A 56521-nucleotide genomic window follows, 5' to 3' on the forward strand; every position below is an offset into this window, starting at 1 on the left:
CATCTGCTCGTTGATGGCGGCGTTGGGCTGGGTGAAGCTGTTCTCCACCTGCTTGTAGACCAGCTCGCGGCCCTGCACCGTCAGCCGTTCGATGACGAACTCCTCCCCCAGGCAGATCTTCTGCTTGTGGGCGCGGCCAATCAGTTGCAGCTCGAACCCCTGGGCCCGCAGGTCGGCCTGCAGTGCTTCGGCGGCTTGCTGCCACTCGCTTTCGAGCTTGCGATGGTAGAGCAGGCTGACGCAGATCTGGCCGGACTGGGTGGAGAGGTAGTCTATCTGGAACAGCTTGCGACGCAGCACGGGGTGCGGGCGCAGCCCCTCCAGCAGCACCGGCATCAGCTGGTTGATGAGGCGGCTGGCGGTGGGGAACTGGTCGACCCGGATGATCTCCTTGGTGGCAGGCGCATACATGCAGTGGAACAGGTCATCCCCCTCGTGCCAGATGCGGAACTCGGCGCGCATCCGGTAGTGTTCGGCGGGGGAGGCGTGCACTTCCAGCGCAGGCAGGGTGAAGTCGGCGAACAGCCCGTTGAGGCGCTCGCGCTTCTCGTCGAGCTGGGCCTGGTAGTCGGCGGGAGTCCGCAGGGCCTGGGAGTCGGCGCCAGCTTGCTGGATTTGGGTCATGATATACCTCACATGCACACCGGCAGGGCCGGGTCGAAATCGGGGGAAGGCAACGGGCCACCCAAAGGGTGTGGATTTTAAAAGGCCGTTGCAGATTGTCCAGTATTTTGTGGTCAAGAAGTGTTCAGTCAGGCCGATACCTGATCTACAGGCATGGTGGGAGGACACATTATGCAAATCGACGGCGTGGGCTCAGCCCAATCCAAGGGAGTGGGCGTTTCGCCCAAGGCACCCCAACAGGCACAAGAGAAGCAGATCAGCAACGCAGAGGAAGTCTCTCTGCACAAGCCGCCCAAGTGGGCTCAGGTGCTGGTGCAGCAGGCGTTGCAGTTTGCGCTGGAGATCAACGGTCAGGGTTATCAGGCACCCAAGGCACAGGAATCCGAGGAGATAACCCCGGAGACCCTGTTCGACTTCCAGTCGGTGGCGGACAACGTGCTGCAGTTCGTTACCGGACGGCTGGGCGCCGCCCGTGCGGACGGCAAGTCCGACGACGACCTGACCGGCATGATGGAGCAGGCCCGCAAGGGGGTGGACAAGGGCTTCGGCGACGCCAGGAAGCAGCTGGGCAAGTGGGCCACCGATAACGAAGACATCAAGACCGGTATCGATCAGAGCTACAAGCTGATCCAGAAGGGGCTCGACGAGTTCGAGAAGGAGTTTTTCGGCAAGGTCTCCTCCACCGACATGGGGCAGGCCGAGATGGCCAGTCGCCAGCAGGGTTCGCTGGAGATCCAGACCAAGGATGGCGACAAGGTGGTGCTGCGCTTCAATGACAGCTGGCAGACCAAGTCCCAGAAAGATGACAGCGGCAGCCAGTTCAGCCTCAAGTCGAGCCAGAGCTTCAGCTTCTCGCTGGAGGGGGATCTCAGCAGCGAGGAGATGGACTCCATCGGCAAGCTGGTCAAGGGGATCGACGATCTGGCGGGGAATTTCTTCTCCGGCAACTTCGAGGATCTGCTGAAGAAGGCGGGCGACCTGCAACTGGATGACAGCCAGCTCGCCTCCTACTCCCTCAAGCTCAAGCAGAGCGTCAAGCTGAGCCAGACCTACCAGGGAGCCCACTCGTTGCAGGATCTGCTCAAGCCGCTGGCGGACTATCTGCCCAAGCTTGATCAGGTGCAGCAACAGGCGGATGCCCTGCTGCCGGAATCGCAGCAGCAGGCGCTGACCCCTGCGGTGTTGGCGGCCCGCGGCCAGAGCGAACCGGCTCAGGTCAACAGCTTCACCAGCTTCAATCAGCGGATGCTGGAGGCGCTGCGAATGATAGGCCAGTTCCAGCCTGCGACCGAGCCTGCCAGCAAGAGCGTCTGAGTAGGCATCGCCCGGCTCAAGCCATAAGCTGCCGTTTGCCAGCTCCCCCGGGGGCTGGCAAACTGGCTCTTTTCCCAATCCGGCTACCTTATGAACCCCAAGAAGCCCAGAGACAAGCGCGAGCTCTGCTACCCCTTCATCTTCGAAACCCAGTTCCAGTGTGATTACGAGATCGCCACCGATGAGCTTTGCTGTCAGGTGGGGGCTGTACTCGCCCAGTTGCCAGTGGCAGAGGGAACCCGGGAGGTGGTGGCCGATCTGGGGGCCTTGCAGCGGCTCATCTACAACCTCAACGGCTCGGTACGTGGCAAGCTGGGCATCTTCGACGAGGATCTGGCGTGGCTGAAGGGGCGTTACGATCACTACAACGAGGCGAGCCGCGGCCGGGTCACGGGTTTTGTCTTGCCCCAGGGGCCCCAGCCCATTCCCACCCTGCATCTGTGCCGCTGCGGCAGCAAGAAGGTGGTTCGCCTGCTGGTGCGCCTCGAGGAGAGCGGGGTGCGCTTCGATCCCATCCTCTATCGCTTCGCCAACCTGCTGGCCAACTTCTTCTTCGTGCTGACCGTCTACCTCAAGCAGTTGTGGCAGGTGGAAGAGGTGCCCTACGTCAGCATCAATTACTGACAGGTTGGCTTATCGATAGCATACCGCCAGACAGTTGCTAACTGATTGTCCTGCATAAAAAACCGGGGCCAGAGGCTCCGGTTATCGTTTTCAGCTCGACAGCAGTACTCTCAACTGGAGAGCAGCACCCTGGCCGAGTTGGCGGGAATGGTCAGTTGTACCTGTCCCTGCACCACTTCGTACTTGTCGCCGTTGAAGGCATCGGTGAAGCGGCTGGCGGGGCTGGCGGTCTGCCACAGGGGCAGCTTGATGGTGCGTGGTTCGGTCGGATGACGGTTACAGGCCACCACCACCTGATCGCTTTGCAGGGAGCGGGCGAACACATAGCTGTGGGGGCCGGCGTAGAGGGTCTGGACGTCGCCACGGCGCAGGGCTGGCCGCTGCTTGCGGATCTGGATCAGCCGGCGGTAGTGATCGTGCAGCACGTGATCCCAGGCCGTGGTCTCCCAGGGGAAGCAGCGACGGCAATCCGGGTCATTACCACCCGAGAGCCCCACCTCGTCACCGTAATAGATGGACGGCACGCCTATGTAGGTGAGCAGCAGGGTGGCAGCCAAGGTCATGCGCTGTTTGTCTTCGCCCAGCAGATGCAGGAAGCGGGCGGTATCGTGGCTGTCCAGCAGGTTGAACTGGGCCAGCTGGTTCTTGAACGGGATATGGGCCCGCGCCAGCTTGAGCCAGCGATCAAGCTCGTCGGCGCTGATCTTGATGGGGTGATAGGCGATGTCCTGCCCCGCCAGGAAGGCACGGATCGGGTGGGCGAAGCCATAGTAGTTCATGGCGCCATCCTCCTGATCCCCCTGCAGCCACTGGCTCGCCTCGAAGAAGTGCTCGCCGAGCACATAGGCGTCCGGGTTCTCCTGTTTCACCGCGCCGCGAATGGCGCGCACATGGCCGCGATTGCCCTCGGCCGTGCCCCGCTCTCCCAGCATGTGGATGACGTCGAAGCGCCAGCCGTCGATCTGATAGGGCGCGCGCATCCAGTAACGGAGGATGGCGTCGTCGGCCCGGTAGATGGCGTCCTGCACCTGTTCGCTGGCAAAGTCCAGCTTGGGCAGGCTGCGAATGCCCTTCCAGCTGACGTAGTCTCCTTCGTTGTCAAAGGTGTAAAAGCTGCGCCACGGTGAGTCCGGGTTGCTCTGGGCCCCCTGTGGCGGGCAGAACCAGGGGTGCTGGGTCGAGGTGTGGTTGACCACGGCATCCAGGATGATCTTCATGCCGCGCTGGTGCAGGTTGCGGGTCAGCTCGGCGAACTGCGCGTTGCTGCCGAGGTGCGCATCCACCTTGAAGTAGTCCTGGGTATCGTACTTGTGGTTGCTCGGCGAGTCGAAGATGGGATTGAGGTAGAGGGCCGTGACCCCGAGAGATTGCAGGTAGTGCAGCTTGGCATCGATGCCCGCCAGATCCCCGCCGTAAAATTCACAGGCACCGTGCCCCTCTTCGTGACGGCTGACCGGCTCGCCCCACGCCTTGCTGATGACCGCCTTGCCTCTGTACTCATATTCGTGATGTTTGACGCTGAGCGAGGGATCGCCGTTGCAGAAGCGGTCGGGGAAGATCTGGTAGAACACCTGATCCTGCACCCAGGCCGGCGGCTGATGCAGGCTGTTGAAGCGAAAGTGTTGCTCCCGTGGCGGCATGGCCGGGCTGACGCCGGCACCGTGCAGCCACCACTGCTCCTCGTCGGTCAGGCACTTGAAGCAGTAGAGGTGGATATCCTGTCCCTTGGCCAGCGGCAGGGTCGCCTGCCACACCTGCAACCTGTCCCGGGTGGAGACAGGCGTCATGGCCACCAGATACTCCTCGTTGTCCGGTTCGTGGCGCAGCCACACCTCGCGGATCGGGGCATCCAGCGCACTGAACAGGGTGAGTTGCAGGGTGTCGGCGCTCTCTTTGAACCAGGGCGCCACCTGGGGATGAAACAGAAATGGATGGGTCATGATGCTTATTGAGTCAGAAGGTCGGCGAGGGCATTACCCTGTTCGTGGAGCGTTTCGAGCTGGCCTGACAGTGACTTGGGATCCAGCCCCAGCTGATCGGCGAGCGGCTTGGGGAAGCGGGCTATGATGGCCTGGACGGGCACGCCCGCATTCCAGGCGAAGGAGATGAAGACGGCGAGCCGGATCAGCACCGCCTCCTTGCTGACCGGATCGTGGGAGAGGGGATCCAGCTGCTGGGAGATGGCATCGACGAAGGCTTCCGACAGGTTCCAGCGCCGCGCCAGCTCGGCGCCGAGCTGAGCATAGTCGTAGCCCAGCATCTCCCGCTGGGCCTCGACCCTGCTGCTGCCCTTCTGGATCGCCATGTTGATGAGCTCGGCCTCTTCCGGCAGGGTGCTCTGGATGAGCAGCTCGCCAATGTTGTGGATCAGGGCGCAGGTGAAGGCGGTCTCGGGATCGAGCACCTTGGCCTCCTGGGCCAACGTCTTGGCTATGGTGGCGACCTGGAAGGTCTCGGTCCAGAACTTGTTCTTGTCGAAGCTGGGGGGAGCCTTGAAGCTGCCTATGATGCCGGAGGCGACCACCACGGAGCGCAGCCGGTTGAAACCGAGGCGGATCACCGCCTGTTCGATGGAGGTGACCTCATTGCCACGGCGCAGGGCGGCCGAGTTGGCCATGCGCAGCACCTTGACGCTGATCACCTGATCCATGGCGATCTTGGCCGCGATCTGGTCGATGCGGGCGTTTTCATCGTTGAAGCTCTGCATCAACTCATGCAGCAGCTGCGGGATAGTGGGGAGTTGTTTGATCTTGTCAAACAGACGATCCATCGACATGGCTGAGACAGCCTCCATTGCGAGCACTGCCTCATAGTGTGCCACAGGCGGGACACATGTTCCTGTTTGTGATGCCGGTTTGTGAGCGCTAGTGCACCCAGTCCCGCAGCTGGTATTCCAAACGGTGCCGTTTCCCTTCCAGGATCAGGGTCTGGGTGGTGCCGCTCAGGGTGGCCCCTTCGGTCAGGGTGGTGATGACGGCCTGCTCTATGGCCTCGAGCCGTGCCTGACAGGCCATCTCCGTGCTGCCCAGGCTGGTGACCCAGAATCTGTCGCCCTCGAGGTGTCCCTGGCCAAAGTAGCGATTGCAGCCGGCGATACCATTGACGGTGAAGTGCTCACCTATCTCGAAATCGGGCGGGTTGTCGCGAGAGGCCGTGATGGCCTGGCCATCCAGTTTGTCGAGCACCCAGTGATGGTGCTGCAACTCTTGCTGGACGAACGAGGGTGTACTGCTGCAGGCGCTGAGCAGGATCAGGGCGAGCAACAGTAGCAAGAATCTGGGCATGGAAGGGCTCCAATAGTGGGAGCGACAAGCATACCTCCTGCGCAGCCCTCGGGGCAGGGCGAGGGGGGCCGCCCCCGACCGCTTCTGTCGCCCTGCTGGTCAGCCCTGTGTCGTTAAATGGCAACACTTGCAGGCTGGCGGGACACGTTCGATGCCAACAAGACGACAGGAACCCTTATCGCTCTGTATCAGCGGTTGAACAGGCGCTCGGCGTAACGGGCCAGCCCTGCGGCGACCGAGCCGAAGTCATCGCCGCCCTCAAGCGGAATCGTGGGCAACTTCTGACGAATGAAGGCGGCGATGAGCGGCGAGCGGGCGCTGCCGCCGGTGACGAAGATACGGTCGGGCTGTACACCTGCGGCGGCAATGGCTTGGTCCATCAGCTCGCCAATCTTCTCCAGCAGCAGGGCCGAGGCGCTGGCCAGCTGCTCGCGATTGAGCTCAGCCTCCAGTCCCTTCTCCAGCTCGCTCAGAGACTGATGATTCGATTCCTGCTCCGAGAGGGCGATCTTGCCCTGCTCGGCGCGCCACACCAGCTGGTGGCTCAGCTTGTGGGCCCGAAGATTGGCGAGGCGACCCAGCTTGCTGCCTGGCTGGCTGTCGAGCTGCAGATCCTGCAACTGACGGGCGGTATCCAGGCTGTAGAAGCGGCCCTGGGCGCTGACGTCGTTGATGGCGGCCGCATCCCAGAACAGCGGGTGGGGCAGTGGCTTGCCGGTCTTGAGGGTCTCGTGCATGCCGAGCAGCGGCATCATGCCTTCCACCGTCAGCCGGATGTCGAAGTCGTTGCCGCCGATGCGCTGGCCGCTGTGGCCAAGCAGATCGCCGCTGCGATCCAGCTGGTCGCGATGGCTCGGGCCCATGCGCAGCATGGAGCAGTCCGTGGTGCCGCCACCGATATCCACCACCAGCACGACGGCATCTTCGTCGAGGCGCGCCTCGAATTCGAAACCGGCCGCCACGGGTTCATAGAGGAACTCCACCTGCTCGAACCCGGCCAGACGGGCCGCCTCGGTCAGGATGGCGATGGCCTGGCTGTTGCTCTCCTCCCCGGCCAGCCCCTGAAAGTTGACCGGGCGACCGATCACCGCTTGGCGGATCGGGGCGCCAAGCTGCTGCTCCGCCTCGCGGCGTACGTGCAGCATCATGGCGCAGACTATGTCTTCGAACAGCGCTATCTGGGGGGCCTTGAGGCCGTAGGCGCCGAGGAAGGATTTCGGCGACTTGATGTAATAGCCGTCGTCCGGCTCCTCCAGATAGCGCTCCAGCGCCGCGGCGCCGAAGCTGAGCTCGTCGATCAGCCCCTCTTCCCGCATCTGGCGGCGCACGGCCTGGGCCCGGGTGACGACGGGGCCGCGCAGCTTGAGGTATTCCGCCTGCTGGGCAGGGGCCAGCTCTTCGGCCAGCAGACCGGCGATGGCCTCTCTGTGGGGCGCGTGCAGCGTGGAGGGGAGATAGCGGGAACCGCACAGGGTCAGCAGCCTGGGGCTGCCTTGTTCCATCACGGCGACGGCACAGTTGGAGGTACCGTAATCAAATCCGATAAACATGGGCTGCCAGACTCCTGAATAAAAAAGGGCAGGTAGCCTACCCGATGGCGTCGGGTCTCACAACCCGGCGCCATGGTTATTGCGGCCGCAGGGGAGAATTGCATGACGAAGAGCGGGTCTGTGTACTAAACAGAGGGAGTGGCTCCCTCTGTCGTTCATGGCTGCGGGTGCGAGAGGATTACTCCACCTCGTTGTCGCTGTGGCCCTGGCTCTCGATGGCCTTGAGGTTGCCGAGGGTGGTATCGGCGATGGCGTGCAGCGCCTCGCGGGTCAGGAAGGCCTGATGGCCGGTAAACAGCACGTTGTGGCAGGCTGACAGGCGACGGAAGACGTCATCCGTGATTACCTCGTTGGACTTGTCGGAGAAGAAAAGGTCTTCCTCTTCCTCGTAGACGTCCAGCCCCAGGGCACCGATACGGGAGGTCTTGAGCGCCTCGATGGCGGCGTTGGAGTCGAGCAGGCCGCCCCGGCTGGTGTTGATGATCATCACACCATCCTTCATCTTGGCGAACGCCTCCTTGTTCAGCAGGTGGTAGTTCTCCTTGAACAGCGGGCAGTGCAGGCTGATGACGTCGGACTGGCGGAACAGGGTGTCGAGATCCACGTATTCGGCCCCCAGCTCGATGGCCGCCTGGTTCGGATAGGGGTCACTCACCAGCAGCCGCATGCCGAAACCCTTGAGGATGCGCAGGGTGGCGATGCCGATCTTGCCGGTGCCGATAATGCCGGCGGTGTGGCCGTGCATGTTGAAGCCGACCAGGCCTTCCAGCGAGAAGTTGGCATCGCGGGTGCGCTGATAGGCCTTATGGATGCGGCGGTTGAGGGTCATCATCAGCCCCACCGCGTGTTCGGCGACGGCTTCGGGGGAGTAGGCGGGCACCCGCACCACTTTTAGCCCCAGCGCCTTGGCGGCGACCAGATCCACGTTGTTGTAACCGGCGCAGCGCAGAGCGATCACCCTGGTGCCGTTGGCGGCCAGCTCGGTCAGCACCTCCCGATCGGCATCGTCATTGACGAACAGGCACACCACGGGGAAGCCGTGGGCCAGCCGGGCTGTCTTGGCCTCCAGCCGCACGTCGAAGAACTCCAGCTCGTAGCCGTACTGGCTGTTGGCCTGATTGAAGTGATCCTTGTCGTAGCTCTTGGTACTGAAAACGGCGACTTTCATGGTGCGCTCTCCGCAAATAATGATGTAGTTAAATTACAACAAATCAGACGCTTCATCACGGCTTAAATGGCGGCTTCTCAGCCCCACGGCATGATGGGAACCGCGCTCACTGCGCTTTTATACGAGCCATCCACCAGCTTGGTGCTGTAGGTCAGATAGACAAGTGCCTTGCGCTTTTCGTCGTAAAAACGCACCACTTTCTGCTCCTTGAACACCAGCGAGGTGCTGACGTCGAACACCTCTTCCCCCGCCTTCAACTTGGCAGGCAGGGTGATGGGGCCAATCTGGTGGCACGACAAAGAGGCGTGAGAGGGGTCTTCCGCCAGCCCAAGCCCGCCCTTGACGCCGCCGGTCTTGGGGCGTGCCAGGTAGCAGGCGACGCCCGCGATGCGGGGGTCATCGAACGCCTCCACCAAGATCTTGTGGTTGGGGCCCACCAGCTTGAAGGCGGTGCTCACCTCACCTATGGGATCGGCCTTGTCGGCCAGCGCCGGGCCGGCGAGCAGGGCCCCCAGCAGCAGGGGCAGGGCAGGACGGAGCCTGTTACTAAGCGTGTGGCGGTATGACATTGTCTCTCCTGTTGGCCTCCCTCAGTAGGGAATGCCCAGACGACGATAGAGGCTGGCCAGCACCCAGGCGGGGCCGATCAGCAGAAATTGCAGGTCGGCGAGGAAGGAGGGGCGTTTGCCCTCGATCCTGTGACCGACGAACTGGGCTATCCAGAGCAGCCCGAAACCCACCAGGGCGGGCCACAGCAGTGGCCCCTGCCACTGGTAACAGCCCCACAGTCCCAGCGCGGTCAGCACCGCCACCCCCACAAACAGGGGGAACGACAGCCGCAGATAGAAGGCCAGCACAGGGATGGCCACCAGCGCCGCCCAGTTGAGCGAGGACGGCAGCGGGCCGGTCGGCAGACACCAGAGCAGCGCCAGCGAGCAGAGGTAGATGCCGGGCACGGCCAGCTTGTGGATCGCCACATTGACGGGGTGCTGGTGGCTCTGGCCGTAGTCGCTGAACCATTCATCGAGTCGTTTCATGGCACCTCCCTGGTGCTGCGGGTTGAAACCTCGGCTGGCTGGCGTGTCCCTTGCCAGCCCTGCCATCGCCTCTGCGTTTCTCTGCCCGGGCGGCTTGAGCTATGTCGCTGCGTCGGGTAATCCCAATGCAGAGGCCGGGGCTCCATACTGCGGTGGATAATCCCCACGGCCCCGGAGCCCATTATTGGGGTGGATAATCCCAATATTGGGCCGGAATGCTCCTGAGCAAGGGGGTCATGTCCGGATTGGGCAGCGAAATGGTGACCCGCTGGTTCAGATTGGCGCTGGCGAGGGCCTCACGGATCTTGGGGTTCTCCCGGAAGAAGGTCATGAAGCTGCCATCGGCATAGGCGCGTTCCAGTCCGGTCTGGATCGCCTTGGCCAGCTTGGGAGACTCGGGGCTGACGAAGAAGAACTCGGCAAAGGGATAGCGGATCAACAGGTGCTGATCTATCACCAGGTTGGGGTATTGCGCCACCAGTTCGCTGCGTTCGGCGAAGATCTCCACCAGATTGCGCGGGAAGAAGTCGAGCTTGTCACCGTCGTTGATCAGGCGAAACAGGTTGCTGTAGCGCCCGGAATAGGTGGGAATGCCGGCATTTTCCAGGATCTTGTTGTCGGCCCAGCCAACCCCCTGGGCCGCCTTCAGTCGCTTGAGATCGGCCAGCGAGTTGACCTGATTGAACTTCTCCTGGGCATCGCTGTGGATGAAGGAGAGGCGCAGCCCTTCCAGACCGCGAAACAGCGGGATCGGCACGGCGATGAGGGAGGATTCGAGTGCGCTGGAGGTGCCCATCCAGAACACATTGATGGTTTGGCCCTTGCCCAGCTGTTGCTGCAGGCTGTACTGGTTGAGGTTGAGCTCCACCTGCTGGATGCGAAATGGCTGTCCGGAGCGGGTCAGCGCCAGTTCCAGCAGCTTGAGCTGGTATTCCTTGTCGAGATCGTTGATCGGTCGGCTGGGGACCTTGACCGTGAGGGTCTGTGCTTGTGCCAGCAACGGCAGACACAAGCACAGTTTGAGGAACCATTTCACTCTCTGCTCTCCTGTAGATTCCGGGCTTGCCCGGAGTCTAACAGAAGTTGTCACTCTCTTGTGCGACGCCGTGATCTGGGCTCATGTGCAGCTTTTGGTCCGCATTTATCAACATAAACGCCGGTTCCTGCGCTGTACCTTGCCGACGACTTATCGCGACCGGCCAGTGACGGCTCTTCGCAGGATCAGGCGACGCGACGATACACGTGGGTATCGTTGAACTCCTTGGTACTCTGGCATTCGACGCAGAAGCGGGACTCAGGCCGAGCCTGCAGTCGCTTGAGGGAGATCTCGTCACCGCAGGATTCGCAGTAACCGAACTCTCCTTCGCCGATACGCTTCAACGCCCCTCTCAACTTGCGCAGATGCAGCTTGTCATGCTCGATGCGGTTCAGCTCCAGACGACGGGCTTCCTCGATACTGGCACGGTCAATTTCATCTGCCATCTCGTTGGTATCGGTGGCGATGGCCTGGCTGGCCTGGGAGTTGAGGCGATCCTCGAGTTCGAGGATTTGGCGCTCGATCTGTCCCTTGTAAAAGGCCAGTTGGTCTTTAGTCATGAAATCACACATACGGTTTACTACCAGTCAGTTACTAACCCAATTATCCCTGTTTATGGGGGCTGTCTGCCTGCAGACCAAGCCCTGTGTCCTGCATTTGCACCAAATCCAAGCAGGAGAGTGCAAATCAGGGCGGGCCTTGTACCAAAAAAATGCAGGCATGCAAAGCAAATAGGGCAAGGATTGTGCGCCCTTGCAAAAAAATGACCCGATTCGGACAGGGTCTGACTGAGAACATGGGGGATCAGGCCCCCTCGTTGGCACCGGGATTGCAGTGAGCTGTGAGGGGGCCTGGGTGTTTAGTATTTGGTGCCGCCATGGTCATTATATGCACCGTTATTTATAGTTTTTTAAACACCACCGCTTGACATTGGCCATAACGGCGGGCTTTTATGGTGGTGTTGATTACAATTTGATAACAAGGGTGTTCCATATATTAGACACCCTTGCCAATGGCAATCGTAAAGTCGGGGTTTAACATGGACAGTATCAAGGGCTGGATGGAGAGCAATCGCATCACGGAAGTGGAGTGCCTGTTTCCGGATTTCACCGGTAATGCCCGAGGCAAGATCATTCCAGCCAACAAATTTTTGCGCGAAGGGGGCATGCGGCTGCCCGAGGTCATCTTCACCCAGACGGTGACCGGCGAGTACCCGGATGACGACAGCATGATAGACCCGCTGGAGCGGGACATGCAGCTCTACCCGGACCCCAACACCATTCGTTTCGTGCCCTGGGCACTGGAGCCGACCGCTCAGGTGATCCACGACTGTTTCGACATCAATGGCAAGCTGATCGACATAGCGCCGCGCTCCGTGCTGCGTCGGGTCCTGTCATTCTATGAGAAACAGGGCTGGAAGCCGGTGGTGGCGCCCGAGCTGGAGTTCTATCTGGTCAAGCGCAACGAAGACCCCGACTATCCGCTGGTGCCGCCCGTTGGCCGCAATGGCCGACCCGAGACGGCCCGCCAGTCGTTCAGTATCGATGCGGTCAACGAATTCGACCCCATCTTCGAAGACATGTACGACTACTGCGAGGCGCAGGAGCTGGAAGTGGACACTCTGATCCACGAATCCGGCGCCGCCCAGATGGAGATCAACTTCCTGCACGGCGATGCCATCGATCTGGCGGATCAGGTGTTCCTGTTCAAGCGCACCATGCGTGAGGCGGCCCACAAGCACGGCATCTACGCCACCTTCATGGCCAAGCCGATGAGCGACGAGCCGGGCTCCGCCATGCACATCCACCAGAGCCTGGAAGATGTGGACGGTCGCAACCTGTTCGGCACGGAAAATGGCGGCAATACCGAGCAGTTCATGCACTTCATCGCGGGGCTGCAGAAGTACACCCCGGCGGTGACCGCCCTGCTGGCACCGAACGTCAACTCCTACCGTCGTCTCACCTTCGGCGAGAGCGCGCCGCGCAACGTGCAGTGGGGGGTGGAAAACCGCACCTGCGGCCTGCGCGTGCCCTTCTCCGAGGCCGGTGCGCGCCGCGTCGAAAACCGCTTCGCCGGGGCCGATGCCAATCCGTATCTGGCCCTGGCCGCCACCCTGGCCTGCGGCTACCTCGGCATGATGGAGAAGCTGGAGCCGCTGCAGGAGATGAAGTCGAGCGCCTATGACCTGCCCTACAGCCTGCCCCGCTCGCTGGAGGAGGCACTGAGCCACCTGGAGCAGTGCGAGCCCATCAAGGAGATGCTGGGGGAGCGCTTCATTCGTGCCTTCGTCGCGGTCAAGCGCAAGGAGTACGAGACCTACTTCGGGGTGATCAGCCGCTGGGAGCGGGAGTTCCTGCTGCTGAACGTGTGATCCGGCTGCGTGCTTGCCACGCGCCGCCCAGATACGGGGAGGCCGATGACGGCCTCTCCTGCTCATATGGAATCAACACACTGCTCGTGAGTGGCAGTGACAGTGAGCGCGCCAGCCGCCCTCACCGACGGACGAAAGATTCTCGCTTAAATCGAAGGAACCGAGGAGCAAGCAATGAAGCAGACCACACGTGAGTGGCAACAGCTGGATGCCAGCCACCACCTGCACCCCTTTACCGATTTTCAGGCGCTCAACAAAAAGGGCAGCCGCATCATCACCAAGGCCGAAGGTATCTATCTGGAAGACTCTGAAGGCAAGCGCATTCTGGACGGGATGGCGGGCCTCTGGTGCGTCAACATGGGCTACGGCCGACAGGAGCTGGTGGACGCCGCCACCAAACAGATGCAGCAACTGCCCTACTACAACCTCTTCTTCCAGACCAGCCACCCGCCTGCGGCCGAGCTGGCGACCCTGCTGGCCGAGATCACCCCTTCCCATCTCAATCACGTCTTCTTCACCGGCTCGGGCTCGGAGTGCAACGATACAGTGCTGCGCATGGTGCGCCACTACTGGGCCAGCAAGGGGCAACCGGACAAGCAGGTGATCATCAGTCGCCACAACGCCTACCACGGCTCTACCGTGGCGGGTGCCAGCCTGGGCGGCATGAAGGGCATGCATGCCCAGGGCGGCCTGCCCATTCCCGGCATAGTGCACATCGATCAGCCCTACCACTTCGGTGAGGGGCAGGGGATGAGCGCCCACGAGTTCGGTCTGGAGCGTGCCCGCCAGCTGGAGCAGAAGATACTGGAGCTGGGAGTGGACAAGGTCGCCGCCTTCATAGGCGAGCCCATCCAGGGGGCCGGCGGCGTCATCATTCCGCCCGACAGCTACTGGCCCGAGATCCAGCGCATCTGCGATCACTACGGCATCCTGCTCATCGCCGACGAGGTGATCTGCGGTTTCGGTCGTACCGGTCACTGGTTCGCCAGCGAAGGGTTTGGGATCAAGCCGGATCTCATGTGCCTGGCCAAGGGGATCACCTCCGGCTATTTGCCGATGGGGGCCGTGATGGTGGGCGACAGGGTCGCCAAGGTGCTGGTGGAGGAGGGGGGCGAATTCAACCACGGCTTCACCTATTCCGGCCATCCGGTGGCCTGCGCCGTGGCCATCGCCAACATTACGCTTATGCAAAACGAGAGCATAGTTAAGCGAATTCATGATAACATCGGCCCCTATTTGCAGCGCCGCTGGCGTGAACTGGCCGACCATCCGCTGGTGGGAGAAACCCGTGGCAAAGGCCTGGTGGCCGCGCTGGAAATAGTGCAGGACAAACAGACCAACAGCCGCTTCCCGGCTGGGCTGCAGGCCGGTATGACCTGCCGGGAGTTCTGCTTTAACAATGGCTTGGTGATGAGGGCTGTCGGCGATACCATGATCATATCGCCCCCCTTGGTGATCACCGAGGAACAGGTGGATGAATTGGTCAATCTGGCCAGGCTCAGTCTGGATCTGACGGCTGCAAAGCTGAAAGGGTAGGCGAGTGCCGGGCAGGTTGGCTTGCGCATACAATTTGCTTAGGAGACAAGGACTATGTCTTTCAAAACGGGAATGATTGCCGCTTCCGTGGCGCTGGTCATGATGAGTACCGGGGCGATGGCCGAGGACAAGGTGTTGCACGTCTACAACTGGAGCGACTATATCGCGCCGGATACCCTGGAAAACTTCCAGAAAGAGACGGGCATCAAGGTGGTATACGACGTGTTCGACAGCAACGAGGTGCTGGAAGCCAAGTTGCTGGCGGGCAGCTCGGGCTACGACATAGTCGTGCCGTCCAACCCCTTCCTGGCCAAGCAGATCAAGGCGGGCGTCTTCCAGAAGCTGGACAAGTCCAAACTCTCCAACTGGAAAAACCTGGATACCTCCTTGCTCAAGGCACTCGAACCGAGCGACCCGGGCAACCAGTACTCCATCCCTTACCTGTGGGGCACCATTGGCTACGCCTACAACGCCGAGAAGGTGAAAGCCGTGCTGGGCAAGGACGCGCCTGTGGACTCCTGGGACCTGGTGTTCAAACCGGAGAACATGGCCAAGTTGAAGGAGTGTGGCGTCTCTTTCCTCGACTCACCGACCGAAATGCTGCCGGCTGCCCTGCAATATCTGGGCTTCAAGCCGGATAGCCAGAAGCCGGATGAGCTGAAGAAGGCAGAGGCACTGTTCCTCTCCATCCGTCCCTATACCGCCTACTTCCACTCCTCCAAGTACATCTCGGATCTGGCCAACGGCAACCTGTGCGTCGCGGTCGGTTACTCCGGTGACTTGCAGCAGTCCAAGGCGCGGGCGGCGGAGGCCAAGAACGGTGTGGCGCTGACCTACACAATTCCGAAAGAGGGGGCTGGCAGCTTCTTTGACATGCTGGCCATTCCGGCCGATGCCAAGAACGTCGAGGCCGCTCACACCTTCATCAACTACCTGATGAAGCCGGAAGTGATCGCCAGCATCACCAACGTGGTGCAGTTCCCGAACGGCAACAAGGCAGCGACCCCGCTGGTGGATGAGCCTATCCGTACCGACCCGGGTATCTACCCGAACGCGGAGACACTCAAGAAGATCTACACCTTCCCGGATCTGCCGGCCAAGGTGCAGCGTCTGATGACCCGCAGCTGGACCAAGATCAAATCAGGTAAATAAGTGACGAGTACCCCTCCCGGTCCGCAGTTCGGCCGGGAGGGTGGTGACAACCCGACAGGTTGAACGGCGCGTATGGATGCGCAGCTGGCATACCAAAAAACATGAGGACTGAGATACGTGCACACAACCAAGATAGTGACTATGGCCCTGGCGCTGGGGCTGGCAAACGTGGCCCAGGCAGCCCCTGTGGTTCATTTTTACAACTGGTCCGATTATATCGGCGAGACCACCCTCAGCGACTTCCAGCAGGCAACCGGGATCCAGACCGTCTACGACGTGTTTGATTCCAACGAGACCCTGGAAGGCAAGCTGCTGACCGGACGCACCGGTTACGATCTGGTGGTGCCTTCCAACAATTTCCTGGCCAAACAGATCAAGGCGGGGGCCTTCCAGAAGCTGGATCCTGCCCTGCTGCCCAATCTGGCCAATCTGGATCCCGTGCTGCTCAAGCAACTCGACAAGGTGGATCCGGGTCATCAATACGCCGTGCCCTACCTGTGGGGCACCAACGGCATCGGTTACAACGTGGACAAGGTCAAGGCCGTGCTGGGAGTCGACAAGATTGACTCCTGGGCCATGATATTCGAGCCGGAAAACATGCAGAAGCTGGCCCGTTGTGGCGTCGCTTTCCTCGATTCGGCCGACGAGATGATACCGGCGGCGCTCAACTACCTCGGGCTCGACCCCAACAGCCAGGATCCGGCCGATCTCAAGCGTGCCGAGAGCCAGCTGCTCAAGGTGCGGCCGTATGTGGCCTACTTCCACTCCTCCAAGTACATAGGCGATCTGGCCAACGGCGACATCTGTGTCGCGGCCGGCTTCTCCGGTGACATATTGCAGGCGGCGGCCCGTGCCGACGAGGCGGGCAAGGGGATCAAGATTGCCTACAGCATCCCGAAAGAGGGGGGCAACCTCTGGTTCGACATGATGGCGATCCCGACGGATGCCACCAATGTGAAAGAGGCGCACGCCCTGATCAACTACGTACTCCAGCCCGAAGTGATCGCCAAGGTCAGCAACCATGTGGGCTATGCGAATCCCAATGCCAAGGCGGGAGAGTACATGGACGAGAGCGTGCGCAATGACGAGTCCGTCTATCCACCCCAGGCGGTGCTGGAACGGCTGTATGTGCAGCAGGCACATCCCCGTGCGGTGCAGCGTCTGATCACCCGGAGTTGGACCAAGATCAAGTCCGGAACCTAACCTTGGCGCCCATCCTGGGGCGCCAGACTGTTTTATGGATCGGCCCAGGCCGGTATCACGTTTGGGAGTTTGGTAATGGCGATAGCCTCCAGTGCCTACAAGAAAGCCCTCGAGGGCAACCAGCAGCGCAAAGAAGTGCTGGTGAAGATTGACAGGGTAAGCAAGCAGTTCGATGAAACGCTGGCGGTCGACAACGTGTCACTCAACATCCACAAGGGTGAAATCTTCGCCCTGCTGGGGGGATCCGGTTCCGGCAAGTCGACCCTGCTGCGGATGCTGGCGGGATTCGAGCGCCCCACCGAGGGGCGCCTGTTCCTCGATGGCGTCGACATCACCGACATGCCGCCCTATGAACGTCCCATCAACATGATGTTCCAGTCCTACGCCCTGTTCCCCCACATGACGGTGGCGCAGAATATCGCCTTCGGCCTCAAGCAGGATGGCCTGCCCAAGGCAGAGATCGATGCGCAGGTCGAGGAGATGCTCAAGCTGGTGCAGATGACCCAGTATGCGCGCCGCAAGCCGCACCAGCTCTCCGGTGGCCAGCGCCAGCGGGTGGCACTGGCCCGCTCGCTGGCCAAGCGCCCCAAGCTGTTGCTGCTGGACGAACCCATGGGGGCGCTGGACAAGAAGCTGCGTTCCAGGATGCAGCTCGAGCTGGTGGAGATCATAGAGCGGGTCGGCGTAACTTGCGTCATGGTGACCCACGATCAGGAAGAGGCCATGACCATGGCCGAGCGGATCGCCATCATGCATCTGGGGTGCATCGAGCAGATCGGCAGCCCGATGGACATCTACGAGACCCCGGCCAGCCGGCTGGTGTGCGAGTTCATCGGCAACGTCAACCTGTTTGACGGCCTGCTGGTGGAGGATGAGCAGGACCACGCCACCATCGCCTGCGCCGATCTGGAGCAGCCCATCTACGTGGGCCACGGCATCAGCTCCCGCGCCGAAAACAAGAAGGTCACCTACGCCCTGCGGCCGGAAAAACTCTTGATGAGCACCCAGAAACCGACCGAGATCGAGCACCCCGATTTCAACTGGACCAAGGGTGAGGTCTATGACATCGCCTATCTGGGCGGTCACTCGGTTTATCACATCCAGCTGCCTTCGGGCAAAATCGTGCAGGCCTTCATCGCCAATGCCGAACGCCACGGCAAGCGGCCGACCTGGGATGACCAGGTGTTCCTCTATTGGGAAGATGACAGCGGCGTGGTGTTGCAATCATGAAGGCATTGAGACGACTGAAGCGACTGGGCGGGCGCCAGCTGGTGATCGGCGTGCCCTTCTTCTGGCTGTTCCTCTTCTTCCTGCTGCCCTTCATCATAGTGGTGAAGATCAGCTTCGCCGAAGCGGATGTGGCTATCCCGCCCTACACGGACGTGGTGAGCTGGGCCGACAATCAGCTCACCATCTTGCTCAACATGGGCAACTACCTGCTGCTGCAGGAGGATGAGCTCTACATAGCGGCCTATCTGGGCTCCCTCAAGATGGCCTTCGTCAGCACCCTGCTCTGTCTGCTGATAGGCTATCCCATGGCCTATTCCATTGCGCGGGCCAACAAGGAGACCCAGACAGTTCTGCTGCTGCTCATCATGATGCCGACCTGGACCGCGATTCTGATCCGGGTCTACGCCTGGATGGGGATCCTCAGCAACAACGGCCTGCTCAACAGCCTGCTGATGGGCATTGGCCTGATTGACGAGCCGCTGACCATACTCAACACCAACCTGGCGGTCTATATCGGCATCGTTTACTCCTACCTGCCGTTCATGGTGCTGCCGCTCTACGCCAACCTGGTCAAACACGATCAGAGCCTGCTGGAGGCGGCCTCCGACCTCGGTGCCCGCAATCTGACCCGCTTCTGGCGGATCACGGTACCGCTCTCCAAGAACGGCATCATAGCCGGCTGCATGCTGGTGTTCATCCCTGTGGTGGGCGAGTTCGTGATCCCGGAACTGCTTGGCGGCCCCGAGACCCTGATGATCGGCAAGGTGCTGTGGCAGGAGTTCTTCAACAACCGTGACTGGCCGGTGGCGTCTGCCCTGGCGGTGGTGATGCTGGCGGTGCTGATAGTCCCGATTATCCTGTTCAACCGCAACCAGGCCAAAGAGCTGGAGGGTAAAGTATGAGGCGCTTTGGTTTTGCCAAGCTGATGCTGTGGCTGGGGCTGCTGTTTATCTACCTGCCCATGGTCATCATGGTGATCTACTCCTTCAACGCCTCCAAGCTGGTGACGGTATGGGGGGGCTGGTCGCTGAAGTGGTACTTCGGCCTGCTCGACAACAAGCAGTTGATTGGCTCTGTGTTGCGCTCGCTGGAGATCGCCTTCTATACCGCCATTGCGGCGGTGGCGCTGGGGACCATGGCGGCCTTCGTGCTGACCCGGATCCCGCACTTCCGCGGTCGCACCCTGTTCGGGGGCCTGGTGACGGCGCCCCTGGTCATGCCCGAAGTGATCACGGGTCTGTCGCTGTTGCTGCTGTTCGTGGCCATGGCCCAGCTGATTGGCTGGCCGGCCGAGCGGGGCATGCTGACCATCTGGATCGCCCACACCACCTTCTGCACCGCCTACGTGGCGATCGTGGTGTCGGCGCGCCTGCGGGAGCTGGATCTCTCCATCGAGGAGGCGGCCATGGATCTGGGGGCCAAACCCTGGAAGGTGTTCTTCCTGATCACCATCCCCATGATAGCCCCCTCGCTGGCGGCCGGCGGCATGATGTCGTTCGCCCTGTCGCTGGATGATCTGGTGCTGGCGAGCTTCGTCTCGGGTCCGGGCGCCACTACCTTGCCGATGGAAGTCTTCTCGGCGGTGCGGCTCGGGGTGAAACCCGAGATCAACGCGGTAGCAAGCCTGATCCTGCTGTCGGTGTCACTGTTCACCTTTGGCAGCTGGTATCTGATGGCCAAGGCGGAGAAACGCCGCCGTGCCGAGATCGCCATGACCACCCAGATGCAGGCCGTCGCCTGACCCCGGGGCGGTTGACGCCGCAACACGGCTTGCACCAAAGCGTCAACAGCCCCTAAGATCCGCATTCTCTCATCCATCAGGAGAATGGAATGCGGATCTCCCTCTTTATCGGCCAGAGCGCCGAGATGAATGCCGAACTGGCTCCCGCTCTCGTCAGTGCCATCGACAAGCATGTGGCAGGCAATCCCCTGTGGTGCAGTTTTTCTGGCCTGGAGGGAGATGAACAGAGCGACCGGCGCCATCACGGCGGCCCGGATCGCGCACTGCACTACTATCCCGCCGATCACTACCCCTGGTGGCACAACTGGCAAGCGGCGCTGGGCCTGGCAGCACCACGCACGCCCTGGCAACCCGCCGCCTTTGGCGAGAACCTGTCCGGTCTCGGGCTGACCGAGGTTGAGGCCTGTATCGGCGATGTCTATCGACTCGGTGAGGCGCTGATCCAGATAAGTCAGCCGAGATCCCCCTGTTTCAAGCTCAACCAGCGTTTCGGCTATGGCCAGATGTCACAGGTGATGCAGCTCAATGGTCGTTGCGGCTGGCTGTTGCGGGTGCTGGAGGAGGGAACGGTCGCACCGCAAGAGACGATGGAACTGGTCGACAGGCCCTATCCCGCCCTGACGGTGAAGCGCACCGCCGATATCCTGTTCAATCAGCTACGGGACGAAGCGGATCTGCTGTTGCTGCTGGAGAATCCGGCGCTCTCTCCCAATTGGCGCCAGCATGCGGCCAACTGGCTGGAACATGGAGTGGTGGCCGACTGGCGTCGCCGCTTGCTGGGGCCGGCCGAATTTCAGCTTCCCTAGGATGGGTTGGAAAAATGTCACGTCCCTGCACCCTTTCTGTGAACCCGGTGCCAAAGCGCTGAATAGTTGAACGAACGGCCATTTTTTTCCCTTAAAACACAAAAAAGGCTTGTGTCATGTCGGGGCATTAGGTAAATTCTCGCCCCGCAGACATCGGTGTGTAGCGCAGCTTGGTAGCGCACTTCGTTCGGGACGAAGGGGTCGGAGGTTCGAATCCTCTCACACCGACCATATTAGAAAAGGCCGCTCAATGAGCGGCCTTTTCGCATCTGGATTTTGCCGATCCCGGTACGGAATATCTTGCTGGTGGTGGCATATCGATACCGCTGTGGCTTTCTTGCTCATCTATCCGGCTGCCGTCGTGGTGCGCAGACATTAAAAGGGCCACCGCTCGGTGGCCCAGGGTGGAGCCTGATCCTGACTCCGGCACTCTAGATTGTGGCAATCTCGCTATGGGTCTTGTCTATGGTGCCCTCCTTGCGCCCTAGGCGCTTACTCAGATATGCCAGTGCTGATGCCGCAATGCCTTGAAGCTGTGTTGAGGTTGCAAGGCCGCGTGCTTGGGGTACTCACTAATGAAATGTTCGATTCCCTCCATCAGTTGTGAACGTAATGAAGACACGGGCTCATGCCAGGCTTGCAGGCATAGATGGCCGGGGATCAACTGCTCCTGATAATCTTCCAGCAGCTGCTCTGGCCAGGGTTCAATACCGGAATTGCGTTGCAGTAGATAATGGGCGGCGGGTTCACGGGCATAGATGAACTGAATCTGGGCCAGATCGCGTTGGCATAGCGTTTGACTGTTGATATGACAGGTCAAATATTTTCCCGTCTTCAGATCCAAGAAGTGACCGCGTTGCCGACAGGCTACGATGCGATACCAAGGCAGGGGCGAACAGAGAGAGTATCCCTCAAGCTCCTGTTCCAGCCAGTGGCGACACTCGGGTGTCTGCACCTCGTCGAGCATGGACTCGAGCTGTGTCAACAAGGCTCTGGATGGTTTGGTGGCCAGTTTCGCACTCATCGCCTGCAATCCTCCCTCTGCACACAATCCCGAATTTCAGTATGGACCCGCGGGCGGCAGAGGGGGTAAGGATTCTAATGATTAAAATCAGATTAGCAGCGTGGTTTTTATGCAATGGGTGAGTCAGCCCACCAGATAGGTGCCGGTACCGAAGGCGATGTGGGTGCCCTCTTCGTTGTGCAGCTCCATCCGGGCGACGGCAACCTTGCTGCCGGCGCGGATGATGTGGGCGGTGGCGATGAACTCGTTGCCGCGGCCCGGGCGCAGGTAGTCCACCCGCAGATCTATGGTGCCGAGGCGGGAGAAGCGCTCCTTGAGGTAGTTGGGGGAGAAGTCTTCCAGTTCGTCGATGCAGGAGGCGGCGACTATCATGCCGCCGGCCACATCCAGCAGGCTGGCGGTGACGCCGCCGTGCAAGATGTTGTGGAAGGGGTTGCCGATCAGCTTGTCATCCATCTTGATGCGCAGCTCCACCTTCTCGAAGTCGTAGTGGGTCACCTGCATGCCAATCAGCTTGTTGAACGGCATCCGCTCGGCGAACAGGTTGGCAATGCCACTGAGCGCCATCTTCTTCAGCATGTGTTTCATTCTCTGATACCGATCCCTGTCATCAAAGCCGAGTAAAAACTCCAGCCAGTCTGCAACACTTCCTTAACAGTCGCAATGGCAGGTTTATTGTGAGCGGCGGCTGCTTTAGAATGGCGACCCCAAAGGAGAGCCCATGACCGTCATTGCCGAAACCTTGCCCGATACACCACTTGCCTTGTTGCAGGCGGTATTCGGCTACCAGCAATTTCGGCCGGGCCAGCTGGAGATCATCGAGCAGATAGTGGCGGGACGCGATGTCATGGTGCTCAAGCCCACAGGTGGCGGCAAGTCACTCTGCTTCCAGATCCCGGCGCTGCTGCGACCCGGGCTGGGCGTGGTGGTCTCCCCGCTTATCTCGCTGATGAAGGATCAGGTCGACAGCCTGCGCGCCAACGGTGTGGCGGCCATCTACATCAACTCGGCCCTGAGCCGGGAGGAGATGATCCAGAACTTTGCCGCCATGCGTCGCGGCGAGATCAAGCTGCTCTACGTCTCCCCCGAGCGCTTGTTGCAGCACGAGTTCATGGATCGGCTGGCGGAGCTGCCGCTCGGCCTGTTTGCCATCGACGAGGCCCACTGCGTCTCCCAGTGGGGTCACGATTTTCGGCCGGAATACGCGGCGCTCGGACGGCTCAAGCAGTGGTTCCCCCAGGTGCCCGTGGTGGCGCTCACCGCCACCGCCGACGAGGCGACCCGCAGCGATATGCTGCACCGGTTGGAGCTCAATGATCCCTTTATCCACACCGCCAGCTTCGACAGGCCCAATATCCGCTACAGCCTGGTGGAGAAGTTCAAGGCGGCGGAGCAGTTGCTGCGCTATGTGCAGAGCCAGAAGGGCAACTGCGGCATCGTCTACTGCTCCAGTCGCAACCGGGTGGAGGAGGTGGCCGAGCGTCTCTCCCGCCACGGCAGCAAGGCCGCGCCCTACCACGCCGGTCTGCCCCTGGCCCAGCGCCAGCAGACCCAGGATGCCTTCCTCAAGGACGACATCGAGATAGTGGTGGCGACGGTGGCGTTCGGCATGGGTATCGACAAGCCCAACGTGCGCTTCGTGGTGCACTACGACATCCCCAAGAACATCGAGTCCTACTATCAGGAGACGGGCCGGGCCGGCCGCGATGGCACGCCCGCCGAGGCGCTGCTGCTGTACGATCCCGCCGACATAGGCCGGGTGCGCCGCCTGCTCGACAACATAGAAAACCCCCAGCAGTTGCAGGTCGAGCAGTACAAGCTCAACGTGATGGCGGCCTTTGCCGAGGCGCAGACCTGCCGTCGCCAGGTGCTGCTCAACTACTTCGGTGAATACAACGACAAGCTGTGTGGCAACTGCGACATCTGTCTGGATCCGCCCAAGAGCTACGACGGCACCGAGGATGCCCAGAAGGCGCTCTCCTGCGTCTGGCGGGTGGGTCAGAACTTCGGGGTGGGTTACGTGGTGGAGGTGCTGCGCGGCTCCCTCAACCAGCGCATCAAGGATCACGGCCACGACAAGCTGTCGACCTACGGCATCGGCAAGGATCAGAGCCACGAGTACTGGATGAGCGTGATCCGCCAGCTGATCCACAAGGGGCTGCTGACCCAGAACATCACCCGCAATCTGGTGCTGCAGCTGACCGAGGCGTCCCGCCCCGTGCTGCGTGGCGAGATGAAGCTGGAACTGGCGGTGCCACGGCTGCAGCCCATCTCCAGTCGCAAGGAGAAGCGCAACGGCCTGCTGGACAACGCCAACTACGACAAGCGGCTGTTCAAGGAGCTGCGCGGCCTGCGCAAACAGATTGCCGAGGATGAAGAGGTGCCGCCCTACGTGGTGTTCAACGATGCGACCCTGGTGGAGATGGCTCAGCTGATGCCGATGACCGAGGCGGAGATGCTGGCGGTCAATGGCGTCGGGCATCGCAAGCTGGAGCGCTTCGGTGAAGCCTTTATGGACCTGATCATCGACTACTGCCGGCGGTAGGGTCGATTAGAGAAGCCTAATCGACCCTAGCAGGTGCACTCCTGGATGAGGGCACATCAGGAGTGGGGCGCCCGTCCGCCGGGCGCCGAGAGGTTATTTCAAGCTGGCGTAATAGGCCGCCAGGTTCTCCATGTCGGCCTCGGTGAGCGGCGCCATGAAGGGCAGCATCAGGGGTTCCTTGCGACTGCCCTCCTTGAAGGCTTTCAGCTGTTTCACCAGATAGGCGGCATTCTGGCCGGCCAGATGGGGATAATTGGGGATCAGTGCCTTGCCCTCGACCCCATGGCAGGCGGAGCAGACCGCCGCCTTGGCCTTGCCCGCCTCGATATCGGCCGCCTGGGCCTGCCCCCACAACAACATCAGCAGGGGCAGGGCGCCCAACCATCTTTGCATCTTCTTCTCCTTGAAATGAAATAGCGCGATCGCCTGTTAGCCGAACTCGGCCGACGGCGGTATAAAGAGTGACACGAGCATACGCAGGGACGAATCGCACTACCATGAAGCTGATCAACACTTTCGCCACCGAACTGCCCTGGGCCTGTGAGCCAGTGGCCCCCCAGCCGCTGCGCGAGCCCAGCTTGCTGCACCTCAACCACGGCCTGCTGAACGAGCTGGGACTGGGCGATGTCGGCGCAACAGACTGGCTTGCCTGTTGTGGTCTGGGCCAGCCGCTGCCCGGCATGCAGCCGGTGGCCCAGGTCTATGCGGGTCATCAGTTCGGTGGTTACAGCCCGCGGCTCGGTGATGGCCGTGCGCTGCTGCTGGGGGAGCAGCTGGCACCGGATGGTCAGGGCTGGGATCTGCATCTGAAGGGGGCGGGCAAGACCCCCTTCTCCCGCTTCGGTGATGGTCGTGCCGTGCTGCGCTCCAGCATCCGCGAGTATCTCGCCTCCGAGGCGCTGCATGCCCTCGGCATTCCCACCACCCGGGCGCTGGTACTGGTTGGCAGCCAGGAGCCTGTCTACCGGGAACAGGAAGAATGCGGGGCGACAGTGCTGCGCACAGCCCCGAGCCACCTGCGTTTCGGTCACATCGAATATTTCGCCTGGAGCGGGCAGGGAGAGAAGATACCGCTGCTCATCGACTATCTGCTGCGTCACCACTTCCCCGAGCTGAACAACGGGGCCGAACTGTTTGCCGAGGTGGTGCGGCGCACCGCGCGGCTCATCGCCAAGTGGCAGGCCGCCGGTTTCTGCCACGGCGTGATGAACACCGACAACATGTCGCTGCTTGGGCTGACCCTGGATTACGGCCCCTACGGTTTCATCGATGCCTATGTGCCGGACTTTGTCTGCAATCACTCGGATCCGGGTGGCCGCTACGCGCTGGATCAGCAGCCGGCGGTGGGTTACTGGAACCTGCAGAAGCTGGCGCAGGCGCTGGCGGACCATGTGGACGGCGAGGCCCTGGCCGCCGCGCTGGCCCAGTATGAACATCAGCTGATGCTGCACTACTCCGAACTGATGCGCGCCAGGCTCGGGCTGGCGGTGTGGGAAGAGGAGGACCCGGCGCTGTTCCGCGAGCTGTTCCGGCTGCTGGCGAGCCAGGGAGTGGACTATCACCTCTTCCTGCGCCGGCTGGGTGAGGTTACTCAGCAGGGGGATTTGCCCGCCTCCCTGCTGGCACTGCTGCCGGATCCTGGGCTCTGGCAGCAGTGGCTTGCTCTCTATCGGGCGCGACTGGTGCGGGAGGGAAGCGAGGATGCCGCCCGCAAGCGGCGGATGGACGCAGTCAATCCCAAGTATGTGCTGCGCAATACCCTGGCCCAGCGGGTGATCGAGGCTGCCGAGCAGGGCGACATGGCGCCGTTCGAGCGGTTGTTTGCGGCCTTGCAGCACCCCTATGACGAACAACCCGAGTATGACGACCTGGCGACACCGGTTCCCCAGTGGTATTGCGGTGGCGAGCTTTCTTGCAGCAGTTGAGGGATGAGAGATGAATTGGCGTGTAACGCGGACAGACATTGAGTCGGCCGTGCTGATGCTGGATTGCCCCGGACTCTGCTGGGATACCTTCCCGGCACTGGCCGAGGCCTTGCTGCAGGAGTGGGAGCTCAGGCTGCTCGACAGGGAGTGGGGCGCCGATCGCCACGGCTGGTTGCTGGAATTTGAAGGCAGCCAGCTCAGGCTGGAGTATGAACACCATAGCGGTTGCTGGCTGACGGCGGTACAGCCGGTCGATCGCGAGGTCTTGCTCTGGCTTGGTCGCCAGCATAGAGGCTGAACGGGCTGTTTGGGGTGCATGACCTTGCCCTTCGATGACAATGGCCACTGGTCGAATCAACAGCATAAAGATTGAACTATCAGTTGGGGGGCGTATAATCCCGCCCCTCAATTATCGCCAATGGTGGCGGTATGGGTTCCCTAACCCCATTAACCAAAAAGGTCACAATATGCATTTGACCCCTGCTCAGCACCAGACGGCGCTGGTGCGCCTCTCGTTGTTCCACATCCTGATCATCGCCAGCAGCAACTACCTGGTGCAGCTGCCGATCACCATCTTCGGCTTCCACACTACCTGGGGTGCCTTCAGCTTCCCGTTCATCTTCCTGGCCACCGATCTGACGGTGCGGATCTTTGGTGCCGGTCTGGCGCGCAAGATCATCCAGACCGTGATGCTGCCTGCACTGGCTGTTTCCTATGCGCTCTCCGTGCTGTTCTTCGAGGGCAGTTATCAGGGCATGGGCAATCTGGCGGAGTTCAATCTGTTCGTGGCGCGTATCGCGCTGGCCAGTTTCATGGCCTATCTGGTGGGCCAGTTCATGGACGTGGTGGTATTCAACCGGCTGCGGCTGCTCAGGGCCTGGTGGGTGGCGCCAGCCGCCTCGACCCTGTTCGGCAACCTGGTGGATACCATCGCTTTCTTCAGCATCGCCTTCTGGCGCAGCACGGATCCCTTCATGGCCGAGCACTGGGTCGAGATCGCAACCGTGGACTATGTATTCAAGTTGCTGATAAGCCTTGGTTTGTTTGTGCCTCTCTACGGCGTCTTGCTGCGTTATCTCAGTCGCAAGCTGGTGGGCGAGGCCGGATTGGCCGGTCTGCAAACGGCGACGCGCCAGGCCTGATGCAATTGACCACCCCAGCGGTGGTCAATTTTTTTGCACGTTTGGCAAATAAGAGTTGCTTAGTTAAATGAGAATGATTATTGTTAACTTGTTTTCCGGGAAAGACTTCATTCGTTCCAACGTGATGGACTTCTTGTGAAGGCACGACATTGCTCACATTGCTTCCAGTTATAGGGCCAGTTCTTCTGGCCCTCTTTTTTTGCTTTTTTCAGCAAGTTGCAGCCATAAAAAATGGGAGCCAAGGCTCCCATCGTCACAACTCAGGTTGCGGTTTACTCGATATCGAGCGCCTCAGGGGAGAGGATTACCCCTGTGGTGTCTGCGTAGAGATGATCATCCGGCAGGAAGGTGACGCCACCGAAGTTGACCGGCAGATCCGTCTCCCCCACGTCCTTGCTGTCGGCGCCCACCGGAATGGCGGCCAGTGCCTGAATGCCGATATCCAGATCTTCCAGGATGTCGACCTCGCGCACGCAGCCGTAGCAGACGATGCCTTCCCACTCGTTCTCGGCTGCCGTAGTGGCGATCTCGCTGTCGATCAGGGCACGGCGCATGGAGCCACCGCCATCGATCAGCAGCACGCGGCCGACGCCGTTCTCCTTGACCAGTTCACGGATCAGGCCATTCGATTCGAAGCATTTGACTGTGGTGATGACGCCGCCGAAAGAGGCGCGGCCGCCGAAGGAGCAGAGCATGGGTTCGAGCACATCCACCATGTCCTGATAGATGTCGCACAGTTCTGAAGTGTTGTATTCCATAGTGTCAAATCCACGGCTGGAAACAGGTGGGATCCAGTATAAGGAGTGGGACTGGCATTTCAATGAATATTCCTTGAACAACAACAGGGATGGCGTTTTCTGCATAAGCTCAATGCAGTTCATTCCTTGTTCGTGAGAGGTCCATCGTGCTGATCCGTCATAAGTTGATCCTGAACACAGTGCTGGTGGCCATTGCCATGCTGGTGCTGAGTGGTTTGTTTCTCTATTCCAGCCAGGTGAGTCGCCATCTGACAGAAGCCCAGCGCAACGTGGATGCGCTCGAGATTGCCATGCTGAACCTGCGGCGGGCCGAGAAGGATTTCCTGATCCGCAAGGATCTGGCCTTCGTCGATCGCTTCAACCAGGGGCTGGCCGATTTTCACAAGCTGGACCAGACCCTGAGTGCCGATGACAACCTGAGGGCCGTGAACGGCGAGCTGGCCCGGCTGGATCAGCAGATGGGGGCCTATGGCAAGGCCTTCAACGATCTGGTGGCGCAGCAACAGACCATAGGGCTGGGGCCGGAAGATGGTCTCTACGGCCGTCTGAGGGCGGCTGTGCATCAGGTCGAGGAGGGGCTCAAGCAGCTGGATCAGCAGGGGTTGATCATCACAATGCTGCAGCTGAGGCGGGCGGAGAAAGACTTCATGCTGCGCTCCGACATCCAGTATCTGGAGCGTTTCCAGACCTTGCACAAGAGCTTCCAGGAGAGCCTGGCGACGCTGCCGGAGGCGGACCGCGGCAAGCTGGAACAGGCCAGCCTGCAGTATCGGCAGGACTTCGTCGCCCTGGTGCAGGGCATGCAAGTGCTGGGGCTGAAAGAGGATGAGGGGCTGCGCAACCAGATGCGGGACTTGGTGCATCAGACCGAGCAGGGCTTCACCGCACTCGGTCAGCACATAGCCGACGAACTGGTGCGGCAGACCTCGCGCCTCAACAGCCTGATGCTGGTCTGCGGCGGCGTCATCATAGTGCTGATCGGCATCATGAGCATCTTGCTGGGCCGCAGCATAGACAGGCCGATTTCGCGGGTGAACGACACAGTCAACCGCATCCGCCAGGACAACGACCTGCGCCTCAAGATAGAGCTGCAAGGGGCCGACGAGATGGCCCAGCTGGCAGGCAATCTGGACGTGATGCTGGGGGGCTTTCGCCATCTGATCGGCGATGTGAAACAGAGCGTGCACACCCTGACCGAGGCGGCGGATCACCTCTCCAGCAACGTCAGGCGCACCAGCGAGGGGGCGTCACGCCAGTTGCAGGAAACCGACATGGTGGCGACGGCCTCCACCGAGATGGGCTCCACCATAGAGGAGATAGCCCGCAACACAGAGCAGGCCGCCAACAATGCCCAGGCCACCAACAACAAGGCGATGGAGGGGCGCACCGCGGTCGAGAACACGGTTCGCCAGATCCGCTCGCTGGCTGGCAATCTGGAGAGCTCCTCCCAGGAGGTGGCCCAGTTGCAGAAAGAGAGCGAGACCATAGGCTCCGTGCTGGACGTGATCCGCGGCATCGCCGAGCAGACCAACCTGCTGGCGCTCAATGCGGCCATCGAGGCGGCGCGGGCTGGGGATCAGGGCCGTGGTTTTGCGGTGGTGGCGGACGAGGTGCGCAGCCTTGCCATCCGAACCCAGAAGTCGACCCAGGAGATAGCCGGCATCATCAGCTCGCTGCAGAAGCAGACCGGCAGCATAGTGGGCATGATGGCGACCTGTCGCGAGCAGGGCAACAGCAGCTCGGAGCAGGCCAGCACGGCGGGTGAGCTGCTGGGGCAGATCACTCAGGATGTCACCCACATCATGGACATGAGCACCCAGATAGCCGCGGCCATCGAACAGCAGAGTCTGGTGGCCAACGAGGTGAACCGCAACGTCAACAACATCCGCGACATAGCCCAGGAGTCGAGCCTGATGGCGGAGGAGAATGCCAAGTCCAGCCAGGGCCTGACCGAGCAGGCCAAGTTGCTCAATCAGGCGGTAGCCAAGTACCGGGTCTAGCGGCCAGACCCCTGGAACAGCAAAAAGGGAGCCGTGCAGGCTCCCTTTTTCATCGAGACGACTCGCTCTAGCTAGATGAGGAACAGAGTCGCCAGCCCGAGGAAGATGAAGAAGCCGCCGGTGTCCGTAATGGCGGTGATCATCACGCTGGCACCGATCGCCGGATCCCGACCGAGACGTGACATCGTCATGGGGATGATGACCCCCATCAGGGCGGCGACCAGCAGGTTGATCATCATGGCCAGCGTCATCACGGCGCCCAGCGCCGCATCCTGATAGAGGGCATAGGTGGCCAGCCCCATGGTACCGCCCCACACCAGACCATTGATCAGTGCCACCCCCAGCTCGCGCCACAGCAGGAAGGAGACGTTGCCCGCCTGTATGTGCTGCAGCGCCAGCGCCCGCACTATCATGGTGATGGTCTGGTTGCCGGTGTTGCCGCCGATCCCCGCGACGATTGGCATCAGGGCCGCCAGCGCCACCAGTTGCGATATGGTGTGCTCGAACAGGCCTATGACGCGGGAGGCCACGAAGGCGGTACAGAGGTTGATGGCGAGCCAGGCCCAGCGGGTCTTGACCGCCTTGTTGACCGGGGCGAATACGTCTTCATCTTCACTGATCCCCCCCATGCGGCGCAGATCCGTGTCGCTCTCCTCATACACCAGATCCACCACCTCGGCGACTGTGAGACGGCCCATCAGCTTGCCGCGGCCGTCGATGACGGCGGCGGAGACCAGATCGTCCCGCTCGAAAGTTCGGGCCGCCGCCTCGTCGTTGTCTTCCGGATCAAAGGTGACCGGATCCCGCTCCATCACCTCGCCGACCAGGGTCGCCGGCTTGTGCAGCAGCACAGTGGTGAGCGGCAGCTCCCCCTGCAGCCGGTTGCGCCTGTCGATGACGAACAGCTTGTCGGTGTTGACGGGGATCTTGCCGCGCAGGCGCAGGTAGCGCTGCACGGTCGCCAGGCTTACCTCGGCGCGTACCGTGATGAGCTCGAAGTCCATCATGGCGCCGACCGTGTGCTTGCCGTAGCGGATCACCTCCCTTACCTGGTCGCGCTGGGGGGGCGCCATGGAGGTGAGCAGTCGGCCCATCAGGTTGCGGGGCAGGTATTGGCCCAGATAGATCTGATCGTCTATGTCCAGGGTGCGCAGGGCGTGCAGCAGCGCCTTGTCGCTCATGCCGCTGATCAGGCTGTCCCACACAGTCTCCGAGGCCTCAACCAGCACCTGGCCATGTTTCTCCGGGTCTACCTGCTGCCAGAGCACGTGGCGCTCATCCGGCGGCAGGGATTCCAGCGCATCGGCGATGTCGGCGGCCGGCAGGCTGTTGACCAGTCGCGTCAGCTCGCTGGTCTGATCCCGCAGCTCGGCATCCTGTACCGTCTGCGGATCCAACAGGCTGTCGGTGAGGGCATCATCGGCCAGCAGCAGGGTGAGAATGCGCGATCTGTCTTGTTCACGCTGCTTGGCGCTGTTCTTGACGGGGAGAGACATGAAACAGAATTCCTGAATTCGGTTGGCCGGATGACCTTCCCCATAGGATACCAGACTCAAAACAAGAGGTTATGACCATGAATGCGGTAAGTGCGGATAAAAAAACCGCCACCATGGTGGTGACGGTCTCAATGGCGAGGCTGACGGCCGGCTCAGGCCAGTGCGGCGGCCTGCGAGGAGGCACCAGTCTGACCGAACCAGGCGAGCTGGTCGGCCAGAGTGACGACTGATCCCACCATGATGAGGGCGGGGCTCTCGACGCCGACCGCCAGCTCGGCCAGTTGATCCAGGGTACCGCGAATGACCCGCTGGCTCGGCTGGGTGCCGCGCTCGACCAGGGCCACCGGGGTGGAGCCCTCCTTGCCGTGCGCCATCAGTTGCTCGCGGATCGTCGGACAGGAAGATAGCCCCATATAGAACACCAGAGTCTGCTTGTCCCGGGCCAGCAGGGGCCAGTCGAGATCCTGGGTGCCGCCCTTGCCGTGGGCGGTGACGAAGCGCACGCTCTGGGCGTGATCGCGGTGGGTCAGCGGAATGCCGGCGTAGGCGGCGCAGCCGCTCGCCGCCGTGATCCCCGGCACTACCTGGAAGCCCACGCCGCTGCCGACCAGGGTCTCCAGCTCCTCACCGCCACGGCCGAAGATGAAGGGGTCGCCCCCTTTCAGCCGCACCACCCGTTGCCCCTTCCTGGCTTCCTCCAGCAAGAGTTGGTTGATACCCTCCTGGGGCACGCAGTGGTTGCCCGCCTGCTTGCCGACGAAGATGCGCTTGGCATCGCGCCGCACCAGGGCCATCACCTCGTCCGATACCAGCCGGTCATAGACCACCACGTCCGCCTGCTGCATTTGGCGCAGGGCGTGCAGGGTGAGCAGGCCGGGATCACCGGGGCCGGCACCCACCAGGATCACCTCACCCTGGCTTACCCCTTCCTCGGCGAACAGGTTGTCGGCCAGCTGGTTGGCAGCCGCCTTGTCGCCCCGTGCCAGCGCCTGACCGAGCCGGTCGGCGCCGAGCAGGCGCTCCCAGAACTGGCGGCGCTCCCCCATGGTGGCGAAGCGGGCCTTGACCCGCTCCCGCAGGCCGCCGGCGAAGGCCGCCACGGCGCCGAGGTGCTGGGGCAGCAGGGCTTCGAGCTTCTCGCGCAGCAGGCGGGCCAGCACCGGAGCTTTGCCGCCGGAGGAGATGGCCACCATCAGCGGCGAGCGGTCGATGATCGATGGCATGATGAAGCTGGAGCGCTTGGGGTCATCCACCACGTTGGCGAAGATGCCGGCCTGGTTTGCGCTCTGGTACACCAGTGCATTGACCTCGCGCCTGTCGGTGGCGGCCACCACCAACCACTTGCCCGCCAGCTGCGCCGGCTCGAATTCACCGGCCAGCCAATCGATAGTCCCGGCGTCGGCCAGGGCAGCCAGCTCGGGATCGAGCTCGGGAGACACCACAGTCAGGCGGGCACCGGCGTCCAGCAGCAGGCGCGCCTTGCGCTCCGCCACGTCGCCGCCGCCGACCAGCAGCACGGGTTTGTTATCGAGTCGACAGAAGATGGGCAAGTAGTCCATGGGACCTCCGGATCAGGCGGTTTGAGTCTGGCTGGTGGTGTTCTCGGTCACGGCAACCGGGCGCTCCGCCTTGGGGGTGGCATACCAGTAACCCAGACCCATGAAGAGGGCGCCGGAGACGGTATTGCCGAGGGTCACCCACAGCAGGTTGTGACCGATGCCGCCCAGGGTATAGGCGTCTGAGTGAGCACCAAACCAGGAGAGGGCGAACAGGGTCATGTTGGCGACCGAGTGCTCGTAGCCGGAGGCGATGAAGGCCAGCAGGCACCACCAGATGGCGATGAACTTGGCCGCGCCCTCGGTGCGCAGCGCCATCCAGATGGCGAGGCAGACCAGCCAGTTACAGAGGATCCCTTTCATGAACAGGGTCAGGGCCGGTGCCTGGGTCTTGGCCAGCGCCACCTTGTGGGCCAGGCTGCCCGCGTCCGGCAGCAGGCTGCCGCCGTAGGAGTAGATCAGCGCCACCGCGATGGAGCCGAGCAGGTTGCCGGCCCAGGTCTGGGGCAGGATACGCAGCAGATCCCCCATGGTGATTTTGCCCGTCTTCACCCCGAAGGTGAGGAACATGGTGTGGCCGGTGAACAGCTCGGAGCCGGCGATGATCACCAGGGTCAGGGCTATGCCGAAGGTGGCCCCCATCACCAGCGGACGCACGCTGGGATCCACCAGGTTGCCCAGGGTGAAGATGAGGATGATGCCGAGGCCCACATAGGCCCCTGCCATGGCGGAGCTGAGCCAGAAGCCGAGCTTGTCATCCCGCTCGAAGCGGTTGATGCGGGCCGCGTTGGCGGCGCACTTGTTGATGCTGTCGTTATACATGTTGATTCTCTTTAGAGGGGCCGCCCGCGGGCAGCCCTGATATTCATGGTGTTAGACGGCGACCCAGACCTGTTGGTCACGTACTTCGACGGGGTAGCCCTGCACTGACATGGCCGCGTTTTCGAGGCAGTGGCCGTCCCTCAGACGGAAGTGCTGCTTCTTGAGCGGACTGGCGACCCAGAGCTCGCCCTCGTGTTCGCAGATGAGGCCCCGCGACAGCACGTTGGCGGCAAAGAAAGGGTCCCGATTGTCGATGGCGTACACCTCGGCCGCGTCGCTCGGGCGGAACAGCGCGATCTGGCGACCTTCTATCAGGGCGCAGACGCCGGTGCCTGGGAATATGTCATTGAGTTGGCATGCGAGTTTCATCACTTTGCCTCCATGTCGATCTGGTAGACGGGGATGCGCTCGGCCGGGGTGGCCGGTCTGTGCTGCTCACGTTCGGTGACGAACTGCACGTCCGGATCGCGCTTGCCGCTGTTGATGAAGTGGCTGAAACGCTTGAGCTGTTCCTCTTCGTTCAGGGTGCGGGACCACTCGCATTCGTAGCTGTCGATCAGCACCTGGATGTCGTGCTCCAGGGTGGCATTCAGTCCCAGCTTGTCGTCGACGATCACTTCGCGCAGGTAGTCGATGCCCCCTTCCAGGTTGCCGAGCCAGACCGAGGTGCGCTGCAGTTTGTCGGCGCTGGTGACGTAGAACATCATGAAACGGTCGATCAGCTGGATGAGGCTCTCGCGGTCCAGATCGGAGGCCAGCAGGTCGGCGTGGCGCGGTTTCATACCGCCGTTGCCGCCCACATAGAGGTTCCAGCCCGCGTCCGTGGCTATGATGCCGACATCCTTGCCCTGGGCTTCCGCGCATTCGCGGGTACATCCGGAGACACCGAACTTCATCTTGTGGGGGGTACGGATACCCTTGTAGCGGTTCTCGAGGAAGACCCCGAGGCCGACGCTGTCCTGCACGCCGAAGCGGCACCAGGTGCTGCCGACACAGGTCTTGGCCATGCGCAGCGCCTTGGCGTAGGCCTGACCGGTCTCGAAGCCGGCGGCCAGCAGTTTGCGCCAGATGGCGGGCAGATCGTCTTTCTGGGCGCCGAACAGGCCGATGCGCTGGGCGCCGGTGATCTTGGTGTAGAGCTGGTAGTCGCGGGCCACCTCGGCCACCGCCAGCAAGCCTTCCGGGGTCACCTCACCACCGGCCATGCGCGGGATGACGGAGTAGCTGCCGTCCTTTTGCATGTTGCCGAGGAAGATGTCGTTGGTGTCCTGCAGCTGGGTGTTGAGCGGGCTCAGCACATAGCCGTTCCAGCAGGAGGCGAGGATGGAGCCGACCGTGGGCTTGCACACCTCGCAGCCATAGCCGTGACCATGCTTGGCCAGCAGCTCGTCGAAGCTCTTGATCCCTTCCACCTTGACCAGGTGGAACAGCTCCTGGCGGGAGTGGGGGAAGTGGGCGCAGAGGTGGTTGTTGACCTCTATGCCCTGCTTCACCAATTCGGCGTTGAGCACCTGGCTGATGAGGGGCACGCAGCCGCCGCAGCCGGTACCGGCCTTGGTGTGCTGCTTGATGGCGGCCAGCGTGGTGTGGCCCTCGGCGACCGCCTGGGCTATGTCGCCCTTGGAGACGTCGAAGCAGGAGCAGATCTGGGCGGTGGACGGCAGGGCATCCACCCCCAGGGTCGGCTTGGCACCGGCATAGGCGGGCAGGATCAGGGTGTCCGGGTGGGCGGGCAGCGGCATGGCATTGAGCATCAGCTGCAGCAGGTTGCCGTAGTCATCCACATCGCCGACCAGCACGGCACCGAGCAGGCGGCTGTTGTCTTCGCTCACCACGATACGCTTGTAGACGCCGGCCTGATCGTCCTGGAACACATAGCTGTGGCTGCCGGGCGTGCGGCCATGGGCATCGCCGATGGAACCGACGGAGACGCCGAGCAGCTTGAGCTTGGCGCTCATGTCCGCCCCTTCGAAGCGGCTGTCGCCGCCGAGCAGGTGGTCGACGGTGATCTGGGCCATCTTGTAGCCGGGCGCCACCAGGCCGAAGAAGCGACCCTGCCAGGCGGCGCACTCGCCGATGGCATAGATGTCGGGGTCGGAGGTGAGGCAGTGATCATCGATCAGCACGCCGCCGCGCTCGGCGATGGCCAGTTCACAGTAACGGCCGAGGGTGTCCTGCGGGCGGATACCGGTGGAGAAGACCACCACATCCACTTCCAGCTGGCTGCCGTCGGCGAAGGCGAGGCGATGCTGGGCGTCACGACCGCCGTGCATCAGGATCTCGCTGGTGCTCTTGCTGGTGTGAACCTGCACCCCCATGGATTCGATCTTGCGGCGCAGCAGCTGGCCACCCTGACCGTCGAGCTGTTCCGCCATCAATACCGGAGCAAACTCCACCACGTGGGTCTCGAGGCCGAGCGCCTTGAGGGCACCCGCCGCTTCCAGGCCAAGCAGGCCGCCCCCAATGACAACGCCACTCTTGCCGCTCTTGGCGGCGCTGCGGATGGCTTTCAGATCTTCAATGGTGCGATAGACGAAGCATTCGTGGTGCTGACTGCCCGCAATGGGCGGTACCCAGGGGTAGGAGCCGGTGGCCAGCACCAGCTTGTCGTAGCCGACCACAGTGCCCTTGTTGGAATGCACTTCGCGGGCCGCCCTGTCGATTTTTTTCACCGCTTCGCCGAGCAGCAGGCGGATGCCGTGCTTCTCGTAGAAACCGGGTTTGACGAGGGAGAGATCTTCGCTGGTGTGGTGGGAAAAGTAGGAGGAGAGATGGACACGATCGTAGGCGGGACGCGGTTCTGCACCGAAGACGGTGATCTCGAACCGGTCCGGATCGGACCGTTCGATCAACTCTTCGATGAAGCGGTGCCCCACCATGCCGTTCCCTATGACGGCCAGCCTGACTTTGCTCATGATTGCCTCTAGTTTGGAGTAATAAAACATCATTCTGAGGCTAGGCTACCCAGTCGTAGGGACGGGACGATTGATGCAAATCAAGTGTCTATTTATATATCTCCTCAGGGGTAATTCGATACAATTCAAAGCTATACATAAATAGGTATACCAGTGGTGCATTCTGGGCTTTGGTTGTCATGGAGCAAGGGGGGGCAAGAGGGTGGCTCGTCTGGCCAGGCATGATGAAAGAAAGCACCTCGGCAGAGGTGCTTTCACTGTGCGGCATCCGGGTGGCGCTGCGGGTTGTGGCGGCGCAGATTAGCGCTCTTTCGGGATGGCCTGATAGGGGGCGCGGGCGCAGGTTTCGCGAATGAGGGTGCGCAGCCAGCGGTGAGCCGGATCGGCGTCCAGCCGTGGGTGCCAGAGCAGGGCCAGGGTGATCCCGGGCAGGGGGAAGGGCAGGGGTAGGGTCACCAGATCGGCGTGCAGGGAGGCGCAGTGCAGGGCGGGCACGGTCGCTACCAGATCGCTGCCCCGCACCAGCGCCAGCGCAGTGGCAAAGCCCGGCACCAGGGTGGCGATGGCACGCTCCAGCTTCAGGGCGGCGAGCGCCTCGTCGACGGGGCCGTGCTCCTGCCCGCGCCGCGACACCAGCACATGGCGGGCGGCGGCATAGCGGACTGCGGTCAGGGGTCCCTCGCACAGTGGATGGCCCGGCCGCACCACGGCGACGAAGTGGTCCTGGAACAGCGCCTGGGTATGCAGCTCGGGTGCCGTATTGGTACCGATCACGCCGGTTTCAAAATCCAGCTCACCGCCGCGCAGGGGGGCGCTCTCCTTGTCGGGCTTGGCCATGAAATGCAGCCGCACCCCGGGCGCTTCGGCGGCGAGCCGCGCCAGCAGTGCGGCCCCGACACTCTCCACGAAACCGTCGCTGGATCTGAGGCGAAAGGTACGCACCAGATGGGCGGGATCTATCTCCTGCTGGGGGCGCAGCACGGCTTCGGCCTCCTGCACCAGCTGGCTTACCCGTTCGCGCAGGGCCAGGGCGCGCGGCGTGGGCACCAGCCCCCGGCCCGCCCGTACCAGCAGCGGATCCCCGGTCGTCTCACGCAGGCGGGCCAGCGCCCGGCTCATGGCGGAGGGGCTGAGACGCAGCCGTCTGGCGGCGCCGGCCACGCTGCCCTCATCGAGCAGTGCATCCAGGGTGATCAGCAGGTTGAAATCGGGGGTGCTCATGGTCGTGCCCTCGCCGGTCTGGTATGCGGGGTGATCAGCCGATGGCGATCATATCTGTGCGTTGACTCATCATACGCGAGAATCCATGGCTTCATATGGCGTGTCGTGCAGCTATAAGCTGCATCTCGTGCGTCTTCCGCCGGATCAGCGTCAGGGCTAGCCTTGTGGTCATCCTGGCTCGCTTGAGGTCATATCCATGTCATACCCCAGCATAATTCCCTCTCCCTGGGTTCGCCGTGCCGGCTTGCTGGCACTCAGCCTCGCCACCCTGTTGCCCATGCTGGCGGGGAGCATGGCCAACATGGCGCTGCCCGCGCTGGGACAGGCGTTTGCCACCCCCTTCGCCAGCCTGCAGTGGGTGCTGGTGGCCTACCTGCTGGGGATCACCTGCCTGACTCTGGTGGCCGGCCGGCTCGGCGACAGGTTTGGCCGGCGCCGCCTGTTGCTGGGGGGCGTGGCGCTGTTTGCGCTGGCATCCCTGCTGTGTGCCCTGGCGCCGACCATAGGCTGGCTGATTGCGGCGCGTGTCCTGCAGGGGGTCGGTGCGGCCTGCATGCTCTCTCTGGCGCTGGCCATGGTGGGGCAGCTTGTACCTGCGGCGCAGCGTGGCCGGGGCATGGGGCTGCTCGGTACCCTCTCGGCCTGCGGCACTGCCCTTGGCCCCTCGTTCGGCGGCCTGCTGATCGGCGGGTTTGGCTGGCAGGCCCCCTTCCTGCTGCTGGTGCCCGTCAGCCTGCTGGCGCTGGGTGCCGGCATGGTCGGTCTGCCACCTGAGGGGGCTTTGCCACAAAGAGAGAGGGTGACGCTGGCGGGCCTGTCGATGCTGGTGGTGGCACTGCTCTGCTACGGGCTGGCGCTGACCTCGGGGGACGCTCTGGCGCTGGGCTGGTGGGCGGGAGCACTGCTTGGCACTGCCTTGTTCGTTCGCCGCGAGCGCCGTGCCCGTTTCCCCCTGCTGCCGCTGGCACTGCTGGCCGACTCCCGGCTCAAGGGTGGCCTGCTCGCCAGTGCGCTGGTGGCCAGCGTCATGGTGCTGACCCTGCTGATCGGCCCCTTCTACCTGCACGGCGTGTTCGAGCTCGACATGGCGACGGTCGGGCTCATGATCTCCGGCGGACCCCTGCTGGCGACCTTGACGGGCATGCCTGCCGGCTGGCTGGTGGACAGGTGCGGTTCGCGCCGGGTCGCTCGACTGGGGTTGATGGTCATGATGGGCGCGCTCCTCGGGCTGGCCACCCTGAGCGCCGGATATGGCCCGCTCGGTTATCTGCTGCCCATACTGCTGCTGACTGCCGGCTATGCCCTGTTCCAGACCGCCAACAACAGCGCCGTGGTGGGGGCGGCAACCGAACAGGCGCGGGGGGCCGTGGCCGGCTTGCTGACCCTGTCGCGCAATCTGGGCCAGCTGACGGGGGCGGCCGGACTCGGTGGCCTGTTTGCCACCCTGGTGGGCACGCCCAACCTGGCCACGGCCATGCCGGCAGATCTGGTGTTCGGCATGCAGATCAGCTTTGCCCTGAGTGGCCTGCTGATTGGCGCCGCGATCTGGCTGACGGGAAGAGGCCACAGTGGCACACCGGTCGAAACGATCCAGGAGGGAGCCGAAAACGAAGACGCCTCCGCAAGGGAGGCGTCTTGAATGATGACGGTAGGGCGCGCTTACAGGATAAAGCGGCTCAGATCCTCGTCCTCGATCAGCGCCCCGAGGTGGGCGTTGACGTAGTCGGCGTCTATGGTGAAGGTCTCGCCGGACTTCTCGGAGGCATCATAGGAGATGTCTTCCATCAGCCGTTCCATGACGGTGTGCAGGCGGCGGGCACCTATGTTCTCGGTGCGCTCGTTGACCTGCCAGGCCGCTTCGGCCAGACGGCGGATGCCATCCTTGGTGAACTCGATCTTGACCCCTTCGGTGGCCATCAGCGCCTGGTACTGATCGGTGAGCGAGGCGTTCGGCTCGGTCAGGATGCGCTCGAAGTCATCCGTGGTGAGCGCGGTCAGTTCGACCCGGATCGGCAGGCGACCCTGCAGCTCGGGGATGAGATCCGACGGGCGGGCCACCTGGAAGGCACCGGAGGCGACAAACAGAATGTGGTCTGTCTTGACCATGCCGTGCTTGGTGTTGACGGTGCAGCCTTCCACCAGCGGCAGCAGGTCGCGCTGTACCCCTTCGCGGGAGACATCCGGGCCCGAGCTCTCGCCACGCTTGCAGATCTTGTCGATCTCGTCGAGGAAGACGATGCCGTTGTTCTCGACCGCGGCGATCGCCTTCTGCTTCAGCTCTTCCGGATTGACCAGACGGGCCGCTTCCTCTTCGATCAGCGCCTTCATGGCCTCTTTGACCTTGATCTTGCGCTTCTTCTTCTGGTTCTGACCCAGGTTCTGGAACAGCCCCTGCAACTGGCTGGCCATCTCTTCCATGCCCGGCGGGGTCATGATATCGACGCCCATGGGGCTGGCTGACAGCTCGAGTTCTATCTCCTTGTCATCCAGCTGGCCTTCCCGCAGCTTCTTGCGGAAGATCTGGCGGGTGTTGGAGTTGTCGGCCTTCTCCTCCTCGCCCCAGCTGTTGCGCGGGTTGGGCAGCAGGGCGTCGAGGATGCGCTCCTCGGCGGCTTCCTCGGCGCGGTATTTCATCTTCTCCATCTCGGTCTCGCGCACCAGCTTGATGGCGACGTCAGTCAGATCGCGGATGATGCTGTCCACTTCCTTGCCCACATAGCCCACCTCGGTGAACTTGGTGGCTTCCACCTTGATGAAGGGAGCGTTGGCCAGCTTGGCCAGACGACGGGCGATCTCGGTCTTGCCGACCCCGGTCGGGCCTATCATCAGGATGTTTTTCGGGGTCACCTCGTGGCGCATCTCTTCATCGAGCTGCATCCGGCGCCAGCGATTGCGCAGGGCGACGGCGACGGCACGCTTGGCGTCGGCCTGACCAATGATGTGTCGGTCCAGCTCGTGGACGATTTCTCTCGGGGTCATCTCGGACATGATGGCATTCCTGTATCCGGGGCGGGCAGGGCCCACCCCTTGCAAATGGGGGGCTTACTTGGGCTCGGCTTCTTTCGGATCGTAATTCAGCACTTCGACCGTGTGATGCTGGTTGGTGAAGACGCAGATGTCGCCCGCGATCTTGAGGGACTTCTCGACGATGCTCTTGGCGTCGAGATCCGTGTTTTCCAGCAGGGCGGTGGCGGCGGACTGGGCGAAGTTGCCGCCCGAGCCGATGGCGATCAGATCATGCTCCGGCTGCACCACGTCACCGTTGCCTGTGATGATGAAGGATTTGTTTTCATCGGCGACCGCCAGCAGGGCTTCGAGACGGCGCAGGGCGCGATCGGTGCGCCAGTCTTTGGCCAGCGCCACGGCGGCGCGTTCCAGATTACCCTGATGGGCCTGCAGTTTGGCTTCGAAGCGCTCGAGCAGAGTGAAGGCATCGGCAGTGCCGCCGGCGAAACCTGCCAGCACCTTGCCGTTATAGAGACGATGAACCTTGCGGGCGTTGCCCTTCATGACGGTGTTGCCGAGGGATACCTGGCCATCACCACCTATCACGACTTGGCCGTTGCGGCGGACAGAAACTATGGTAGTCACTTTACTTACCTCGCTTGAGCCGAATAACGGCCTGACTGTGCATGGCAAGAAAGATGGGGATGGGTTTGGCGCTTTTCAACCCTGGCGGATTATCCGCAACGGGTCGACTGCCGTTGAGACGCGTGGCGCAGAAAAGAAAAGGGCCGAGTCTTCAACCCGGCCCTGATCACTCATCCGCTGACGGCGGTCACCCCTTTTTGGGGATGCAGCCGCTGATGCCGGAGCCTTGCAGCTTGCGGTTGGCCGCATCGACGGCCGCCTTGCCGCTGAAGGGACCCACCATCACCTTGTAGACGGTGCCGTTGGCGCCATTCACCACCTGCAGGCTGGAGGAGAGGCCGGCGCCGAAGGCGATACGTGCCTTGAGCGACTCGGCAGAATCCTGCGAGCGCAGGGCGGCGCACTGCATCATGTAGCGACCGCTGTCCGCCGCTGCGGTTTGTGCAGACTGGGTCGCTGCCTGGGCCCTGGCGGCCTCGGCGCGCTCCCGTTCCAGCTCGGCCCGCAGTTCACGCTCCATCCGTTCCCGCTCGGCCTTGCGGTCGATCACCTGCTCCTGGGCATTGGCCACGGGGGCTGGCTTGGCGGGTTGAACCGGTTGCGGCTTGTAAGGCTGCACCTGACCTATGGGCGTACCCGGCTGGGGGATGTCGGTCGGCACCGGCTGCGGCAGTTTCTCCGGCTGCAGAGTCAGGGTCTGGGCAGGGGGCGGTGGCAGCACACCCGGTTGGGGGGGCGGCTCAGTGATATCGACCTGCTTGTTCTCCAGCCGTTCGATATAGCTCCACTTCTCCTGCGGCAAGCCGTTGTTCTGCGCCTTGGGCTTGTTGGCCTTGACCTGTTCTTCAATGGTGGGGGCATCGCTGCCCTTGCCGTTGATCATGTAGAGGAAGCCGCCGAACCCTGCCAGCAGCACCCCGGCCAGCAGTGCCGGGATAACAGGAAAGCGGCGAGGTGCCGCTTTCTTGGTGTTACGACCACCGGCCCGTCTTCTCGGGCTGTTGCCGACGTAATCCCGGGTTGCCATCTATTACATGCGCTCCAGGGTATGGATACCCAGCACGCCCAGACCCAGTTTCAGGACCTTGGCGGTGGCTGCGCACAGCAGTAGACGGCTCTGGCGGGTGGCTTCGTCGACGCCATCCTTGTTGATCGGGCAGGCTTCGTAGAAGGTCATGAAGTTGCCGGACAGCTCGTACAGATAGGTACAGAGCAGGTGCGGCATGCCCTTGTCCGCCACGCCGTTGACCGCGTCGGAGAACTGGATCAGCTTCTGGGCCAGCACCTCTTCGGCTTCCTCGTTCAGGGTCACAGTACCGGTCAAGGTCTCGGCATTGACACCGGCCTTGCGGAAGATGGACTGGATCCGGGTGTAGGCGTACTGCAGGTAAGGGGCCGTGTTGCCTTCGAACGACAGCATCATGTCCCAGTCGAAGATGTAGTCTGTGGTGCGGTTCTTGGAGAGATCCGCATACTTGACCGCACCCATGGCGATGGCGTGGACCACTTCGGCCTTCTCTGCGGCGGAGAGATCGCTGTTGCGGTTCTCCAGCAGGGCGCTCGCGCGCTCCTCGGCTTCGTTGAGCAGGTCGACCAGCTTGACGGTGCCGCCGGAACGGGTCTTGTAGGGACGACCATCCTTGCCCAGCATCATGCCGAAGGCGTGGTGCTCGAGCGGCACGGATTCCGGCACATAGCCCGCCTTGCGGGTGATGGTCCAGGCCTGCATCAGGTGCTGGTGCTGACGGGAGTCGATGAAGTACATGACGCGGTCGGCGCCCAGGGTTTCGTAACGATATTTGGCACAGGCGATGTCGGTGGTGGTGTAGAGGAAGCCGCCATCGCTCTTCTGGATGATGACGCCCATGGGCTCGCCATCCTTGTTCTTGAATTCGTCCAGGAAGACGACAGTGGCCCCTTCGCTCTCGACCGCCAGCCCGCGGGCTTTCAGGTCGTCCACGATTTGCGGCAGCATGTCGTTGTACATGGACTCGCCCATTATGTCCTTGTTGGTCAGGGAGACATTCAGGCGGTCGTAGTTGATCTGGTTCTGCTCCATGGTCATGTCGACCAGCTTCTTCCACATGGTGCGGCAGTATTCATCGCCACCCTGCAGCTTGACCACGTAGTTGCGCGCACGCTCGGCGAAGACTTCGTCTTCGTCGTAGCAACGCTTGGCCTGGGTGTAGAAGGCTTCGAGATCCTTGAGCGCCATGTCGGAGGCGTGCTCGTTGGCCATCTTCTCCAGATAGGCGATCAGCATGCCGAACTGGGTGCCCCAGTCACCTATGTGGTTGGCGCGTACCACCTTGTGGCCGAGGAATTCCAGGGCACGGGCGGCTACGTCACCGAGCACGGTAGAGCGGATGTGGTGCACCGCCATCTCTTTGGCCACGTTCGGCGCCGAGTAGTCCACCACCACTGTCTGCGGGGTCGGCAACTTCACGTTGGCGTTGGCAGAGGTCACCATGGCTTCCACCTGGCCGGCCAGCCAGCGCTGGTCGAAGAAGAAGTTGATGAAGCCGGGGCCGGCGATCTCGACCTTGGCGATCAGGTCCGAAGCGGGCAGGTGCTCTATGATGGCAGCGGCCAGCTCACGGGGGTTCTTGCGGGCCGGTTTGGCCAGCAGCATGGCCAGGTTGGTGGCCAGGTCACCGTGAGCCTTCTCCTTGCATCGGTCTACTTGCACCCGGGCTTCCAGGTCCGCCGGCAACACGCCCGCTGACTTGAGATTGGCTACCGTTTGTTCAAGTAGATGATGAATATGCTCTTTCATAACTGACCACCAAGGTTGCGCGTCGAAAAATGACTGATATATAAGGGCGTGAATTTTACCCGCATCGGCCCGAGAAAACTATAGGGACGGCCCGCCGGAGTTGGTCGGGCGGATATTTCACTGCATTTGTCACCAGTATCCAGAATATTCAATGGATTAAATGGTGCTTATCCATTTCTACTGCATATCGAAGCGGCTTGTCCAGGCTATTTTCCCCTGATTGTTAAGGGTTTTTTTATTCCAACTCGGTCTGAATGATCTGCCCGTTCACGGCGGTCGTATCAACAGGTATCTTCCACAGAGGAATATCCTGATGAAACTGGCGCTGTTTCCCCTCTCGGCTCACCTGCTGCCCGGTGGCATCATGCCGCTGCGCATCTTCGAGCCCAGATACCAGCGCATGATCGCCGAGGCGGGAGATCAGGGCTTCGTGCTCTGCATGCTCGACCCCCGCCAGCCCGATGCGCTGCGCAACATGTACCCCATCGCCACCCGGGTGCGGATCATCGATTTCGATCAGCTGCCGGATGGTCTGCTGGGCATTACCGTGCTCGGCATGGAGCGTGTCAGGATCGTCGATCTGTGGCAGGAGCCCGACGGGCTGAGGGTCGGCGAGGTGGCACTGCTGCCGCCCTGGCAGACGGGCAGGCTCAATGCCGATCAGCACTCACTGGCCAGGGCGCTGCAGGAGGTGTTCAACGACTACCCGGAATATGCGGCCCTCTACCATGATCCCGACTGGGACGATGCCAGCTGGGTGGCCCAGCGCTGGCTGGAGGTGCTGCCCATTCCCGTGGAACAGAAGCAGTGGTTGCTGGCGGCGGACGACAACCAGCCTGCGCTCTCCCTGCTGAGCGGCCTGCTGGTTGCCAGCCATTGAGTGCCAATTTGCGGCCCGCCTGTGATCCTTTTGCCACGCCCGGCGTAATGGTGATGACCACAACATTCAAGGCATGGCGCAATGGCATATACTGGCCAACCCCAATCGACTCAGCGCAGGATATCGCCCCCCATGGACAATCCAGATGGCGATCTGAAGTCTCTTCTCATCCGGGTTGCCGAGCAGGCCGACAAGGCTGCCTTCGCCCGCCTGTTTCATCACTTCGCGCCGCGCATCCGCAGCTATGGGCTGCGCCACCTCGGCAGCGAGGCCAACGCCATGGAGCTGGTGCAGGAGACCATGCTGCTGGTGTGGCAGAAGGCCCGCCTCTACCATCCCGAGAAGGGGGCGCCGACCACCTGGATCTACACCGTCATGCGCAACCAGAGCTTCGACATGCTGCGCCGCCGCCGTGCCAGCAAGGAGGATCTCTGCGCCGAGGAGCTGTGGCCCATGCTGGAGTTCAGGGCGGAAGAGGAGCACCTGAGCGGTGGTGAGGATGCCGTGCTGACCCGCCAGATGGCGCACTACCTCGCCACCCTGCCGGAGCCGCAACAGCAGGTGGTGCGCGGCATCTATCTGCAGGAGTTCTCCCAGCAGGAGCTGGCGGAGCGACTCGGTGTGCCGCTCGGTACCATCAAATCCCGCCTCAGACTGGCATTACAGAAATTGAAAGAGCAAGTGGAGCAAGGCCATGATTAAAACCCATCCGACCCACGCCATGTTGCGCGCCTTCGCCGCCGACGAGCTGTCCCTGCCGCTGGCGGTCGGTGTCTCCGCCCACTGCGAGCTCTGCCCCGAGTGTGCTGCCAGTCTGCGAGCCTGCGAAGAGGAACTGGCCCGCCAGTATCTGGAGCCGGCAGAAGATCAGCCGGCAACGATGAGCGAGAGCATGCCGGTGGCACTCGATGCCATGCTGGCCGGCATACTGCAGCAGCCGGTCGCAACTGTGGCGGAACTCAGCCAGTTGGCGCCCCCCCAGCCCGAGTTGCAGGTGGCGGGCCAGTCATACCGCTTGCCCAGGGTGCTGGCCCGTCACCATACCCCCAAGTGGCGTCACATTGGCGCCATTCGTCAGCACAGCCTGCCGCTGGACGAGCTGGGGGCCCGCGCCAGCCTGCTGCACATAGAAGCCGGTGGCCGCATCCCCGAGCACACCCATCAGGGCTATGAGCTGACCCTGCTGCTGGCAGGCACCATCGAAGATGGCGACACCTGCTATCAGGCGGGGGACTTCATCTGGCGCGATGCCAGCCATGCCCACAGCCCGCATACGCCGGATGGTTGCCTCTGCTACACGGTGCAGGATGCGCCGGTCCAGTTCACCAAGGGGCTGTCGCGGCTGCTCAACGGCATCACCCATCGCCTCTATTGAGGACGGGCAACAATAGAAAAAGGGACCGACAGGTCCCTTTTTCATGGTGTCGCGGCCGGATCAGGCAACGAATACCAGGTAGACGGCGAAGGCCACCACGAAGCGGTAGATGGCGAACGGGATGAAGTCGAGGCGACGGATCAGCGCCAGGAAGGTCTTTATGGCGATCATGGCGACCACGAAGGCGGTGACGAAGCCCACCGCAAACATGGGAAAGTCGGCCATGGAGAGCAGGTCACGGCTCTTGTAGAGATCCAGTCCGCTGGCGGCCACCATCATGGGCACCGCCAGGATGAAGGAGAACTCGGCCGCCGCCTGGCGACTGATCCCCATCAGCATGCCGCCGCTGATGGTGGCGCCGGAGCGGGAGAAGCCGGGCCAGAGCGCCAGACACTGGAACAGGCCTATGCCAAACGCCTGCTGGTAGCTGATGTCATCCAGGGTCTCGGAGCGTACCGCCGGGCGAAACTTCTCGGCGATGATCAGCAATATGCCGCCGGCGACCAGGGCATACATCACGGTTTCCGGGCCGAACAGGTTGGCCTTGATCCAGCTGTGAATGGCGAGACCTATGAGTACGGCGGGCAGCATGCCGAGGATGATGTGTACCAGGGAGAGGGTGGCGTGATCCTGCGCCGGCTTCTGGCCGAAGTGGATGCCAATCAGGCCGAACAGGCGGCGCCAGAACACGGCCACGACCGCGAGAATGGAACCCATCTGGATCACCACTTCGAAGGTGGCAGCCTTGGGGCCGTCGAAGCCCAGCAGGTGGCCGACGATGATCATGTGGCCGGTCGAGGAAACGGGCAGAAACTCGGTCAGGCCCTCTACTATGCCCAGCACGAAGGCGACAAACAGGGCGTAAGACTCTGTCATGGTTCAGATCTCTTGGTTGATTGGTCCGGATGAAGTCGGCCCCGGGCTGAGCCGGGGCGACCAATGATGGAGGAAAATCAGACGGGCAACCAGTGAATATTGGGGCCTCCCCCTGGCAATGGGGGAGGCTGAGAGCGGGTCAGGCCAGGGTGGCTTCTATCTGTCGTTGCAACGCCTCGTCCAGCGGGGGCAGGGCCAGGGCCTCGACCGCGCTCACTATCTGCTGGGGGCTGCTGGCACCGATCAGGGCGCAACTCACCACGGGATCGCGCAGCACCCACTGCAACGCCAGCTGTGACAACTCCTGCCCCCGCTGTTGTGCCAGGGCGTGCAGGGCCTGGATCCTGGCCAGTTTGTCCGCGGTGATCTGCTCCGGCTTGAGGAAGGGGCTGCCGCTGGCGGCGCGCGAGTCCGCCGGTATGCCGGCCAGATAGCGGTTGCTGAGCAGGCCGCCCGCCAGCGGCGAGAAGGCCACCACGCCCACCCCCTGCTCGCGACAGACCGGCAGGGTGTCGGCTTCGATGTCGCGCTGGAACAGCGAGTATTTGAGCTGATTGACCAGACAGGGGGTACCCAGCTCCGCCAGCCGGGTCGCCGCTTGGGCGGCAAGCTGTGCCGGGTAGTTGGAGAGGCCGACATAGAGCGCCTTGCCCTGACGCACCATGAGCGCCAGCGCCTGACAGGTCTCCTCCAGCGGGGTGCGGGGATCCGGCCTGTGGTGATAGAAGATGTCCACATAGTCGAGGCCGAGCCGGCGCAGACTCTGGTGCAGGCTGGCAAACAGGTACTTGGCGCTGCCGCCATCCCCGTAAGGGCCGTCCCACATCACATAGCCCGCCTTGCTGGCGATGATAAGCTCGTCTCTGTAGGGGGCCAGACTGCCCTTGAGCACGCGGCCGAAGGTGGTCTCGGCGGAGCCGGGGGGCGGCCCGTAGTTGTTGGCGAGATCGAAGTGGGTGATGCCCAGATCGAACGCCTGGTGCACCATGGCCTTCACCCTGGCGGGATCGCTTCCCTCGCCGAAGTTGTGCCAGAGCCCGAGACCTATGCTGGGCAGGCGCAGGCCGTGGCGGCCTGCGGGTCGATAGGGCTGGCGCTGATAGCGGTCGGGCGCGGCCAGGTAGTGTTCATCCATAACGACTCCTTGCGTGGACTTGCTTACGAGCTGATGTAATGGGTGACCCCGAGCCCTCTTCATTCGCTATGTCTGCGTGGGAGAAGAGGGCGCGGGGCCAGAGTGTAGCTGCATGATGACGCCATCTCGGCCTCGCCTGTGGTTGTCAGCGTAGGTCTGCCGGAGGGCGTCGGGGTCAGCTGGCGGCGATAAAGCGATAACGGGTCTGGTGGTGGTAGTAGTGCCCCGGCAGCAGCCAGGGGTCGCCGAGCTCGGGCCGGTTGGGGCTGTCCGGCAACTGCTGTGCCTCCAGACAGAAGCCGTCGTAATCCTGATGCGGCTGGCCGCTGCGGCTCGGCGTGTTGGCCAGCCAGTTGCCGGTGTAGAACTGCAGCGAAGGCTGGTTGCTGTAGACCTCCATCGCCAGCTGCCGATCGCCGGAGATCACTCGCGCGGCCCAGGTCTGCTCCGGGCCATCATGCTGCGGATGATTGAGCAGGAAGGCGTGATCGTACCCCCTGGCCTGCCGTTGCTGGGGATGGCTCAGCCAATCCTGGCCCATGGGGCGTGGGGCGCGCAGATCGAAGGGGCCTTCCACCGGCGCAATGGCCAGCGGCAGACCGCTCTCATCGGTCGGCAGAAAGCGGTCGGCGTTGAGGCTGATGGTGTGGTCGCGCACATCGCCGCCCCCATCCAGGTTGAAGTAGGCGTGACTGGTGAGGCTGACCGGGGTCGGCGCATCCGTGCTGGCCCTGAAATCGACCACCAGATCGTACTGCTCCAGCCGGTACTCCAGGGTCACCCGCAAGTTGCCGGGAAAGCCCTGATCGCCCGCCTTCGACAGCAGGACTAGTTTGACCCTGTCCGCCTCCAGCTCCTTGATCTGCCAGCGCTGGCGATGAAACCCCTCCCGTCCGCCGTGCAGGCAGTGGGGGGCCTGATTGGCATCCAGCGACCAGTGCTGGCCATCGCGTACCAGTTCGGCGCCGCCGATGCGGTTGGCAAAACGCCCCGCCACCGCACCCAGCCACACCTGCTGCGCAGGATAGGCCTCATCGGCGCAGCCCAGCAGCACCTCGCGGTGCTTGCCCGCGACCGGCAGGGTGAGGGAGGTGAGGGTGGCGCCAACATCAAGGCCGCGCAGGCGCAGCCCCTCTTCGTTTTCCAGCTCGAACGGGATCATGGCGTTGCTCATAGCTTGCCTGCACCTGTGTCGCCGATCCGGCAGACGTAGCCGTCGGCCTGCATCATAAATGGGCTCATAGTTTTCCCGCCCCCGCGCTGGCGCGGCAGACATAGCTGTCGGCCTTGAGACCGAAGCGGGCCGGATACTCGGCGTCGACGGCGGCAATCACCTCGGCGACCTGTGCCGGGCGCAGCAGGGCAACCACGCAGCCGCCGAAGCCGCCGCCCGTCATCCGCACACCGCCTTCGCGGCCAAGCCTGGCCTTGATGATCTCCACCAGACCGTCGATGGGGGGCACGGTAATCTCGAAGTCATCGCGCATGGCGGCGTGGGACTCGGCCATCAGTTCGCCGAGACGCACCAGATCGCCGGACTCCAGCGCATCGGCGGCGGCCAGGGTGCGGGTATTGTCGCCCACCACGTGGCGAGCGCGGCGGTAGCAGACCTCATCCAGCCCGGCCTTACCCGCTTCCAGCGCGGCCATGTCGAGGTCGCGCAGCGCCTTGACCCCGTAGTGGCGGGCGGCGGTTTCACACTGCTGACGGCGGGTGTTGTATTCGCTGTCCACCAGGCCGCGGCGCACGTTGGAGTTGACGATCAGCACCGCCAGATCGGGGGGCATGGGGATGAGGCGGGTTTCCAGCGAACGGCAGTCGAGCAGCAGGGCATGATCCTGCTTGCCGCTGGCGGAGATCATCTGATCCATGATGCCGCAGTTGCAGCCGACGAACTGGTTCTCCGCCTGCTGGCCGTTGAGCGCGATCTCGGCCTGGCTGATGTCGAGCCCCAACGCCTCCTTGAAGGCCTGGCCTATGGCCACCTCCAGCGAAGCGGACGACGACAGGCCTGTGCCCTGCGGCACGTTGCCGGAGACCACCAGGTTGAGGCCGCGCAGCGCATGGCCGCGCACCTGCAGGTATTTCACCACGCCGCGTATGTAGTCGCTCCAGCGCTGATCGGCATGGTGGGTGATGGGCTGGTTCAGATCGAACAGGTCGCGCTGGTTGCCGTAGTCGGCGGCGATCACGTGCACCAGGCTGTCATCCCGCAGGCCGATGGCGACGCAGGTCTCGTAGTCGATGGCGCAGGGCAGCACGAAGCCGTCGTTGTAGTCCGTGTGTTCGCCGATGAGGTTGACGCGACCGGGGGCGCGCACCAGCAGGTCGGGTTGCTGCTCAAACTGCTCTGCAAAAACGGCGCTGACGCGTTGGCTGGGGGTCATAGGGCCTCCTCATTGGCTTGGCTGATCGGGTTGTAGTAAATGGGGCTCACGGCTTGCTCCGGGGTCGGAACACATTGACTGGGTTTCATCGCTTCTCCCCGTCAGCCTGGTTGTAATGCATGGAGGACAGGGCGCGCAGTCGTTCTGCCGCTTGTTCCGGCGTCAGATCGCGCTGGGTCTCGGCCAGCATCTCGAAGCCCACCATAAATTTGCGCACCGTAGCGGAACGCAGCAAGGGCGGATAGAAGTGGGCGTGCAGTTGCCAGGCTTCCGGGCAGTCGGAGTGCGGCGGCGCGAAGTGCCAGCCCATGGAGTAGGGGAAGCTGCACTCGAACAGGTTGTCGTAACGGCTGGTGAGCTCCTTGAGCGCCACCGCCAGATCCTGCTGCAGCTCGGGGGTGAGGCCGAGCAGGGAGGGCACATGGGTCTTGGGCAGCAGCAGGGTTTCGAACGGCCAGGCGGCCCAAAAGGGAACGACGGCCAGCCAGTGTGCGGTTTCCACCACGATGCGGGTGCGATCCGCCAGCTCCCGCTCCACATAGTCGAGCAGCAGCGGGCGGCCGTGCTCGGCCAGCCAGTCGCGCTGGTGCTGCTCTTCGCGGGCGATCTCGTTGGGCAGAAAATCGCTGCCCCACAGCTGGCCATGAGGGTGGGGGTTGGAGCAGCCCATGACGGCGCCCTTGTTTTCAAACACCTGCACCCATTCCCACTGGGCTGACAGCTCGGCCACCTGTTCCATCCAGGTGGTGATCACCGCCTCTATGGCGGGCAGCGGCAGCTCGGGCAGTGTCTTGCCGTGATCCGGCGAGAAGCAGATGACCCGGCTGGTGCCGCGGGCGGCCTCCAGCTTGAGCAGGGGATCCTGTGCCGCGTCGGTGGCCGGGGTGTCCTGCATCAGGGCGGCGAAGTCGTTGGTGAAGACGAAGGTGCCCTGATAGTCCGGGTTCTTGTCGCCGGTGACGCGCTGGTTGCCCGCGCAGAGGAAGCAATCCGGATCGTGGGACTGGCTCGGCGCCTGACTGACCTTCTCGACCTGGCCCTGCCAGGGGCGCTTGGCCCTGTGGGGGGAGACCAGCACGTATTGACCGGTCAGCGGGTTGAAACGACGGTGGGGGTGATCAACCGGGTTGAACATCATCACTCCTCATTACCTGATGAAATGGATGGATTGGCCGCCTGCTGGGCGGACGAGGGAGGGCGAGTCGCACTGGGCATGTTCACGCCTCGTACCCCTGCGGATTGGCGGACTGCCAGCGCCAGCTGTCGGTGCACATGGTTGCGAGGTCGCGGCTGGCACGCCAGCCCAGCTCGCGCTCGGCCTTGGCGGGATCGGCCCAGCACTCGGCGATGTCGCCTGGGCGCCTGGGTTCGATGCGATAGGGCAGCGGCCGACCGGAGGCGGCTTCGAACGCTGCGACCATCTGCAACACGCTCTGGCCCTGGCCCGTGCCCAGGTTGTAGACGTGTACGCCCCCCTGCCTGGCGCAATGTTGCAGCGCCTTGACGTGCCCCTCGGCGAGATCCATCACGTGGATGTAGTCGCGCACCCCGGTGCCATCGACGGTGGGGTAATCGTTTCCAAAGACGGAGATAGAGTCGCGGCGGCCGATGGCGACCTGGGTCAAAAACGGCATGAGGTTGTTGGGTATGCCCTGGGGATCTTCCCCCAGGGTGCCTGAGTCGTGGGCGCCGACCGGATTGAAGTAGCGCAGCAGCGTCATGCTCCAGTGGGGCTCGGCCCGCTGCAGATCCTCGAGGATCTCCTCGATGATCAGCTTGGATCGCCCGTAGGGATTGGTGGCGCTGCGCGGGAAATCCTCCCGGATGGGTGTGCTGGCCGGATCGCCATAGACGGTGGCCGACGAGCTGAACACCAGGCTGCTGACCCCGGCGCGTTTCATCGCCTGCAGCAGGGTGAGGGTGCCGCCCAGATTGTTCTCGTAGTATTCGAGGGGGAGACGGGTCGATTCACCGACCGCCTTGAGGGCGGCGAAGTGGATCACTGCGGCTATCTGTTGCTCGCCGAAGATGCGATCCAGCAGGGCCGGATCACGAATGTCCCCCTGATAGAAGAGGGGTTCACGCCCGCTGATGGCGGCGATGCGAGCCAGTACGCCCGCCTTGCTGTTGCAGAGGTTATCCACCACCACGGGTTCCATTCCCGCGGCCTGCAAGGCCAGACAGGTGTGGCTGCCGATGTAGCCGCAGCCGCCGGTGACCAGTACTTTCATCCTCTTCTCCACGCTAAAAAAGCCTGTGAAGGAGTCTAGCCGAGGCTCCGACGGGTAAACTGTGAACTGGTTAACAAATATGTGGAAACGATTACACTTGTTGCTGTGGTCATAAATGCAGCCATGTGGCTTTTTCCCCTGTTATCAGTGACATTGCTCGGTATAATGGCGCCGTCTTGAACCGTGAAATAAGTGAAAACAGCATGAGCACCATCAAGGATGTCGCCCGTTTGGCCAAGGTATCTGTGGCAACGGTTTCACGGGTGATGAACAACTCACCCAAGGCCAGTGCCGCCTCCCGCGAGGTGGTGCAGAAGGCCATGGCCGAGTTGGGCTACACCCCCAACGCCAATGCCCGTGCGCTGGTCAGCAGGACCTGTGACACCATGGGGGTGCTGGTGGGTGACGTGGCGGATCCCTTCTTCGGCGCCCTGATCAAGGGGGTCGCGGCGATTGCGGTGGAGCAGGGGTTGCACCTGTTGATGGGTAATGGTTTTCACCGGGCGCAGCAAGAGCGGGAATCCATCGAGCTGCTGATCGGCAAGCGCTGCGAGGCGCTGGTGGTGCACAGCAAGGCACTGAGCGATGAGGAGCTGATCGACTACGCCCAGCGGGTGCCCGGCATGGTGTTGATCAACCGCGACATCCCGGCCCTGAAGGGGCGCTGCATCGCCCTCAACAACCGGCAGGGGGCCGCCACGGCGACCCGTCATCTGCTGGAGCTGGGCCACCGCCACATCGCCTTCCTCAGTTCGGATCACGTCATCGAGGATGCCACCTTGCGCCTGCAAGGTTATCAGGATGCGCTGGCCGAGGCTGGGCTGTTCGCCGATCCCGAGCTGGTGGAGAGCGGCATGCCCAACGAGGAGGGGGGGGAGCGCGCCATGCTCAACCTGCTGGCCAAGGGACAGCCCATCACGGCCGTGGTGGCCTACAACGATGCCATGGCGGCCGGCGCCATCTCTGTGCTGGCCGACAACGGCCTCAAGGTGCCGGAGGAGGTCTCGGTGGTGGGCTTCGATGACATCATCTACGCCAGATACCTGAGACCCAAGCTCTCCACCATGCGCTATCCCATCGAGCTGATGGCGGCTCAGGCGGCCAAGCTGGCATTGCAGCTGGCGGCGGGTGAGTGCGAGTCGGTGCAGAGCCGCATTTACACGCCGACCCTGATCAATCGTCACTCCGTGGCCCCCGTACGGGCCTGACCCCCTCTATTCACGCCTCTTTCCCTCCCCCGGATCGCCGTTTTTCAGGCCTGTGATCCGGGGGCTCGGTCTTTTACCTTCATTTAGCTCATTTTTACCCTGTTTTACTTAACAAAATCAGTGTAATCGTTTACATCCGTGTGAGCGGGATCGCCGATCACCGGGCAAAACTCCCCTACACTGCATACGTTTTCGGCGTTCATGCAGGGAGAGAGAAGAATGCTCAGGGAGATAGTGGCCCGTCAGGATTGGCAGACCCAGGCGATTACATCGGTGAATCGTCTGGCTGCCCATACCCCCTTGTTCAGCTGGCGCAGCGAGGCCGACGCCCGTGCCGATCTCGCTTCGCCGTCCCGCCTGCTGCTGGATGGCGAATGGCGCTTTTCCTTCTTCGAGGCGCCCGAGCGGGTGCCCGATGGCTGGCTGACGCAGGATCTGCCGCAGGCGTGTGCCATCAGGGTGCCGGGCAACTGGCAGCTGGATGCCGCCTACCCGGCGTCACGTCCGCTCACGGATGGCCCCATCTACACCAACATCAAGTATCCCTTCCCCTGCGATCCGCCCAGGGTGCCGGCCGCCAATCCGACTGGCTGCTACTCTCGCGAGTTCAGCGTGCCGGCCGACTGGCTGGCCGGCGGCCAGACCCGCATCATCTTCGACGGGGTCGATAGCGCCTTCTACCTGTTCTGCAACGGCCGCTGGGTGGGTTACTCCCAGGACAGCCGGCTGCCCGCCGAATTCGATCTGAGCCCCTTCCTGCAGGCCGGCGGCAACCGGCTGGCTGTGCTGGTGCTGCGCTGGTCCGATGGCTCCTATCTGGAGGATCAGGACATGTGGCGCCTGAGCGGCATCTTCCGCTCCGTCAGTCTGCTGCACAAACCGGCCCGTCATCTGATGGATATCCGGGTTACGCCCGAGCTGGATGCCTGCTATCGGGATGCTCGTCTCAAGATCGAGCTGCAGGCCGCCAACGCAGCGGGCCTGTCGGTGGAGGTCAGCCTCTACGACGGCACAGAGCGGGTGGCGACCCTGCGTCAGCGGCTCGGCACGGCAGCCATCGACGAGAAGGGGGCCTATGAGGATCGCGCCGAGTGTTGGCTCGAGGTGGCGGCCCCGCGCAAGTGGAGTGCCGAGACGCCTCACCTCTACCGACTGACCCTGACCCTGCTCGGCGAGCAGGGCGAGCCCATCGAGAGCGAGGCCTATGACGTGGGCTTTCGGGCGGTGGAGATCAAGGGCGGTCTGCTGCGGGTCAACGGCCAGCCCCTGCTGATCCGCGGCGCCAACCGGCACGAACACGATGCAGCCAGGGGCCATGTGGTAACTCCTGCCGCCATCGAGCAGGATCTGCTGCTGATGAAGCGGCACAACTTCAACGCGGTGCGCTGCTCCCACTACCCCAACCATCCCGAGTTCTATCGACTGTGTGACCGGCTCGGTCTCTATGTGGTGGACGAGGCGAATCTGGAGACCCACGGCATGACCCCCATGGGGCGGTTGGCGCGGGATCCGGCCTGGAGCAACGCCTTCCTGGAGCGGGTCACCCGCATGGTGGCGCGCGACTTCAACCACCCCAGCATCATCGTCTGGTCCCTTGGCAACGAGTCGGGCTACGGCCCGGCCCACGATGCCATGTATGGCTGGGCCAAGCAGGCGGATCCGAGCCGTCCGGTACAGTACGAAGGGGGCGGAGCCGATACTCCGGCCACCGACATCATCTGCCCCATGTATGCCCGCACCCATCAGGACCAGCCCTTCCCGGCGGTGCCCAAGTGGGCGCTGGCCAAGTGGATCGGCCTGCCGGGCGAGACCCGGCCACTCATCCTCTGCGAATACGCCCACGCCATGGGCAACAGCCTGGGGGGCTTTGCCCACTACTGGCAGGCGTTTCGCGATCACCCCAGGTTGCAGGGCGGCTTCGTGTGGGATTGGGTGGATCAGGGGCTCGACAAGCAGACCGACGATGGCCGCCACTACTGGGC

At 62.5% G+C, this 56521-nt stretch carries 51 protein-coding genes and 1 tRNA gene (2 of these 52 running past the window's edge); 22 read left to right on the forward strand and 30 right to left on the reverse strand.

The features are described 5' to 3' along the window. Positions 1 to 624: the 5' portion of a tRNA (uridine(54)-C5)-methyltransferase TrmA gene (gene trmA / locus AACW87_RS22010; RefSeq protein WP_241326170.1), read on the reverse strand. It extends 510 nt beyond the left edge of the window; the window shows 624 of its 1134 coding nt (coding positions 1–624); its start codon is at positions 622 to 624; its stop codon lies off the left edge, out of view. A gap of 171 nt (positions 625 to 795) precedes the next feature. On the opposite strand from trmA, the gene AACW87_RS22015 reads away from it, so the two are divergent. Both AACW87_RS22015 and AACW87_RS22020 read left to right on the forward strand, forming a co-directional pair. Then, a complete protein-coding gene (locus AACW87_RS22015; RefSeq protein ID WP_241326171.1) occupies positions 796 to 1938 on the forward strand; it encodes a DUF5610 domain-containing protein in 1143 nt (380 codons plus the stop codon). Between the two features lie 90 nt (positions 1939 to 2028). After that, complete coding sequence (locus AACW87_RS22020) at positions 2029 to 2562, forward strand: ATP--cob(I)alamin adenosyltransferase (RefSeq protein ID WP_241326172.1); 534 nt, start codon at positions 2029 to 2031, stop codon at positions 2560 to 2562. A gap of 110 nt (positions 2563 to 2672) precedes the next feature. Here AACW87_RS22020 and malZ read toward each other — a convergent pair whose 3' ends face one another. The 9 genes from malZ to AACW87_RS22065 form a co-directional block, all read right to left on the reverse strand. Next, positions 2673 to 4502, reverse strand: a complete 1830-nt coding sequence (gene malZ, locus AACW87_RS22025) for a maltodextrin glucosidase (protein ID WP_241326173.1) — start codon at positions 4500 to 4502, stop codon at positions 2673 to 2675. A 5-nt stretch (positions 4503 to 4507) separates the two neighbouring features. Further along, complete coding sequence (locus tag AACW87_RS22030) at positions 4508 to 5356, reverse strand: HDOD domain-containing protein (protein ID WP_241326174.1); 849 nt, start codon at positions 5354 to 5356, stop codon at positions 4508 to 4510. Between the two features lie 70 nt (positions 5357 to 5426). Beyond that, positions 5427 to 5846 (reverse strand): META domain-containing protein, encoded by a 420-nt coding sequence (locus tag AACW87_RS22035; protein WP_241326175.1) that lies wholly within the window; start codon positions 5844 to 5846, stop codon positions 5427 to 5429. Positions 5847 to 6034: 188 nt separating this feature from the next. Beyond that, positions 6035 to 7396, reverse strand: coding sequence for a molecular chaperone (gene yegD, locus AACW87_RS22040; RefSeq protein WP_241326176.1), 1362 nt, complete (start codon positions 7394 to 7396; stop codon positions 6035 to 6037). Positions 7397 to 7574: 178 nt separating this feature from the next. After that, positions 7575 to 8564: a 2-hydroxyacid dehydrogenase gene (locus AACW87_RS22045; protein WP_241326177.1), complete on the reverse strand. Its 990-nt coding sequence runs from the start codon at positions 8562 to 8564 to the stop codon at positions 7575 to 7577. A gap of 77 nt (positions 8565 to 8641) precedes the next feature. Then, positions 8642 to 9133 (reverse strand): CreA family protein, encoded by a 492-nt coding sequence (locus AACW87_RS22050; RefSeq protein WP_043142831.1) that lies wholly within the window; start codon positions 9131 to 9133, stop codon positions 8642 to 8644. 21 nt (positions 9134 to 9154) lie between these two features. Next, positions 9155 to 9601 (reverse strand): Mpo1 family 2-hydroxy fatty acid dioxygenase, encoded by a 447-nt coding sequence (locus AACW87_RS22055; RefSeq protein WP_241326178.1) that lies wholly within the window; start codon positions 9599 to 9601, stop codon positions 9155 to 9157. Positions 9602 to 9782: 181 nt separating this feature from the next. Continuing rightward, positions 9783 to 10637, reverse strand: a complete 855-nt coding sequence (locus AACW87_RS22060) for a hypothetical protein (protein ID WP_043554209.1) — start codon at positions 10635 to 10637, stop codon at positions 9783 to 9785. Positions 10638 to 10822: 185 nt separating this feature from the next. Further along, positions 10823 to 11209 carry a TraR/DksA family transcriptional regulator gene (locus AACW87_RS22065; RefSeq protein ID WP_042870327.1) on the reverse strand — a complete coding sequence of 129 codons (387 nt, stop codon included), beginning with the start codon at positions 11207 to 11209 and terminating at the stop codon, positions 10823 to 10825. A gap of 467 nt (positions 11210 to 11676) precedes the next feature. Between AACW87_RS22065 and AACW87_RS22070 the strand changes: the two genes are divergently transcribed. From AACW87_RS22070 to AACW87_RS22110, 9 genes are all read left to right on the forward strand, one after another. Further along, positions 11677 to 13008, forward strand: coding sequence for a glutamine synthetase family protein (locus tag AACW87_RS22070; RefSeq protein ID WP_043142823.1), 1332 nt, complete (start codon positions 11677 to 11679; stop codon positions 13006 to 13008). A 174-nt stretch (positions 13009 to 13182) separates the two neighbouring features. Continuing rightward, the gene (locus AACW87_RS22075; RefSeq protein WP_241326179.1) at positions 13183 to 14544 is read left to right on the forward strand and encodes an aspartate aminotransferase family protein; all 1362 of its coding nucleotides are present in this window, start codon (positions 13183 to 13185) and stop codon (positions 14542 to 14544) included. A 54-nt stretch (positions 14545 to 14598) separates the two neighbouring features. Beyond that, positions 14599 to 15696 (forward strand): polyamine ABC transporter substrate-binding protein, encoded by a 1098-nt coding sequence (locus AACW87_RS22080; protein ID WP_277606850.1) that lies wholly within the window; start codon positions 14599 to 14601, stop codon positions 15694 to 15696. A gap of 141 nt (positions 15697 to 15837) precedes the next feature. Continuing rightward, positions 15838 to 16899, forward strand: a complete 1062-nt coding sequence (locus tag AACW87_RS22085; RefSeq protein WP_241279475.1) for a polyamine ABC transporter substrate-binding protein — start codon at positions 15838 to 15840, stop codon at positions 16897 to 16899. 75 nt (positions 16900 to 16974) lie between these two features. Beyond that, on the forward strand, positions 16975 to 18129 hold the full coding sequence (gene potA, locus AACW87_RS22090; RefSeq protein WP_042870317.1) for a polyamine ABC transporter ATP-binding protein: 1155 nt from the start codon (positions 16975 to 16977) through the stop codon (positions 18127 to 18129). Further along, complete coding sequence (locus AACW87_RS22095; protein ID WP_043142812.1) at positions 18126 to 19031, forward strand: ABC transporter permease subunit; 906 nt, start codon at positions 18126 to 18128, stop codon at positions 19029 to 19031. Before potA ends, AACW87_RS22095 begins: the two co-directional genes overlap by 4 nt. After that, positions 19028 to 19870, forward strand: a complete 843-nt coding sequence (locus AACW87_RS22100) for an ABC transporter permease subunit (protein ID WP_043142811.1) — start codon at positions 19028 to 19030, stop codon at positions 19868 to 19870. The genes AACW87_RS22095 and AACW87_RS22100 overlap by 4 nt, the downstream gene beginning before the upstream one ends. An 89-nt stretch (positions 19871 to 19959) precedes the next feature. Next, positions 19960 to 20676 (forward strand): MOSC domain-containing protein, encoded by a 717-nt coding sequence (locus AACW87_RS22105; RefSeq protein ID WP_241326180.1) that lies wholly within the window; start codon positions 19960 to 19962, stop codon positions 20674 to 20676. A 154-nt stretch (positions 20677 to 20830) separates the two neighbouring features. Next, positions 20831 to 20907 (forward strand) — tRNA-Pro (locus tag AACW87_RS22110). Positions 20908 to 21172: 265 nt separating this feature from the next. Here AACW87_RS22110 and AACW87_RS22115 read toward each other — a convergent pair. Continuing rightward, complete coding sequence (locus AACW87_RS22115; protein ID WP_042870309.1) at positions 21173 to 21700, reverse strand: AbiTii domain-containing protein; 528 nt, start codon at positions 21698 to 21700, stop codon at positions 21173 to 21175. Positions 21701 to 21823: 123 nt separating this feature from the next. After that, positions 21824 to 22288 carry a thioesterase family protein gene (locus AACW87_RS22120; protein ID WP_021138466.1) on the reverse strand — a complete coding sequence of 155 codons (465 nt, stop codon included), beginning with the start codon at positions 22286 to 22288 and terminating at the stop codon, positions 21824 to 21826. 133 nt (positions 22289 to 22421) lie between these two features. Here AACW87_RS22120 and recQ point away from each other — a divergent pair, with 133 nt between their 5' ends. Next, positions 22422 to 24245 carry an ATP-dependent DNA helicase RecQ gene (gene recQ, locus AACW87_RS22125; protein WP_241326181.1) on the forward strand — a complete coding sequence of 608 codons (1824 nt, stop codon included), beginning with the start codon at positions 22422 to 22424 and terminating at the stop codon, positions 24243 to 24245. Between the two features lie 93 nt (positions 24246 to 24338). Here recQ and AACW87_RS22130 read toward each other — a convergent pair whose 3' ends face one another. Then, positions 24339 to 24638 carry a c-type cytochrome gene (locus AACW87_RS22130; protein ID WP_043142796.1) on the reverse strand — a complete coding sequence of 100 codons (300 nt, stop codon included), beginning with the start codon at positions 24636 to 24638 and terminating at the stop codon, positions 24339 to 24341. 104 nt (positions 24639 to 24742) lie between these two features. Here AACW87_RS22130 and AACW87_RS22135 point away from each other — a divergent pair, with 104 nt between their 5' ends. From AACW87_RS22135 to AACW87_RS22145, 3 genes are all read left to right on the forward strand, one after another. After that, the gene (locus tag AACW87_RS22135; RefSeq protein WP_241326182.1) at positions 24743 to 26170 is read left to right on the forward strand and encodes a protein adenylyltransferase SelO; all 1428 of its coding nucleotides are present in this window, start codon (positions 24743 to 24745) and stop codon (positions 26168 to 26170) included. Positions 26171 to 26180: 10 nt separating this feature from the next. Beyond that, complete coding sequence (locus AACW87_RS22140) at positions 26181 to 26468, forward strand: DUF3630 family protein (protein WP_043142791.1); 288 nt, start codon at positions 26181 to 26183, stop codon at positions 26466 to 26468. Positions 26469 to 26637: 169 nt separating this feature from the next. After that, complete coding sequence (locus AACW87_RS22145; protein ID WP_241326183.1) at positions 26638 to 27312, forward strand: 7-cyano-7-deazaguanine/7-aminomethyl-7-deazaguanine transporter; 675 nt, start codon at positions 26638 to 26640, stop codon at positions 27310 to 27312. A gap of 272 nt (positions 27313 to 27584) precedes the next feature. Here AACW87_RS22145 and rraA read toward each other — a convergent pair whose 3' ends face one another. After that, complete coding sequence (rraA, locus tag AACW87_RS22150) at positions 27585 to 28070, reverse strand: ribonuclease E activity regulator RraA (RefSeq protein WP_021138460.1); 486 nt, start codon at positions 28068 to 28070, stop codon at positions 27585 to 27587. 146 nt (positions 28071 to 28216) lie between these two features. Here rraA and AACW87_RS22155 point away from each other — a divergent pair, with 146 nt between their 5' ends. After that, on the forward strand, positions 28217 to 30070 hold the full coding sequence (locus AACW87_RS22155) for a methyl-accepting chemotaxis protein (RefSeq protein ID WP_241326184.1): 1854 nt from the start codon (positions 28217 to 28219) through the stop codon (positions 30068 to 30070). A gap of 71 nt (positions 30071 to 30141) precedes the next feature. On the opposite strand, the gene mgtE is transcribed toward AACW87_RS22155, so the two are convergent. The 6 genes from mgtE to AACW87_RS22185 all read right to left on the reverse strand — a co-directional run bounded on the left by mgtE (position 30142) and on the right by AACW87_RS22185 (position 38080). Next, the gene (mgtE, locus tag AACW87_RS22160; RefSeq protein ID WP_021138458.1) at positions 30142 to 31566 is read right to left on the reverse strand and encodes a magnesium transporter; all 1425 of its coding nucleotides are present in this window, start codon (positions 31564 to 31566) and stop codon (positions 30142 to 30144) included. 152 nt (positions 31567 to 31718) lie between these two features. Next, positions 31719 to 33125 (reverse strand): siroheme synthase CysG, encoded by a 1407-nt coding sequence (gene cysG / locus AACW87_RS22165; protein WP_241326185.1) that lies wholly within the window; start codon positions 33123 to 33125, stop codon positions 31719 to 31721. Between the two features lie 12 nt (positions 33126 to 33137). Continuing rightward, positions 33138 to 33944: a nitrite transporter NirC gene (nirC, locus tag AACW87_RS22170; RefSeq protein ID WP_241326186.1), complete on the reverse strand. Its 807-nt coding sequence runs from the start codon at positions 33942 to 33944 to the stop codon at positions 33138 to 33140. A 51-nt stretch (positions 33945 to 33995) separates the two neighbouring features. Further along, a complete protein-coding gene (nirD, locus tag AACW87_RS22175) occupies positions 33996 to 34313 on the reverse strand; it encodes a nitrite reductase small subunit NirD (RefSeq protein WP_241326187.1) in 318 nt (105 codons plus the stop codon). Further along, a complete protein-coding gene (gene nirB, locus AACW87_RS22180; RefSeq protein ID WP_241326188.1) occupies positions 34313 to 36859 on the reverse strand; it encodes a nitrite reductase large subunit NirB in 2547 nt (848 codons plus the stop codon). Before nirB ends, nirD begins: the two co-directional genes overlap by 1 nt. Positions 36860 to 37159: 300 nt before the next feature. Then, positions 37160 to 38080 carry a LysR family transcriptional regulator gene (locus AACW87_RS22185; RefSeq protein WP_241326189.1) on the reverse strand — a complete coding sequence of 307 codons (921 nt, stop codon included), beginning with the start codon at positions 38078 to 38080 and terminating at the stop codon, positions 37160 to 37162. Between the two features lie 196 nt (positions 38081 to 38276). Between AACW87_RS22185 and AACW87_RS22190 the strand changes: the two genes are divergently transcribed. After that, the gene (locus AACW87_RS22190; protein ID WP_241326190.1) at positions 38277 to 39719 is read left to right on the forward strand and encodes an MFS transporter; all 1443 of its coding nucleotides are present in this window, start codon (positions 38277 to 38279) and stop codon (positions 39717 to 39719) included. 20 nt (positions 39720 to 39739) lie between these two features. On the opposite strand, the gene hslU is transcribed toward AACW87_RS22190, so the two are convergent. The 4 genes from hslU to argS form a co-directional block, all read right to left on the reverse strand. Then, positions 39740 to 41068, reverse strand: a complete 1329-nt coding sequence (gene hslU / locus AACW87_RS22195) for an HslU--HslV peptidase ATPase subunit (protein WP_043142767.1) — start codon at positions 41066 to 41068, stop codon at positions 39740 to 39742. 54 nt (positions 41069 to 41122) lie between these two features. Then, positions 41123 to 41671 carry an ATP-dependent protease subunit HslV gene (hslV, locus tag AACW87_RS22200; RefSeq protein ID WP_043142765.1) on the reverse strand — a complete coding sequence of 183 codons (549 nt, stop codon included), beginning with the start codon at positions 41669 to 41671 and terminating at the stop codon, positions 41123 to 41125. Between the two features lie 187 nt (positions 41672 to 41858). Then, complete coding sequence (locus AACW87_RS22205; protein ID WP_098981582.1) at positions 41859 to 42698, reverse strand: SPOR domain-containing protein; 840 nt, start codon at positions 42696 to 42698, stop codon at positions 41859 to 41861. A gap of 3 nt (positions 42699 to 42701) precedes the next feature. Continuing rightward, positions 42702 to 44447, reverse strand: coding sequence for an arginine--tRNA ligase (argS, locus tag AACW87_RS22210; protein WP_065403480.1), 1746 nt, complete (start codon positions 44445 to 44447; stop codon positions 42702 to 42704). 313 nt (positions 44448 to 44760) lie between these two features. Here argS and AACW87_RS22215 point away from each other — a divergent pair, with 313 nt between their 5' ends. The 3 genes from AACW87_RS22215 (at position 44761) to AACW87_RS22225 (ending at position 46702) form a co-directional block, all read left to right on the forward strand. Beyond that, positions 44761 to 45327 carry an LON peptidase substrate-binding domain-containing protein gene (locus AACW87_RS22215; protein ID WP_043142757.1) on the forward strand — a complete coding sequence of 189 codons (567 nt, stop codon included), beginning with the start codon at positions 44761 to 44763 and terminating at the stop codon, positions 45325 to 45327. 132 nt (positions 45328 to 45459) lie between these two features. Continuing rightward, the gene (locus tag AACW87_RS22220; protein ID WP_042035936.1) at positions 45460 to 46029 is read left to right on the forward strand and encodes a sigma-70 family RNA polymerase sigma factor; all 570 of its coding nucleotides are present in this window, start codon (positions 45460 to 45462) and stop codon (positions 46027 to 46029) included. Further along, entirely contained in the window at positions 46022 to 46702 is a 681-nt protein-coding gene (locus AACW87_RS22225; RefSeq protein ID WP_241326191.1) for a ChrR family anti-sigma-E factor, read from the forward strand. The genes AACW87_RS22220 and AACW87_RS22225 overlap by 8 nt, the downstream gene beginning before the upstream one ends. A 60-nt stretch (positions 46703 to 46762) precedes the next feature. Here AACW87_RS22225 and bacA read toward each other — a convergent pair whose 3' ends face one another. From bacA to galE, 6 genes are all read right to left on the reverse strand, one after another. Beyond that, positions 46763 to 47578 (reverse strand): undecaprenyl-diphosphate phosphatase, encoded by an 816-nt coding sequence (gene bacA, locus AACW87_RS22230; protein ID WP_241326192.1) that lies wholly within the window; start codon positions 47576 to 47578, stop codon positions 46763 to 46765. A gap of 139 nt (positions 47579 to 47717) precedes the next feature. Beyond that, the gene (locus AACW87_RS22235; RefSeq protein WP_241326193.1) at positions 47718 to 48713 is read right to left on the reverse strand and encodes an aldo/keto reductase; all 996 of its coding nucleotides are present in this window, start codon (positions 48711 to 48713) and stop codon (positions 47718 to 47720) included. 175 nt (positions 48714 to 48888) lie between these two features. Beyond that, positions 48889 to 49887 carry a galactose-1-epimerase gene (gene galM / locus AACW87_RS22240; RefSeq protein WP_241326194.1) on the reverse strand — a complete coding sequence of 333 codons (999 nt, stop codon included), beginning with the start codon at positions 49885 to 49887 and terminating at the stop codon, positions 48889 to 48891. A gap of 64 nt (positions 49888 to 49951) precedes the next feature. Further along, positions 49952 to 51100: a galactokinase gene (gene galK, locus AACW87_RS22245; RefSeq protein ID WP_241326195.1), complete on the reverse strand. Its 1149-nt coding sequence runs from the start codon at positions 51098 to 51100 to the stop codon at positions 49952 to 49954. 85 nt (positions 51101 to 51185) lie between these two features. Beyond that, on the reverse strand, positions 51186 to 52235 hold the full coding sequence (locus AACW87_RS22250) for a UDP-glucose--hexose-1-phosphate uridylyltransferase (RefSeq protein ID WP_241326196.1): 1050 nt from the start codon (positions 52233 to 52235) through the stop codon (positions 51186 to 51188). Positions 52236 to 52317: 82 nt separating this feature from the next. After that, positions 52318 to 53331, reverse strand: a complete 1014-nt coding sequence (gene galE / locus AACW87_RS22255; protein WP_241326197.1) for a UDP-glucose 4-epimerase GalE — start codon at positions 53329 to 53331, stop codon at positions 52318 to 52320. A gap of 203 nt (positions 53332 to 53534) precedes the next feature. Between galE and AACW87_RS22260 the strand changes: the two genes are divergently transcribed. Next, complete coding sequence (locus AACW87_RS22260) at positions 53535 to 54539, forward strand: substrate-binding domain-containing protein (protein WP_042870263.1); 1005 nt, start codon at positions 53535 to 53537, stop codon at positions 54537 to 54539. Between the two features lie 219 nt (positions 54540 to 54758). Then, on the forward strand, positions 54759 to 56521 hold the 5' portion of the coding sequence (locus AACW87_RS22265) for a beta-galactosidase (RefSeq protein ID WP_241326198.1). It continues 1303 nt past the right edge of the window; only the first 1763 of its 3066 coding nucleotides appear in the window; it begins with the start codon at positions 54759 to 54761; the stop codon falls past the right edge of the window.

Source organism: Aeromonas sp. MR7 (genome assembly GCF_963899385.1).
Classification (GTDB): Bacteria; Pseudomonadota; Gammaproteobacteria; order Enterobacterales; family Aeromonadaceae; genus Aeromonas; species Aeromonas bestiarum.

What these genes read in the sequence shown, in the direction of transcription:
- AACW87_RS22015 (WP_241326171.1), top strand. Translation starts at nt 796, where the DNA reads ATGCAAATCGACGGCGTGGGCTCAGCCCAATCCAAGGGAGTGGGCGTT.
- AACW87_RS22020 (WP_241326172.1), top strand. Translation starts at nt 2,029, where the DNA reads ATGAACCCCAAGAAGCCCAGAGACAAGCGCGAGCTCTGCTACCCCTTC.
- malZ (WP_241326173.1), bottom strand. Translation starts at nt 4,502, where the DNA reads ATGACCCATCCATTTCTGTTTCATCCCCAGGTGGCGCCCTGGTTCAAA.
- AACW87_RS22030 (WP_241326174.1), bottom strand. Translation starts at nt 5,356, where the DNA reads ATGGAGGCTGTCTCAGCCATGTCGATGGATCGTCTGTTTGACAAGATC.
- AACW87_RS22035 (WP_241326175.1), bottom strand. Translation starts at nt 5,846, where the DNA reads ATGCCCAGATTCTTGCTACTGTTGCTCGCCCTGATCCTGCTCAGCGCC.
- yegD (WP_241326176.1), bottom strand. Translation starts at nt 7,396, where the DNA reads ATGTTTATCGGATTTGATTACGGTACCTCCAACTGTGCCGTCGCCGTG.
- AACW87_RS22045 (WP_241326177.1), bottom strand. Translation starts at nt 8,564, where the DNA reads ATGAAAGTCGCCGTTTTCAGTACCAAGAGCTACGACAAGGATCACTTC.
- AACW87_RS22050 (WP_043142831.1), bottom strand. Translation starts at nt 9,133, where the DNA reads ATGTCATACCGCCACACGCTTAGTAACAGGCTCCGTCCTGCCCTGCCC.
- AACW87_RS22055 (WP_241326178.1), bottom strand. Translation starts at nt 9,601, where the DNA reads ATGAAACGACTCGATGAATGGTTCAGCGACTACGGCCAGAGCCACCAG.
- AACW87_RS22065 (WP_042870327.1), bottom strand. Translation starts at nt 11,209, where the DNA reads ATGTGTGATTTCATGACTAAAGACCAACTGGCCTTTTACAAGGGACAG.
- AACW87_RS22070 (WP_043142823.1), top strand. Translation starts at nt 11,677, where the DNA reads ATGGACAGTATCAAGGGCTGGATGGAGAGCAATCGCATCACGGAAGTG.
- AACW87_RS22075 (WP_241326179.1), top strand. Translation starts at nt 13,183, where the DNA reads ATGAAGCAGACCACACGTGAGTGGCAACAGCTGGATGCCAGCCACCAC.
- AACW87_RS22080 (WP_277606850.1), top strand. Translation starts at nt 14,599, where the DNA reads ATGTCTTTCAAAACGGGAATGATTGCCGCTTCCGTGGCGCTGGTCATG.
- AACW87_RS22085 (WP_241279475.1), top strand. Translation starts at nt 15,838, where the DNA reads ATGGCCCTGGCGCTGGGGCTGGCAAACGTGGCCCAGGCAGCCCCTGTG.
- potA (WP_042870317.1), top strand. Translation starts at nt 16,975, where the DNA reads ATGGCGATAGCCTCCAGTGCCTACAAGAAAGCCCTCGAGGGCAACCAG.
- AACW87_RS22095 (WP_043142812.1), top strand. Translation starts at nt 18,126, where the DNA reads ATGAAGGCATTGAGACGACTGAAGCGACTGGGCGGGCGCCAGCTGGTG.
- AACW87_RS22100 (WP_043142811.1), top strand. Translation starts at nt 19,028, where the DNA reads ATGAGGCGCTTTGGTTTTGCCAAGCTGATGCTGTGGCTGGGGCTGCTG.
- AACW87_RS22105 (WP_241326180.1), top strand. Translation starts at nt 19,960, where the DNA reads ATGCGGATCTCCCTCTTTATCGGCCAGAGCGCCGAGATGAATGCCGAA.
- AACW87_RS22115 (WP_042870309.1), bottom strand. Translation starts at nt 21,700, where the DNA reads ATGAGTGCGAAACTGGCCACCAAACCATCCAGAGCCTTGTTGACACAG.
- AACW87_RS22120 (WP_021138466.1), bottom strand. Translation starts at nt 22,288, where the DNA reads ATGAAACACATGCTGAAGAAGATGGCGCTCAGTGGCATTGCCAACCTG.
- recQ (WP_241326181.1), top strand. Translation starts at nt 22,422, where the DNA reads ATGACCGTCATTGCCGAAACCTTGCCCGATACACCACTTGCCTTGTTG.
- AACW87_RS22130 (WP_043142796.1), bottom strand. Translation starts at nt 24,638, where the DNA reads ATGCAAAGATGGTTGGGCGCCCTGCCCCTGCTGATGTTGTTGTGGGGG.
- AACW87_RS22135 (WP_241326182.1), top strand. Translation starts at nt 24,743, where the DNA reads ATGAAGCTGATCAACACTTTCGCCACCGAACTGCCCTGGGCCTGTGAG.
- AACW87_RS22140 (WP_043142791.1), top strand. Translation starts at nt 26,181, where the DNA reads ATGAATTGGCGTGTAACGCGGACAGACATTGAGTCGGCCGTGCTGATG.
- AACW87_RS22145 (WP_241326183.1), top strand. Translation starts at nt 26,638, where the DNA reads ATGCATTTGACCCCTGCTCAGCACCAGACGGCGCTGGTGCGCCTCTCG.
- rraA (WP_021138460.1), bottom strand. Translation starts at nt 28,070, where the DNA reads ATGGAATACAACACTTCAGAACTGTGCGACATCTATCAGGACATGGTG.
- mgtE (WP_021138458.1), bottom strand. Translation starts at nt 31,566, where the DNA reads ATGTCTCTCCCCGTCAAGAACAGCGCCAAGCAGCGTGAACAAGACAGA.
- cysG (WP_241326185.1), bottom strand. Translation starts at nt 33,125, where the DNA reads ATGGACTACTTGCCCATCTTCTGTCGACTCGATAACAAACCCGTGCTG.
- nirC (WP_241326186.1), bottom strand. Translation starts at nt 33,944, where the DNA reads ATGTATAACGACAGCATCAACAAGTGCGCCGCCAACGCGGCCCGCATC.
- nirD (WP_241326187.1), bottom strand. Translation starts at nt 34,313, where the DNA reads ATGAAACTCGCATGCCAACTCAATGACATATTCCCAGGCACCGGCGTC.
- nirB (WP_241326188.1), bottom strand. Translation starts at nt 36,859, where the DNA reads ATGAGCAAAGTCAGGCTGGCCGTCATAGGGAACGGCATGGTGGGGCAC.
- AACW87_RS22185 (WP_241326189.1), bottom strand. Translation starts at nt 38,080, where the DNA reads ATGAGCACCCCCGATTTCAACCTGCTGATCACCCTGGATGCACTGCTC.
- AACW87_RS22190 (WP_241326190.1), top strand. Translation starts at nt 38,277, where the DNA reads ATGTCATACCCCAGCATAATTCCCTCTCCCTGGGTTCGCCGTGCCGGC.
- hslU (WP_043142767.1), bottom strand. Translation starts at nt 41,068, where the DNA reads ATGTCCGAGATGACCCCGAGAGAAATCGTCCACGAGCTGGACCGACAC.
- AACW87_RS22205 (WP_098981582.1), bottom strand. Translation starts at nt 42,698, where the DNA reads ATGGCAACCCGGGATTACGTCGGCAACAGCCCGAGAAGACGGGCCGGT.
- argS (WP_065403480.1), bottom strand. Translation starts at nt 44,447, where the DNA reads ATGAAAGAGCATATTCATCATCTACTTGAACAAACGGTAGCCAATCTC.
- AACW87_RS22215 (WP_043142757.1), top strand. Translation starts at nt 44,761, where the DNA reads ATGAAACTGGCGCTGTTTCCCCTCTCGGCTCACCTGCTGCCCGGTGGC.
- AACW87_RS22220 (WP_042035936.1), top strand. Translation starts at nt 45,460, where the DNA reads ATGGACAATCCAGATGGCGATCTGAAGTCTCTTCTCATCCGGGTTGCC.
- AACW87_RS22225 (WP_241326191.1), top strand. Translation starts at nt 46,022, where the DNA reads ATGATTAAAACCCATCCGACCCACGCCATGTTGCGCGCCTTCGCCGCC.
- bacA (WP_241326192.1), bottom strand. Translation starts at nt 47,578, where the DNA reads ATGACAGAGTCTTACGCCCTGTTTGTCGCCTTCGTGCTGGGCATAGTA.
- AACW87_RS22235 (WP_241326193.1), bottom strand. Translation starts at nt 48,713, where the DNA reads ATGGATGAACACTACCTGGCCGCGCCCGACCGCTATCAGCGCCAGCCC.
- galM (WP_241326194.1), bottom strand. Translation starts at nt 49,887, where the DNA reads ATGAGCAACGCCATGATCCCGTTCGAGCTGGAAAACGAAGAGGGGCTG.
- galK (WP_241326195.1), bottom strand. Translation starts at nt 51,100, where the DNA reads ATGACCCCCAGCCAACGCGTCAGCGCCGTTTTTGCAGAGCAGTTTGAG.
- AACW87_RS22250 (WP_241326196.1), bottom strand. Translation starts at nt 52,235, where the DNA reads ATGTTCAACCCGGTTGATCACCCCCACCGTCGTTTCAACCCGCTGACC.
- galE (WP_241326197.1), bottom strand. Translation starts at nt 53,331, where the DNA reads ATGAAAGTACTGGTCACCGGCGGCTGCGGCTACATCGGCAGCCACACC.
- AACW87_RS22260 (WP_042870263.1), top strand. Translation starts at nt 53,535, where the DNA reads ATGAGCACCATCAAGGATGTCGCCCGTTTGGCCAAGGTATCTGTGGCA.